The following is a 57,671-nucleotide window of genomic DNA, read 5'->3' as shown; positions in this document are numbered from 1 at the left end:
GTGGCAGGGTGAGCCAGGGAAACCCGCCGTACGGCCGGTTGAGCACGTTGACCCGAATCTCCTCCTTGACCACGTCAACCTGGTTGCGCAGGTTCTCCTCGGTCAACCGGGGGCCGCGCATCCGGTCCGCCTCAAGGAAGAGGGCCCGTTCGAGGGCGTTGCCCGGCAACGTCTCGTAGTAGTCGGTGTAGTCCAGGTGGGTGGAGCCGTTGAAGGTGCCACCCGCCCCCTGTACGTGCCGGAAGTGGGCCAACTTCTCCAGGTTCTCTGAACCCTGGAACATCAGGTGTTCGAAGAGGTGCGCGAAGCCGGTACGTCCCTCGGGCTCGGAGCGGATGCCGACGTCATAGACGACTGCCACCCCGATCACCGGGGCGCTGCGGTCCGGGGTGAGCACCACCCGCAGGCCGTTGTCGAGTGTGAGTCGCTCGACGGGATAACTCGTCGCTGGAATCGTCGCTCTGTTGGTCGACACGCGTTCGACCCTAACCCGTCCGCGTCGACACGCCGATGGCCTCCCACCGGACTCAGCCCTCGGTCGCCGTCGGTTCCGGGCTGCGTAGCTCAACCGGGGCCGCCGGCGCGGCCTTGTCCGGCCCGGGGTGCCATGGGCTGAAGACAACGATCAGGGCGAGCAGCACCCCGACCACGGCGACCGCCGTTACCAACAGCAGTTCCCGTACCGCGTTCAGGCTGCCTTGCCCTGTCATTCATTCCCCTCCCACACCGAGCGGACGGCCGGTGTCATCCCCCTCGAACCAGCCTCACCGGCCCCACCGCCGGCTACAGTCACCATTCGGACCCATCCAGCGCTAATTGTGGACTCAGCCAACGGTGGTTCCCTCAGCCCCACGTATCGGTACCGAGTCAATCAACGCGGTGAGACCCGCCGTGTCCAGCAGGTCCACCGGCCGCACTGTCACCCCACCCCGGACGTAGTGAAACGCCGCGCCCACCTGCGCAACCGAAACTCCCGCCAGCTCCGCCCAGGCCAGTCGATAGACGGCGAGCTGCACCGCTGCCGCCGCGGCAGCCGCTCCGACGGGCTGCCGACCGGTCTTCCAGTCCACCACATCGAACCGGCCCCCGGGCCGGCCGAAGACCGCGTCCATCCGGCCCCGGACGACCACTCCGGCGATCACCGTCGCGAACGGCACCTCGACCTCGGCTGGCGTCCGATCCGCCCACTCACTGGCAAGGAAACGCTCCTGGAGTTCGGCAAGCGCCTCGTCCGGTGCGGCGTCCGCGTCCGCCGCACCGGGCAACTCGTCCACGTCGAGCAGTCGGCCAGCCCCGAACCGCTGCTCCAACCAGGTATGGAAGGCGGTACCCCGACGAGCGTACGGGTTCGGCTCGGTGGGCAGGGGTCGGCGCAGTGACCGGGCCAGGGCCGCCGGGTCCCGGCGCAGCGCCACCAGTTGGGTGACCGAGAGCGCAGCGGGCAGCGCGACCTCAATCGCGCCAGCCTGCCGGGTCAGCTCGGCCCGCTCGGCCAGCAGCAGATCGGCCTCCCGGCGCCAACGCGCCACCTCCGGGTCGGCACCACCCGGGTCCCCCACAACCGGATCGCCCACACCCGGCCCCGTGGGTTCGGCCGCAGCCACGCCGCCGGGTGTCGGCCGGGTCGGCACCCCATCCGTCAAATAGCGCCGGACCAACGTGGCTGCCTCGGTGAGCACTGGTCGACGGGCACCCAACGGGTCAGCCGGCCACTCCGCCTGAAGCACCACCTCGGTCGTGGGATTCACCGCGTCTGGGGCGGGCTCGGCGGCCCACTCGTCCACCACCTGCCCAGCACCCCCGTCCCGGCAGGCCTGATGCACGTCACGCAGGAGCGCGGAGGGGCCGCGCGGGCGTTTGGTGCCCTCCCCCCACCAATGCCCGGAGCAGAGCAGCAGCCGGCGGGGGCGGGTAACCGCAACGTACGCCAACCGCCGCTCCTCCCGCTCGTCGTGCGCCCGCCACGCAGCGGTGAAGTCCGCCAGGGCCTGCGCCACCCCGCGCTGCTCCTCCGCCGCTGCCAGCGCCAACGCCGGCAACCCGTCGGCATCACCGCGCAGCGGGAACGGCAGTACCCCCAGCCCGCCCAGCCAGTGATCGGAGTTACGTACCGGGCCCGGCCATACCCCGCGGCTGAGCCCCGCCACCGCCACGATGTCCCACTCCAGGCCCTTGGCCGCGTGCGCGGTGAGAACCTGTACCGCCCCCTCGACCACCTCCACCTCACCGGGGGCGAGCCCGCGCTCCTCGTCCTCCGCCGCTGCCAGGTAGGCCAGGAAGGCCGAGAGCGTAGCGCCCGGCGTCTCCCCACTGAACCGGGCCGCGACATCACCGAGCGCATCCAGGTGTCCCCGGGCCAGTCCAGCATCGCCGGCCCCATCCCGGCCGGCGCGCACCGCCACCTCCACGTCCAGGCCGATCGTCCGCTCGACGTCCGCGATCAGGTCTGGCAGCGACTGGTCCAGCCGGTAACGCAGCAGGCCCAGCTCCTGGGCGGCGGCGCGGAGCCGGGCATAGCCCTCCGCCGAGTACGCCGGCGCCGGCCCCAGATCGGCCAGGGCCTCCACCAGCGTCGCCTCGTCCAGCACATCCGGGACGATCTCGGGCTCGTCATCCGCCGCGAGCTGCCGGCGCGCAGCGGCGATGGCCCGAGCCCGACGGTGCAGGGCCACCAGATCCCGCGGCCCGATCCGCCACCGGGCACCGGTTAGCAATCGAAGCAGCGCTGCCCCATCCGTCGGGTCGGCCAGCACCCGCAAGGTGCAGACGACGTCCCGCACCTCCGGCGTGTCCAGCAGGCCGCCCAGCCCCACCACATCAACCGGCAGGCCCCGGGCCCGCAGCGCCGACTCGATCGCCGGGATCTGGCTACGCAGCCGGACCAGCACCGCGGTGGTGGGGCGCGCCACGACCGGGAGGTGCTCGGGCAACGCGCCGGGCATCCCCGCCGCCCCCTGCCAGGCGCGCAGCAGGCTGTCGGCGATCCAGTTCGCCTCATCCGCGTAGGTATTCAATAATGCACAGTGGACAGTCCCGGCGGCGACCCCACGGGGAGTGCGGTGCGGGATCGGTTCCTTGACGCTGAGTGCGGCACGCAGCTCCGGCACCCGGGCACCGGCGGCGCGGAGCGGGACGGCGAGGGCGTTCGCCACCCCCAGGATCTCCGGTCGGTTGCGCCAGCTGGTGGTCAGGGTGCGGACCTGAGCCGGAGCGCCATCAGCCTGGGCGAACTCAGTGCGGAACCGGTCGAGAGTGCCCGCACTCGCCCCACGCCAGCCGTAGATCGACTGACAGGGGTCACCGACCGCGGTCACCGGGTGCCCGCCACCAAAGAGCGCGTTCAGCAGCACTACCTGGGCGTGGCTGGTGTCCTGATACTCGTCGAGCAGCACCACCCGGTAGCGATCCCGCTCGACCTCACCGACCACCGGATGGTCCCGGGCGACCCGGGCCGCCCGGGCCAACTGGTCGGCGAAGTCCATCGCCTCGAAATCCTCCTTGCGCCGGGCGTACGCCCGGACCAGCGGCAGCAGCTTCAACCGGACCTGTGCGAGGGTGAGCGCCCGACGCACGTCGGCGTAGACACGGCCGGGGCGGGACTGCACGTCGGCGAAGAACCGCCCGGTCCAGGCCGCCAGCTGGTCCGGTTCGACCAGGTGCTCGTCCAACTCACCGGCGAGGGCCAGCACCGCGTCGGTGATCGTGCTCGGCATCCGGTCCACCTCGGACATGTCGCCGTCGTAGGTACGCACGATCAGGTCAACAAGCTGCCAGCGGGACGCCTCGGTGAGCAGCCGGGTAGCGGGCTCGTACCCAGCGCGCAGCCCGTGCTCGGTCACCACCCGCCCGGCGTACGAGTGGTAAGTGGCGACCGTCGGCTCACCGGAGAACGGATCGTCGAGCGGGTTTCGCCCACTGCGCCCGAGCCGGCGAACAAGCTGACCGAGCCGAGTCCGAACGCGGTGCGCCAGCTCCCCGGCGGCCTTGCGGGTGAACGTCAGACCGAGCACCTGCTCCGGTCGGACGTACGAATTGGCCACCAGCCAGACCACTCGGGCGGCCATCGTCTCGGTCTTGCCGGAACCGGCGCCCGCGACGACGAGCAGCGGCTCCACCGGGGCGGCGATGATCGCCGCCTGTTCCCGGGTGGGCGCCGGCAGCCTCAGCAGCTTCGCCAACTCGACCGGGGTGTACCGGGGCCCGGCATCGGCCCGTCGGGGAGTCGGGGTCGCCGCGCTGAACAAGGTCGGCTGGGTCACGGGCCCTCCGGGGGGCGAGTACTGGGCGGTTCGACGACCTGACGCCCCTGCCCGGACACCGGGCAGCTGGTGCGCACCGGGCAGACCCGACACTTCGAGTTGGCGACCGCGGCGAAGGTGGCAGCGGCCATCGTCTCGGCGGTACGCCGGACCAAGGCGGTCGCCCAGCCGGCTGCCGGCCCCTCGCCGGCCGGCGGTTGGGCCTGTTCCCGGGCTTCCTTGGCGCCGGTGCCGAGCTGCACCAGGGATGCTCCCCCAGACTCGGTCCCGAATTCAGCGAACGCGCCCGCCTCGACCGCCGCCTGGTACGCGCCCAGCTGTGGATGCTCAGTGAGGTCCGCTGCGGTCACCGCGGTCGACTTGCCGGTCTTGAGATCAACCACCACGAGCCGTCCGTCCGGATCAACCTCCAGCCGGTCCACCCGGCCGACCAAATCGACCGGGTGGCGTGGATCGTCCAGTCGGACGGCGAACTCGTGCTCGATGGCGAGCAGCCGGCGCGGGTTGGTGGCCAGCCAGCGCAGCAGCTTATCCACCATCGCCTCGGCACGGGCCTGCTCCGGGCCGACCATCCAGCGGGCCGCCAACTCGATCGCGTCGAATCGGGCCGCCACGTAGTCGAGCAACGCCCGCCGGTCCGAGCTGGCGTTCTCGGCCAGCATCGCGGCGGCGTGCACCAGGTTTCCCACCCCCTGCGCCGCGCTGGCCGGCGCGCCACCACCATGGCGTTCGAGCAGCCAGCGCAGGCTGCACCGCAGGGCGCTCTCCATCCCGGACGGGGTGACCCGCACCGGCTCACCATCGGCGACCAGCGGCCGTTCGTCGGAGAGTGGACGCAGCCCCCACCAGTCATCCGGGTGCGCCCCGGCGACCCCCTCGGCGGCGAGCCGGGCCAGCTCGGCCGCGGCCGCCCGCCGCCGGAGCAGCGGCGCGCTCGGGTCGGTCACCGCGGTACGCAACTCCGCCACCAGCGACGCCAAGGTGAGCGCCCGGGGCGGCCGGCTCAGCGGCAACGTGGCCGCCCCGGCGTCGTCCGCTCCCGCGCCCTCGGCCGGTCCCACGCCGCTATCCGATCCCGCACCCTCGGCCGGTCCCACGCCCTCGGCCAGTCCCGCACCCTCGGCCAGTCCCGCACCTCCATCCGGTCCCGCACCTCCATCCGGTCCCGCACCCTCGCCGGGCCCCGCGCCCTCGGCCGGTCGGGGGTGGGCCACGCCGAGTTCATGCAGGAACCGGCTCGGCTGCTCGTCGTGGTCGTCGCCGCCCACGGCGGCGCTGGCGACGGCGCTGACCAGCAACCGACGCCGCGCCCGAGTCACCGCGACGTGGAAGAGCCGCCGCTCCTCGTCTAGCAGGGCCGAGGTCTGGCCAACGACGGAAGCCCGCTGCCCCGCACCGACCGAGCGGCCGGCAAGCACGTCCACGAGGCGCTCCGACCCGAGCAGACTGCCGCGCAGCCGCAGGTCGGGCCAGACGCCCTCCTGCACTCCGGCGATGGCGACCAGATCCCACTCCAGCCCCTTCGCGGCGTGTGCGGTGAGCAGCCGGACCGCGTCGCCCCGGTCCGCGGTCGGGGCGAGGGTGTCGGCGGGTAGGTCCTGCCCGAGCACATGGTCCAGGAAGACCTCAACCCGCGCCCCCGGCAGCCGGTCGGTGAACCGGGCGGCAGCGTCGAAGAGCACCAGCACCGCGTCCAGGTCCCGGTCGGCCGCCTCGGCGCGGCGACGCCGGGCAACCTCACCCTCCCCGGCCGCCGCCGGCGTGCGGCCCAACGCCGCGGACCAGAGCTCGGCGAGGCCACTGGCCCGCCACACCGCCCAGAGCACCTCCTCAGCGGTCGCACCGGGCCGGGCGGCCGTCTCCCGGGTGACCGCCAGCAGACCGGCCACCGTCTGCGCCGGCTCCGCCCACCGCCGGTCGATGCCGGCCAACTCGGCCGGGTCCCGCAGCGCCTCGACGATCAGTTCACCGGAGGGCCGCCGGTCGCCGGCGGCCAAAGCCATGACCCGCAGCCCCTGCCGCAGCCGCCGTTCCGCCAGCGGATCCGCCCCGCCCAACGGCGAGTGCAGCAGAGCGACGGCCGCCTCCTCGTCGAGCCGGTCCGGGGCGAGCGCACAGCGCAACAGCAGCAACAGCGGGGCGACCGCCGGTTGCAGGTGCAGCGGTAGGTCCTCGCCGTGCACGACGGTGGGCACCCCGGCGGCGTGCAGGGCGCGCCGCAGCGAGGGCAGTGCTTGCCCGGTGGAGCGCACCAACACGGCCATCTCTGACCAGGGCACCCCGTCGAGCAGGTGCGCCGCCCGCAGCGCATGCGCCAGCCAGGCCGCTTCGCTGGCGGCGGAGCGGAACGTATGGACCTCCGCCGTGCCCGCCGTCGCTGCGGGTAGTGCCCGGGTCCGCCGGTGCCGGGCCGGGCCGCGCAGCCGGCGGGCCAGCCGTGCCTGCGCCGCCAGCAGCCGGGGACCGGCCCGGTACGACGTGGTGAAGACGACCTGCGCGGCCGGCGCCCCGGAGGCGGTTCGGAATCGGTGCGGGAAGGTCACCACACCGCCCGGGTCGGCACCGCGGAAGGCGTACGTGGACGAGTCGGGGTCGGCGAGGACGACCAGCGCCTTGCCGCCCCCCGCCACGGTCGCCAGCAGCTCCTGCTGGGCGGGGTCGGTATCGGCGTACTCGTCCACATAGACATGCACCAGCCGGCGCCGCTCCGCGGCCAGCAGCGCCGGATCGTCGAGCAGCATTCCCGTGGCGGCGCGGACCAGCTCGGCCGGGTCGTAGGCGATCGAACCGCGGTTGCCGACATCGCGCAGCGCGAGCACGGCGACGTACTCCCGGAGGAACCGGGCGGCGGCCGGCCAGTCGGCCCGGCCGAGCCGCTCACCCAGCCGGGCCAGTTCCACCGGACCGACGCCCCGCTCGGCGGCACGCATCAGCAGGTCCCGCAGCTGGGTGGCGAAGGCGCGGGTACGCAAGGCCGGGCGCAGGTCCTCCGGCCAGCCCACCGGATCGGCCTCCGGTTCCTCGCCCACCAGGTCCAGCAGTTCCCGAATGATCAGATCCTGCTCTGGGCCGGTGAGCAGCCGAGGCGAGGGTTCGCCGCGTTCCGCGGCGGCCCGGCGCAGCAGCCCGAACGCGTACGCCGGGAAGGTGCGCACCAATGGTTCCCGCAGCACCCGGTGGCCGGCGCCGGCGATCCGGGCCTCGATGCGCTGGCGCAGGCCGGTGGCTTGTCGACGACTGAAGGTGAGCACCAGGATGCGCTCGGGATCCACCCCCTCGGCTACCCGCGCGGCGACCGCCTCGACCAGAGTGGCGGTCTTGCCGGTGCCCGGCCCACCGAGCACCAGCATCGGCCCGATGGTGTGTCCGATCACCTCCGCCTGCTGGGGGTCGTCGATCCGCCCGCCCAACCGGCCATGCTCCCCCAGCAGGGTGTGCTCGCCCGCCAGAGTGGGTTCCCCCGCCGGCCCGCCGGACCGGCGCACCAGCCGGTATGCCTGCATCCCCCCATCCCACCAGACCCGGCTGACAGATCCACACCCGCCCACGCCCACCGGGCGCCCGGACCTGCCGCGCAACCCCGGCGAAGCGTCACGCCACGCTTCCGCAGAACCGACCACGGCGCAGAGCCGTGCGGTGGCGCAGAGCCGTGCGGTGGCGCTCAGCTCAGCCGGGATTCCAGGAGATCGAGGGCCGCGGGGACGGTCGCCACGACGGGAAGCAGCTCCAGCCCCGCCGGCTTCAGGAAGGTCTGCCCGGCCAGGCCATCCAGCCAGTCGAGCAGCGGGCGGTAGAAGCCGTCGGCGTCCACCAGCGTCATCGGCTTGCGGTGCAGCGTCAACGTGGCGGTCGTCCAGACCTCGAAGAGCTCATCCAGCGTGCCGAGGCCACCGGGCAGGGTGAGGAAGGCATCTGATTTGTCGATCATGATGGTCTTACGGTCCGCCATCGACTCGGTGACCAACAGCTCGTCGGAGGCGAGGTCGGCGACCTCCAGATCGACCAGGGACTGCGGGATTATGCCCAGCGTCCGTCCACCGGCGGTCCGCGCACCGGCCGCCACCGCCCCCATCATCCCGACCCGGCCACCACCGCTGACGAGCGTGTGACCACGGCGGGCCAGCTCCGCGCCGGTCTCGGCTGCCAGGTCCAGAAAACGCTGGTCAAGCGTGCGGGAAGAGGCGCAGAAGACACAGATGGCCGCCACGGTCAGCCCCGATCCCTCTCGTCGGCGGCGGCCTGCTGCTCGGCCGCGGTGACCGCGACGGACTCCTCGCGGATCGCCTCCTGCTCGGCAGAGAGCACCGCCTCCGCCTCGACGATGTGCCGCACGGCCGCGTTCACGTCGTCGGTGAGGCAGATCAGGTCAAGATCGATCGCCCCGATCTTGCCCTCGGCCGCCATCGTGTCCCGCAGCCAGTCGAGCAATCCGCGCCAGTAGTCGGTGCCCATCAGCACCACCGGGAACCGGGTCACCTTGCCGGTCTGCACCAGGGTGAGGGCCTCGAACAGCTCATCCATCGTCCCGAAGCCACCCGGGAGCACCACGAACGCCTGGGCGTACTTGACGAACATGGTCTTACGCGCAAAGAAGTACCGAAACTCGATCGCCACGTCGACCCAGTCGTTGAGGCCCTGCTCGAAGGGGAGCTCGATGCCCAGGCCGACGGAGAGCCCGCCGGCCTCGTTGGCCCCCCGGTTGGCCGCCTGCATCACCCCCGGCCCCCCACCGGTGATGACCGCGTAGCCGGCCCGGGCCAGCGCCCCACCCAACTGCTCGGCCAGCCGGCACTCCGGGCTGTCCGGCAAGCTCCGTGCCGAACCGAAGACACTCACCGCTGGCTGTAAATCGGAGAGGGTGTCGAAGCCCTCGACGAACTCGGAGAGGATCCGCAGCGCCCGCCAGGCGTCCCGGGTCTTCCAGTCACTGCGTTGGTGGGAGTCGAGCAGCCGCTGATCGGCGGTGCTGCCGCCGATCACTGACCGACGTGGTACCCCAGCGCCCCGGCGCTGGTCCCGCTGGGCCGCACCGGCTGCCTCCCGCCCGTTGCTCTCGCTCATGCAGGCAACCGTAGTGGAGATATGCCGACGGGCGGGGGGAGCAGGGCCGTTCAGGCGACCGAGAGCCAGCGACGCAGCACGGCCGCACCGTCGCGGATCTTCCCAATCTCGACGTGTTCGTCCGGGTGGTGGGCGAGGTTGGGGTCCCCGGGGCCGAAGTTCAGCGCCGGGGTGCCCAGCGCCGCGAAGCGGGCGACATCCGTCCAGCCCAGCTTGCCGACCGGTGCGGTACCGACAGCGGCCAGGAACTCCTGCGCCGGCGCCGCCTCCAGCCCCGGCATCGCCCCAGCCGCCAAGTCGGTGATCGCCACCTCGAAGTCGGCGAACACCTCCCGCACATGCGCCTCGGCCTGCTCTGGACTACGGTCCGGCGCGAACCGGTAGTTGACCTCGACCGTGCAGCGGTCGGGCACCACGTTGCCAGCGACCCCGCCGTTGATGCGCACCGCGTTCATACCCTCGCGGTACTCGCAACCATCGACAGTCACCCGGCGGGCCTCGTACGCCTCAAGCCGGCGCAACACCTCCCCAGCGGCGTGGATCGCGTTAACGCCGTGCCAGGAGCGTGCCGAGTGCGCCCGGACACCGCTGGTGCCGACGGATGCCCGCAGGGTGCCCTGGCAGCCCGCCTCGACGATCCCGTGCGTCGGCTCCAGCAGCAGCGCGAAGTCGGCCGCGAGCCACTCCGGGTGCGCCTCGGAGACGAGGAAGAGACCGTTGTACGTCGACTCGATCTCCTCCGCCTCGTAGAAGAAGTACGTGACGTCGTACCGGGGCTCGGTCAGGGTCACCGCGAGGTGCAGCGCGTACGCGACCCCGCTCTTCATGTCCGAGGTGCCGCAGCCGTACATCAGGTCGCCGCGCAGGGTAGCCGGAAAGTTGTTGTTGATCGGGACCGTGTCGAGGTGACCGGCGAGCACCACCCGCTGGTCCCGGCCAAGGCTGGTACGGGCCATCACGGTGTTGCCGTACCGATAGGTGGTCAGGTGCGGCTCCTCGCGCAGCACATCCTCGACACAGTCGGCGATCGCCTTCTCGTTCCGGGAGACGGACTCGATGTCGACCAGAGCGCGGGTCAGGGCCACCGGATCAGCGAGGACCTCGGGGGTCAGGGGGTTCTTCATAATCCGCACGGTACCGTCACAGAGGTGACCACTACGCAGTCTGCCTGGGGCATCGGCCTGGCCACCGTAACCGCTGACGACCAGGTGCTCGAAACCTGGTACCCGACCGGCAAGCTAGGTCTCGGCGAGCTGCCGCTGGTCCCGGGCGAGGATGAGGCGGATGTCCTCGACCTGCCGCCGGGAGCGGTCGGCGACCGGGCGCTGCCGGGTCTTCGGACCGTCCAGCTGGTGACCGTACTCGGCTCGCTGGCCGACCCGATCAAGGACGCCGCGGACGCGTACCTCCGGCTGCACCTCCTCTCGCACCGGCTGGTGCGGCCCAACGAACTCAACCTCGACGGCATCTTCGGCAAGCTGGCCAACGTCGCCTGGACCTCGGCCGGGCCCTGCCCGCCGGAGCGGGTGGACGAGCTGCGGGTCATCGAGCGGTCCGCCGGCCGCCACCTGACCGTCTACGGGGTGGACAAGTTCCCCCGGATGACCGACTACGTGGTGCCCTCCGGGGTCCGGATCGCCGACGCGGACCGAGTCCGAATCGGCGCCCACCTCGCCTCCGGCACGACCGTGATGCATGAGGGCTTCGTGAACTTCAACGCCGGCACGCTCGGCGCCTCCATGGTCGAGGGGCGCATCGTGCAGGGCGTGGTGATCGGGGACGGCTCCGACATCGGTGGCGGCGCCTCGATCATGGGCACCCTCTCCGGGGGCGGCACCGAGAAGGTCCGCATCGGCGAGCGGAGCTTGATCGGCGCGAACGCGGGCGTGGGCATCTCGCTCGGCGATGACTGCGTGGTCGAGGCGGGCTGCTACATCACGGCCAGCTCCAAGCTCACGCTGCCGGACGGTCGGGTGGTGAAGGCCCGCGAGCTGTCCGGCGTCGACGGTCTGCTCTTCTGGCGCAACTCGGTCACCGGCGGGCTCGAGGCGAAGCCGCGTACCGGGCAGGGCATCGCGCTGAACGCCGCGCTGCACGCCAACGACTGACCGGCTGACCACCCCCGGCGAGCGGCCTGACCCGCACGGCGTGGGGCGGGCCCGCGGGAGATCCGCGGACCCGCCCCACGGCTCACCTCAGGCGGTACGCCTGCAGGATTCGCGTACTCACCGTGTTCCCCTCGGTGTCCCGGGCGCTGGCCCGCAGCGACACGTGGCCCGGTGCCTCGTCGGGGTGCCGGACCAGGGCGGTCCAGCCGTCGCCCGTACGCCGTACGGGTGCCGTGCGCCACGTCTTCCCGCCGTCGTACGAGGCGTCAACGGTCAGCTTCGCGACGGTCGCGGTGCCCGCACCGGTTTGGCGCCGCACCTCGACCGGGATCGGCAGCAGCCGACCGGCGCGGGCACTGTTGTCGGCGGCCAGCGGCGGGTTGAACCGGATCGACGACAGCGGTAGCCGGACCGGTTCCGGACCGGCCTCGTGTTCCGAACGGAAGGTCCAGGTGGACTCCACCTCGGTGCTGAGGTCGGTGAGGCTGCGAGTCGCCTCGACGGTCAGCCGGTAGTCCGCCTCGGCCGGCGGCACCGGGAACTCGCCCAAACGAGCCACCTCCGACTCGCCGACCAACTCCCCGTCGCGCCACAACCGCATCCGCTCGCTCTCTTCCAGAGAGTTGCCGCGGTGGCCGGCGGCGTCGCTGAAGAGCGGGACACCGGCGTGAATGGTGTCGCCAAACCGGCTCACGTGAAGGACGTCCGCCGGGTCGTCCACGGTCAGCACGGGGAAGGACGGCCCGTGCGGCGCCTGGTTCCAGGTTTCCCGGGTGACTTGGCCGGCCCGGTACGTTGTCGGCTCGGACGCCAGCCAGGCCGTCGGCTCCTGCCACGCCGCCTTCGGGTCCGGTGCGTCAAAATTGATCACGGCGCTCCAGCGCACCCCCCTGGTGTTGTAGTACTCGACCCGTTGGCCGGGCACCGTGGTGGGCAGCCTGACGAGTGCCCCGAGGATGGGGTGCTCCAGTGTGGCCACGACGTACCGCTCCGCGACCATCCCCTCGTAGCCACCGTGGAACCGGTGCTGCACGGTGGCGAGGTCGCCCTTGCGATAGTCCCGGACGAAGCCGGTGGGCGCCCGTCCCGGGATCGTCTCACTGAGCGCGTACAGGTAAGGGCTGTGTGCCGCCTCCAGATCGGCCCACTGACTACTGATGGTGGCGGCGAATATCTCGTCGGAGACGCTGCCGTTCCCGATCTGACCGACGGTGATGTCGTCGAAGTCGGCCGCCCGCAGGGAGAGGTTGACGGAGTCGCCGTCGGCGTTGTAGAAGGACGAGCTGATGCCGACCACGGCCGGCGTCGCGTCCCGCCGGGGGACGGTTACCCGGATCGGCTTCGCGGTCCGCGCGTCCACGGTGATGGCTCGGTCACGGTCGATCATCAGCTCCGGCGCGACCAGATCGGTGGCGCCGACGGGCTCCTCCCCGGCCGGCTCGAAGATCGTCGACTTCAGCCCGTACCGGCCCTTCGGAAGCCGCACCTCCACCGTCCCGTCGGCGTCGTAGGCAGGCCAATAGCTGAACGAATCCAGCCCGACCAGGCTGGTCCAGTACTCCGTCGCCGCCGCTCCGGCCCGATCCCGGTGGGTCAGGGTGAGGTCGTAGCTCTCCACCTCACGGTTCACCGCCAACGGGGTGACCGCCACGGTGTCGCCGGCGCGAGCCAGCACCCGACCCGTCCAGTAGCCGTCGACGTCGCCCAGCCGGGTGTCCACGGTGACGGTGGTCTCGGCCCGACCGCCGGCCGGGATGGTGATCCGATCCGTACCGAGCGTGAACATGCCGGCGGGTGCCGGTTGGCCGCCGGGGCCGGCCGCCTCGACCGTGAGATCGAGCGCGACCGGGCTGGATCCCGAGTTGCGCCAGGAGACGGTACGGGTAACCGGCTGGTCGTCGTCGTGTGGCCAGCGGACCCGGCCGAAGGAGACGCTGACCGGATCGCTGGTCACCGTCTGCTCGATCGCCCGGGTCAGGTCGACCCGCCCGGCTCCCTGCTGGTACGCGGTCTGCGCCGGATGCGGCCGGGCGGCCGCCATCAGCGTCGACTTGAGCTGCTCCGCCGTCCAGTCCGGATGCTGTTGGGCGAGCAGCGCCGCCGCACCGGCCACGTGCGGGGCGGCCATTGAGGTACCGGAGAGCCGGGTGTAGTGCTCCCCTACCGGTTCACCGATGAAACCCTGGGCCGAACGAGCGGCGACAATGTCGACCCCGGGGGCGGTGATGTCGGGCTTCAGCGCGTCGTCACCTGCTCGCGGCCCCCGGCTGCTGAAGTCGGCGAGTTCGTCCTCCCGGTCGACCGCGCCGACAGCCAGGGCGGCGTCCGTACTGGCTGGAGAGCCCACCGTACCGTCTCCGCCGGCGTTGCCGGCCGAGATCACGAAGAGCGCGCCGGTCTGCGCCGTCAGAGCTGCGACCGCCTCCTCCAGCGGGTCGATCTCTGGGCCGTCCGGCCCGCCCAGACTCATGTTGACCACGTCAGCTTGGTGGTCGACCGCGGCCCACTGCATGCCAGCCAGGATGGCCGACTCGGGACAGCCGACCTCCTGGCAAACCTTGGCGTCGAGCAGCGTCGCGTCGGGTGCCACGCCCTTGAACCGGCCCTCGGAAGCGACACCGCTGCCGGCGATGGTCGCGGCGACGTGGGTACCGTGCCCCACCGTGTCGCGGGCATCGGGCGTCCCGGCGAAGTTGCGCGCCGCAGCGATCTTGCCGATCAAGTCCGGATGGGTGGCATCGATGCCGGTGTCCAGCACCGCCACGGTCACCCCGGTCCCGGTGAGGCCCGCCGACCAGGCGGCGGGAGCCCCGATCTGGCCGACGCTGTGGTCGAGATTGATCGTGCGACGACCGTCGAGCCAGAGCCGCTCGACGCCCTCTTCTGCGCCGAACCGGACGTCGGCCACATCCGCGTTGAGCGCGGACCAAATCGCGGCGGCTTCGGACTTGCCGACGGTCACCGCGGCGCCGTTGATCGCCGGCAGGTCGCGGGTCACCCGCGCGCCGGCCGGCACGACCGCACGGCGACTGCCCGGGACGTCCGGGTACGACACGAGCAGCGGCAGCGTGTCTCGACGGGCATCGTCGTAGCCAGCGGCGATCAGCCCGGTGACGTCGAAGAGCCGACGGTCGACCCGATCTGTCTGAATCAGCCCGACCGCGTCCTGTGGTACCACGGAGAGCTGGCCGCTGCGCCCGTGGCCGATCAGGAAGCGCATATTCTCCCGGCCCGGGCCGGGACGTACCTCGGTGTTGCCGGTGGCGGTCACCGTGACTCGGTCCCCGGTGATCAAAGTAACGGTGTGTAGCCGGTTGGGCTCGGCCTTCGGGGCTTCCGCCGTGCCGGCGGAAGCGGCGGTCGGCGCGGCAGGAGCGGCGGTCGGCGCGGCAGGAGCGGCGGTCGGCGCGGCAGGAGCTGCGGTCGGCGCGGTCAACGCCAGCGTGAGCACGAGGCCGATGACGGCCGTAATTCTTCTCCGGTGCAACGGGGCCTCCTCGTCGAGCGTTACATCTACGGGAGTCGCATTGACAAGGCGCAGAATTGCATTCCCAAGCGCACGGCCCGGCATCCGGCAGATAACGTTCTATCCACACTTGGGAATCGTCACGAGCGCTGATGCCATCGCCGGACAGGCCCGTTTCGACGATGACTCGCAGCTCAGCTACGGGACAGCGGCGAGCGGCCGGCCCGCCACGCCACAGTCGTATGGCGACTCAGTCAGGCGGTGGCTCGGCGAGGCGCAGTACCAGGTCCGCCCGGTGCGCCGTGCTCGCCACCAGCGCAGCGTTGACCTCATCGGTGCCGTGCGCCCAGGCCCGGGCCTGGGCGGGCGAGCGCCCGTACGCCTCGTGCCGGGCCGTCAGCCGACGCAGCCGCTGCTCCGCATCGAGATCCAGAAACCATGCCTCGTGCAGCAGCGACCGGACCTCCTCCCACGGCCAATCCGGCAGCAGCAGGTAGTTGCCCTCGGTAACCACCAACCGGACCTCCGGCGGCACCTCGACCGCCCCGGCCACCGGCTCTTCCAGCTCCCGCCGGAACTCCGGCGCGTAGACCGAGGTGGGCTCCGGACGCCGCAGCCGACGCAGCAGCGAGACGTAGCCGTTGGCGTCGAACGTGTTCGCGGCGCCCTTCCGCTCCGCCCGGCCCAACCGGACAAGCTCGGCTTGCGCAAGGTGGAACCCGTCCATCGACACCAGCCGGGCCGCCGGCCCGACGGCGGCGACGATCTGCGCGGCCAGGGTGGACTTGCCCGCGCCAGGAGCACCGACGATGCCCAGCAACTGACGGGAGCCGATATCGGCGAGCGCGCGGGCGCGCGCCACCAACTCGACAACAGGTACCACTCGGGCCGGCCCCATCAGCTGAGGACCGGTTCGCTGATCGTGAACCGTGCCTGCACCACCGCCTGCACCGATTGGGGTTGCGGGTCCAGATCGAGCTCGGGCACCCGCTCGGCGGTAGCCGAGTAGGACATGGCGGCCAACGCCGATGGTCGATCGACGCCAGCGTCGGCGAGCTCGACCAACGCGGTCACCCGGGCGCCGAGGGCCTCCGCGTACTCGTGGGCCCGCCGCAACGCGTCGGCGATCGCCGCCTGTCGGGCCTCACGGTAGACCGGGCTGTCCGGACGCAGCGACCACCACGGCCCCGACACCTCGACCTGGTCCTGGTCAGCGAGGCGCAGCATCAACTCGCCCAGGGTGGTGAAGTCGGTAACCGTGACGGTGGTGCGCACGCTGCCGTGATAGGCGCGCACCCGCTCCCCGGAGCGGCGCAGCTCCGGGGAGACCCGCAGCTCGCCGGTCTCCCGCCGCTCAATCATCGGGCCATACCCGTCGAGGAGCACCCGGACCGCGGCGGCCCGCTCGGCCAGCCGGCTCAGCGTGGTCTCCCGGTCCCGGTCCCGGGCCATCACCACCACGGCGAACCGGGCCCGCTCCGGCGCGACCTCCCGAAAGGACTCCCCGCGAACCGCCACCACCGGTCCAGCCACCATGTGCACACCCTAGCGGCGGTCAACCGCGCCGGCAGGCCCGTCGGGCCGCGCGTCACGCCCGACCAGGCGACACGTCACACCTGGCCCGGTCGCACGTCACGCCCGACCGAGTCGGTCGTCACGCCCGACCGGGCCACGGCAGTCCCACGGTGTAGCGGACCTGGCCCTCGCGCACCTGGCAGCCACCCAGATAGCCACCGGCCGCGCCGACCTCCCGAAGCCAGCCGACCTCCGCGGTGTGGTCCCCGCCGACCGGGAATTCCCGGACCTGGGTGGTGTACGCCCGATCGGACAGCAGTCGTCGGATCGCCCCCGCCTCGGCGTAGCGCGCGGTAAGCCGCTCCCGGTCTCCGGAGCGCAGGGCCTCGGCCAGATCATCCAGGTACGCCCGCACTCCGGCCAGTTCCCGCAGCACCTCGTCCCGGTTGCCGAGCAGCAGGTTGACCGTCCGCGCCGCCGGAGTGGCCGCGACCCGGGTGCCGTCGCGGAAGCTGCCGGCGGCGAGGGCGAGAACGGCGTCCGGTGCGGCTGCCCGCCGGGTCGCCCCGGCGAGCGCCCCGGCGAGCAGGTGCGGCACGTGCGACGCGAGGGCGGCGGCTCGGTCGTGCTCCGCCGCGGCCAGCGGCACCACCCGAGCCCCGAACACGGCCAGGAGCAGCCCGGTAAGCCAGCGGAACGGGGCCGTCGCCGGCCCCGGACACAACACCCACGCGGCGCCGTCGAGGAGCGCCGGTCCGGCCGCCGCGAGCCCGGCGAACTCGGCGCCCGCCATCGGGTGCCCCGGCACGAACCGGTGGAGCAGGCCCTGCCGGGTCGCCGCCGCGGCCACCTCGGCCTTGGCGCTACCCACGTCGGTGAGGACGCAGTCGGGCCCACTGGCCGCGGCGACCGCCGACAGGGTGGCCGGCAGGGTCGGTAGCGGTCCGCACAAGAAGACCAGTTCTCGTCCGGCGACCGCCGCCTCGACGGTCTCCGGGACCGACATTCCCCGCTCGCGCGCCTGGTCCCGGGTCGTCCGGTCCGGATCCCAACCGGTGACGTCCAGCCCGGCGTCGCGGAGCCGAAGCAGGATGGACCCCCCGATCAGACCGGTCCCCACGACCGCGGCCCGGACCCCGCGGTACGCCGCCCCGGCCGCGGTGGTCCCAACGTCGGTCACGGTCGACACCGCCGCTCTCAGCCGGCCAACCGGTCGGCGACCGCCGCCACGTGCTGGTCGGACGCGGTCAACGCCACGCGGACATGGCGGGTGCCGGTACGCCCGTAGAGGGCGCCCGCCGCCACCAGGATGCCCCGCCGGGCCAACCAGTCGACCGTCGCCCAGCAGTCCTCGTCCCGGGTCAGCCACAGATAGAGGCCGGCTTCCGAGTGCTCGACGGTGAACCCGGCGGCGGTGAACGCGGCGCGCAGCACGGCCCGTCGCGCCCGGTAGCGTTCCCGCTGCTCGGTAGCGTCCCGCTCGTCCTGAAGGGCGGTCACCATCGCGGCCTGCACCGGCGCTGGCATGATCATCCCAGCGTGCTTGCGCACCTTGAGTAGTTCGGCGACGAGCGTCGAGTCACCAGCCACAAAGCCGGCCCGGTAGCCGGCAAGGTTGGAACGCTTGGACAGCGAGTGCACCGCCAGGACGCTGTCGTAGGAGTCGCCGCAGACCTGCGACGACAGCACCGAGACCGGCTCGGCCTCCCAGCCCAGCGGCAGGTAACACTCGTCACTGGCGACGACCGCACCGCGTTCTCGGGCCCAGTCGACCACCTTGCGCAGGTGGGGTGCGGGCAGCACCCGCCCCGTCGGGTTTCCGGGCGAGTTCACCCAGACCAGGCGGACCCGGGGAGTCGGACCGAGGGCAGTCAACGAATCAGCCCGTACGACGGTCGCCCCGGCGAGCCGTGCCCCGTCCTCGTAGGTCGGGTACGCGACCGACGGCACCACGACCACGTCTTGCGGCCCGATCCCGAGCAGCGTGGGCAACCAGGCGACCAGTTCCTTCGACCCGACCACCGGAAGCACGCCAAGCCCCTCCGGGTCGGCGCCGCAGGCACGGGCCGCCCAGGCCACCATCGCGGCCCGCAGTTCCGGCGAGCCGGCGGTCAACGGGTACCCGGGGGCATCCGACGCGTCCGCCAGCGCCTGCCGGATCGACGGCGGCACCGGGTCAACCGGCGTACCGATGGAGAGGTTGATCAGGCCCCCGGGGTGCGCTGCGGCCAGCGCGGCCGCGGCCTCCAGGGCGTCCCAGGTGAACTCCGGCAGCCGAGCCGAGACCGGCGTGGGCCGGTTCAGTGTGCCTCTCCACGTGGCGCCTGCGCCGCGACGAAGGTGGCGTCCTTCTCCACCTTGCCGATCTTCGAGGCTCCACCGGGCGAGCCCAGGTCCTCGAAGAACTCGTAGTTGGCCGCGGTGTAGTCCTTCCACTGCTCCGGCACGTCGTCCTCGTAGAAGATCGCCTCGACCGGGCATACCGGCTCACAGGCACCACAGTCGACGCACTCGTCGGGGTGGATGTAGAGCATCCGGTTGCCCTCGTAAATGCAGTCGACCGGGCACTCCTCGATGCATGCCTTGTCGAGCACATCCACGCACGGCTCGGCGATGATGTAGGTCACCGATCTTCTCCTCCGCAGACACGCCGCGATCACCCGCGACAGGTATGAGCCTAGTATCTCGTTGGGGAGGAGGTCGATCGTGCTCCGACCAGAGGATGTGGGACAGCGCGTAGTGGTACGCCGGATTGTGGGGATTCGCGCAGGCCGGCCCCGCTTCTCCGATGCCCTCGGCGTGTTGGCAGAGCTGAGCGAGAGCCATCTCACCCTCGTCACCGCACAGGGTCGGCTCGAGCTGCCGAGGGCCGAGGTCCACCGGGCGAGGCGAATCCCGCCTTCCCGACGGCCGGCAGCTGCCGCGGTGGCCGAGCTGGAACACGCGGCCGACTTGGCCTGGCCCGCACCGACCCGGGCCCGCCTCGGCGACTGGCTGCTGCGCAGCGCCGACGGCTGGACCGGACGCGCCAACTCGGCGTTACCGGTCGGCGACCCGGATCGGCCGCTCTCCACCGCGATCGACGCGGTGCAGCGCTGGTACGCCGACCTCGGTCGGCCAGCCCTGATCAACACGCCACTTCCACTCGCCGCGCCGGTCAGCGCGGAGCTCGACGCCCGGGGGTGGTGCGCTGGCCCGCCGGTGCTCGTCCAGACGGCGCCGCTGGCCGCGCTGCCGCCCGCCCTGCCCGACGTCGCCGGCGCACCACCGGTCGAGTTGACCACCACGCCGTCCGCGGACTGGCTGGCGATCGCCGCGGACCGCAAGGGCGACCTACCGGCCGCCGCCCGGCACGTGCTCACCGCCGTGCCCCAGATCCGCTTCGCCCAGATACGCGTTGCCGGCCGGCTGGTCGCCATCGGTCGGGGAACTGTCACCGGGGCAGGCCACTGGCTCGGCCTCAGCCTGATCGAGGTGGCACCCGAGGCCCGCCGGCAAGGGCTGGCCCGGCAGGTGGTCCGCGCACTGACCGAGTGGGGTACGGCGGTCGGCGCGACGACCGCCTTCCTCCAGGTCGAACGGGGCAACACGGAAGCGGTGCCGCTCTATCGAGCGCTCGGCTTCACCACCCATCACACCTACCGGACCCGAACCGCACCGGCCGACTGATCCGGGGTCAGCGGCGGACCGGCTTGTGCGGCTTCGCTGTCTTCGCCTCGGCGTACCGCTGCAGCGCCTGGGAGCGGTGGTCCAGGCCGAGCGCGACGGCCAGCAGATAGCCCAGCAGTACCCCGATGCCGGTAACCGCGACGTAGAGCCAGATCTGCGCGAAGAAGGTCCCCGCGCCGTCACCGAACGGATTCTTTCCCACCACTAACGGCCCGACCAGTACGGTCAGTGCCAGCGCGCTACCGACCGCGGCGGCGATGTCCGCCCCCCACTCGGCAGCGGGCCGGCGTCGGCTCCAGATGAAAGTGACCGCGGCCAGCCCCACCCCGATCACCACGAACATCCCGAGGGACACCCGGTCAGCTGCGGTCGTATCCGCATCGTCGAATCCCACCCGGATGATTAACCGAGCAACCAGGTTGACTGCGAACAGCGCACCTACCAGTGCTCCGGTCAATCGCCACCGCTGCCTCATCGCACCCTCCCGCCATACCGCCCGCCACCACTCGTACGGGTCGTCCTGGCAGGAATGTCTACCACCGCAGGACAGGTGCCGTCAGGCCCCGGGCCGGGTAGCCGGCGGGGCGGCCAGAATCTGGCGGAATCCGAGTACCGCGAAGGTCATTGCGCCGGCCACGACGAGCAGCAGGTCCACCCAGGTGCCGGCCAGCAGCACGTCCCCCTCCGAGGTACGGATCCCAGCGAGTGCGACCAGGAAGAACCACGGCACGGCGGGCAGCGCCACCGCCCACCGGCGCCCGACAGTAGCGTGGGCGAACCAGCTCAGAGCCACGTTCAACCCGACCGCGACCAGCACGGTCACACCGATCAGGTGGCCGCCGACCCGCAGCGGGGCGAGCAGGAGCTCCAGCACCGCGCTGAGCGCCCCGCCGGCGACCGCCAACACGCCGCCGGTGAACCGCAACGCCCGGCTGGCGAGCCGGGCGTTACCCCCGGACACGCTCTCGTCGGGCACGACCGACACCGGCACGGCGGGAAGACTCACCACTGGCCGGTCGCGCCGACCGGGGCCCGGTTGCCGCCCTCGGGCAGAGTGCGGTCCGGGTCCTCCGCGACCGCGCTCCGATCCGAGGCCTCCGTGACCGAAGCCCGGTCCGAGCCCCCGGCGACCGGCAGCCCGGCGAAGAGGTCATCCTCCCACCCGTACGGGCCGAAGCCCGGGCCCTTGTCGCCGACGGCGAGGGTGTAGTACTCCACCCCCATGAACTCGCTGCCGAAGTTGGCGGCGATCGAGTACAGCCAGGAGTTGTCCGGAATCTGGGTGGCGTGCGCGCGCATCGCCGCCTCCTTCGCGGTGTGCTGCCCGCTCGCGTCGATCCGGGCCGCGATGCGCTCATCCGGCGTACAGAACGGCAACTCCACCGCCTCCTGAACGCCCGCGAACGGGTTGTCCGACGAGTCGGCGAAGTGAGTCATCCCGGCCTCCAGGACACTGCGCGGCATCGCCGTCCAGTAGACCTTCGCTGGAGCGAACCCCTCGGCGGCGGCCAACTCGTGTGCCCGCATCGCCACCCGGTGGGCTTGAATGTGATCCGGATGGCCGTAGAACCCGTTGTCGTCATAGGTGACCATGACCTGGGGTCGGAGCTCCCGCATGAGCTCCACCAGCTGCCCGGCGGCCACATCGAGATCGGCCTGCCAGAAGGCGCGCGGGTGCTCGTTGGTGGCCAGGCCCATCATCCCGGAGTCGCGATAGCGGCCGGCGCCGCCGAGGAACCGGTGGTCGGTGACCCCGAGCGCGCGGCAAGCCGCCGCCAGTTCCCCGATCCGGTAGCCGCCGAGTTGGTCAGCTTCGGCCGCGGCGAGCTGCGCCAGCTCCGGCACGTGCACCTCACCCTCCTCGCCCAGGGTGCAGGTGACCAGCGTGACGTGGGCACCGGTGGCCGCGTAGTGGGCCATCGTCGCGCCGGTGCCGATGGCTTCGTCGTCGGGATGCGCATGGACCAGCAGGAGCCGGCGATCGGGCAGTGTCGTCACGTCCGTCACTCTATCCGGCGGTTCTCCCGGCCGACCCGGATGCGTCCGGCCAGGTCCGCCACATCCCCCACGACACCGCCCTACGATCCGACGTGTGGACTTTCCGGAGCTGGCCGCGCGGACCCGTCGGTTCCGCCACGGAGCGCCGCGCGCGATCTCGGTGGCCGACGACGGCTCCCGGGTGCTCTTCCTTCGGTCCGCCGGGCCGACGGACCACACCGAGGCGCTCTGGCTCCTCGACGTCGAGACCGGGCAGGAGCGGCTGGTCGCCGATCCGGCGGCGCTCCTGTCGGAGGACGCCGACCAGCTCAGCCCGGGAGAGCGCACGCTGCGGGAGCGGCTGCGGCTGAGCGCCGCCGGCATCGGCTCGTACGCCCTCGACTCAGCCGGCCGGGTGGCGATCTTCGCCCTCGGCGGCCGACTCTTCCGGGCCGACCTGATCCACGGGGACGTGATCGAGGTGGCCGCCGCCGGCCCGGTACTCGATCCCCGACCCGACCCGACCGGGCAGCGACTGGCGTACGTGACCGACACCGCGGACGGGGTCCGCCGGGGGGAACTTCGGGTGGTCGAGCACGACGGCACCGACACCATGCTCGCCGGCGAGGACTCGGGGGTCATTTGGGGGCTGCCCGAGCACGTCGCGGCGGAGGAGTTCAACCGGTTCCGGGGCTACTGGTGGGCGCCGGACGGTCGCTCGGTGCTCGCCGCCCGGGTGGACGAGTCCCGACTGGGCCGGTGGCACCTGCATGACCCGGCCGAGCCGGCGACCGCGCCGACCACCGTCGCCTATCCCCGGGCGGGCGGACCCAACGCCGAGGTCAGCCTGCACCTGCTCGATCTCGACGGCGGCTGGGTTGACGTGCACTGGGACCGGGAGACCTACCCGTACCTGACCGCTGTGCACTGGGCCGACGGCGGACCACTGATCACCGTGCTGCGCCGCTCCCAGCAGCACGGACTGGTGCTCGCGGTGGACCCACGCACCGGGGAGACCCAGGTGCACGCCGAACTGGCCGACCCGCGCTGGGTGGAGCCGGTCCCCGGCACTCCCGCCCATCTGCCGGATGGCCGGGTACTGGTCGGCGGGGAGCTGGCCCACGACGGCTACGACGCACGGTGCCTCTTCGCCGACGGGACGCTGTTGACGCCGCCGTCGCTCTATGTGCGCCGGGTGGTGGGACGACTCCCGGCCCGCTCCGGCACCGGACCGGCTGACCTGCTGGTGGAGGCGGCCGAGGGCGAGCCGAGCGAGCAGCACCTGTTCCGGGTCCGCACCACGGTCGGCGGCGGCATGGACGTATGCCGGATCACCTCGGACTCCGGCTGGCACGCCGGCGTCGTGGGCGGGGACGTGCTGGTGGTGGGCAGCGCCTCCCTGGACCACCCGGGTCTACGCTGGACGGTCTGGCGCGGTGACCGGGAGGTCGCGACGCTACGGTCGTTCGCAGCGGCCCCGCCGTACGCGCCGCTGCCGTTGCTGGAGCGGGTGACCGACCGACGACTGCCAGCCGCGGTGCTCTACCCGGAGAACCACGTCTCCGGCCGGCGACTGCCGGTGCTGCTGGACGTGTACGGCGGCCCCGGTCACCAGGAGGTGCTGGCCGCGCGGTCGGCGTGGTTGGAGCGGCAATGGTGGGCCGACGCCGGGTTCGCGGTGGTCGTGATCGACAACCGCGGTACGCCGGGGGTCGCGCCGTCGTTCGAGAAGGCGATCCACCGGCGGTTGGCGGACATGGTCCTCACCGATCAGGTGGACGGGCTCACCGCGCTCGCCGGCAAACATCCGGACCTGGACCTCGGCCGGGTGGCGGTGCGGGGCTGGTCGTTCGGTGGCTGGCTGGCGGCGTTGGCGGTACTGCGCCGCCCGGAGCTGTTCAAGTGCGGGATCGCCGGGGCGCCGGTAACCGACTGGAGCCTGTACGACACCGCCTACACCGAACGCTACCTGGGCCTGCCCGAGGACGGGACGGACGTGTACGCCCACCATTCCCTGGTGGAGCTGGCCGCCGCTGCGGAGCAGGCCCGGCCGCTGCTACTGGTGCACGGGCTGGCCGACGACAACGTGGTGGCGGCACACACGCTGCGGCTGTCGGCCGCGCTGGTGGCCAACGGACACCCGCATTCGGTGCTGCCGCTCACCGGCGCGACACACATGGCGGCCGGCGGCGTCGCTGAGCAGCTGCTGAAGCTGGAGCTGGCCTTCCTCCGTACCCACCTGGAGTGAGCGCCGTCGCCAGCGGGTAGGTCCAGCGGTCAGCTGATCCGGCTGCCCGGGGATGCGACAGGGGGCGGGCAGCGCCACGCCGCCGGACGAACACGGCCGGCTCCCCTAGGGTCGAGCTATGACCGAGTTCGATGCGGCGTCCGCCGCTGTCCAAGCCGCTCTCGACGCGGGCGCCCGGTACGCGGATGCCCGGGTGATGCACCGGCGCTACGAGTCCATGACGGCCCGCAACGGCGACATCGAGGAGCTGACCCAGGACGAGAGCGTCGGGCTGGGGGTCCGGGCGCTGGTTGGATCGAGCTGGGGCTTCCACGCCGTCCCCGACCTGTCCGACCCCGCTGCCCGCGACGCCGGCCGACGGGCGGCGCGGATCGCCGCGGCCAGTGCCCGCGTTCCGGGTCCGCCGATCGACCCGATCCCGACCGAGCCGGTCACGGCGAGCTGGGCCTCGGCCTGCGTGGTGGATCCGCTCGGCGTGCCGCTGTCGACCAAGGGCGACCTGCTGGTCGAGGCGACCCGGCTGATGTCCGAGCACGGTGCCGACCTCGCCGAAGGCCTCTACCAGATCTGGGATACGGCGAAGTGGTTCGTCTCCAGCGAGGGCCACCGGATCGACCAGCGCATCCGCGAGTGCGGCGGCGGCATCTCGGCCACCTCGATCGGCGCCGGACAGACTCAGCGCCGGTCGTACCCGAGCTACCGGGGCCAGTACGGCACCAGCGGGTGGGAACTGGTCACCTCGCTCGACCTGACCGCGCACGCGGCACGAATTGCCGAGGAGTCCCGGGCGCTGCTCACCGCACCGCCCTGCCCTGCCGGCGAGACCGACCTGATCCTCGGCGGGGAGCAGCTCGCCCTCCAGATCCACGAGTCGGTCGGGCACGCCATCGAACTGGACCGGATCCTCGGCTGGGAGGCGGCCTTCGCCGGTACCTCCTGGCTGGAGCTGGCCCAGCTCGGGTCGCTGCGGTACGGCTCCGAGCTGATGACCATCACCATCGACCCGACGCTCCCCGGGGCGCTGGGCAGCTTCGGCTACGACGACGAGGGTTCCCCGGCGGTCCGCCGGGACGCCGTCCGGGAGGGACGCTGGGTGGGCGTGCTCGCGGGCCGCGACTCGGCCGCCGTCGCAGGCCTGGACTACGGCGGCAGCGTCCGGGCGGACGGCTGGGCCCGGCTGCCGATGGTGCGGATGACCAACGTCGGGCTGGAGCCCGGTCCACACAGCCTGGACGAAATTATCGCCGCCACCGACGAGGGGGTGTTGATGGACATGAACCGGTCCTGGTCCATCGACGACAAACGGCTTAACTTCCAGTTCGGCTGCGAGGTCGGCTGGGAGATCAAGAAGGGAAGACGGGGACGGATGCTGCGCAACCCCACATACACCGGGATCAGCCCGCTCTTCTGGCGTTCGATGGACATGCTCTCCGGCGAGACGGTCGCCTGGGGCACGCCCAACTGCGGCAAGGGTCAGCCAGGGCAGGTGGGGCACACCGGCCACCCGGCCGCGCCCGCCCGTTTCCGTGGCATCCGGGTGGGGGTGCACGCGTGAGGGCGACGAACCGGCCGGGGTCCGAGCTGGACCTGGCGAGCCAGGTGATCGAGCTGGTCCAGCGGCTGGCCGGCCCGACCGCGTCGGCCGAGGTGACCGTGACCCGGGCCGAGCTGGCGCTGACCCGGTTCGCCAACTCGTTCATCCACCAGAACGTGGGCGAGACCCACCACACCGTACGGCTGCGGCTGCACGTCGCCGGACGGACCGTCGCCAGCAGTGGCAGCGTCGGCACCCAGGACGGGCTGCGGGCGCTCGTCGAGCGCACCCTGGCGGCGGTACGACTCGGTCCGCTCGACCCGGCGTGGCCGGGGCTCACCCCACCTACCCCGATTCCGCCTGGAGCGCCGGTGGACGAGGCGACCGCGTACGCGGAGCCGGGTGAGCGGGCCGATCGGGTTCGCGCCTTCGTGGCGGCGGCCGACGGGCTGGAGACGGCCGGCTACTGCCGCACCACCCACCGCTCGTCGGCGTTCGCCAACTCGGCCGGCCACTCGGTCCGGGGCCGGACCGCCGAGGCGGCGATGGACGGCATCGCCCGCTGCGGCGGCGCGGACGGGGTGGCCCGGCTGGCCGCCGACCGCCTGGCCGACCTGGACGGCTCCGTCCTCGGCGCCCGCGCCGCCGGCAAGGCTCGGGCGGCGACCGACCCCGTCGAGCTGCCGCCCGGCCGGTACGAGGTGGTGCTGGAGCCGGCCGCCGTCGCCGACCTGCTCCAGAACCTCTCCGCCTTCGGCTTCAACGGCAAGCGGCACCACGAGGGTCAGTCCTTCGCCGAGCCCGGCACGGCCCAGTTCGACCCGCTGGTGACTTTGGTGGACGACCCACTCGACCGGTCCGGTCCGCCGTTCGACGTGGAGGGCACTCGGCGGGCGGCGTTGACCCTGGTGGACGCGGGCGTCACCGCTGCCGTCGGGCATGATCGGCGCTCGGCGGCGCTGGCCGGTACCACCTCAACCGGGCACGCCGTCCCCGGCGGCGCCGCCTGGGGCCCGGTCCCCCGCAACCTGCGCCTCACCACCACCTCGACCGAGGCGGTGCGGCAGCCCAGTTCCGGCGCCGCCCAAACTGGACCGGTCGTTGCCCCGGAGACCGCCGCGCTGCTCGCCGGCGTCCGCCGTGGTCTGCTGGTCAGTGACTTCTGGTACACCCGGGTACTCGACCCGAAAAGCCTGGTCATCACGGGTCTGACCCGCAACGGGGTGTGGCTGGTGGAGGAGGGCGTGGTGACTCGGGCGGTACGCGACCTCCGGTTCACCGAGTCCTACCCGCGCGCGCTCGGCCCCGGGGCGGTGTTCGGCGTCGGGCACACCCTGGCCCGCCAGCCGGACCGGGTGGACGGGGTCTGGTGGGAGGCGCCGGCGCTGCGCCTCGCCGCCTGGAACTTCACCGGTGGGGCCTCCGGCTGATCGACGACCGCCACTGCCCGCGGTGGGCGGGGCGGGTGGCCTCGGTCGGCGCGTCGAACGAACGGGTGGGCATCGATGCACCGACAGGCCTTTTCAAGAACGGGGACACACGGGACACTGCCTTGCGCGGACGGCTCGCAAAGATCGGCGTAACGTGTGTCACTTAGCTGCGCCGTTTCTCCGGCGCGGTCGTTGGTGTGCGCATGACGTTGGCAAGCGGGTGCGGCCTGGTTGCCTACCGAACTTGATCCGCCGCCCATCCGGGGCCCGTCAGGGAGACGACTGGAATGACATCAACGGCAACGAGGCCGGGAGGGCCGGGCGCGCGTCCGCGTGCCGCCATCGTGGCGAGAACGTTGCGTACCGACCGCTGGTGGGTGCAGCCCGTCGGCATCGCCGCAATCCTGCTCTTCTTCATCGTCTACTCGACGATCCGCGTCTTCATGGCGAAGTGGTACTACGTGGAGGACTACCACTACCTCACGCCGCTGTACTCGCCGTGCCTGACCGACTCGTGCGTTCCCGGCTCATCGCACTTCGGCACCCCGTTCGGGGAGTTCCCCTTCTTCCTCCCCCTCGGCATCGTCGCCTTCCCGATCGTCGCCGGGTTCCGGGTGACCTGCTACTACTACCGCAAGGCGGGCTACCGCTCGTTGTGGGCGTCCCCGCAGGCCTGCGCGGTAACCGAGCCGCACCAGAAGTACACCGGGGAGACCCGGTTCCCGCTGCTCGTCATGAACTGGCACCGGTACTTCTTCTACCTGGCCTTCGTGGTCCTGCTGATCAACATCTACGACGCGTTCCTCGCGTTCCGCGGGCCGGACGGTGCCTTCGGGGTCGGCCTGGGCTCGCTGATCATCCTGGTCAACATCGTCGCGCTGGCCGGCTACACGCTCTCCTGCCACGCCTGCCGGCATGTGATGGGCGGACGGCTGAAGCACTTCTCCCGGAACCCGGTGCGGTACCGCTTCTGGACGTTGATCTCGAAGCTGAACGTCCGGCACGGCACGTTCGCCATGGTGTCGCTGTTCACGGTGCTCTTCACCGACTTCTACATCATGGCCGTCTCCGCCAACTGGTTCACCGACCTGCGGTTCATCAACTAGAGGGCCCCGACATGACCACTACCACGCGAATCGAACGACACCACTACGACGTCGTCGTGATCGGGGCCGGCGGCGCCGGGCTGCGGGCGGCGATCGAGGCCCGGCTGGCCGGCAAGAAGACCGCGATCATCTCGAAGTCGCTCTTCGGCAAGGCGCACACGGTGATGGCCGAGGGCGGCGCCGCCGCCGCGATGGGGAACGTGAACAGCCGGGACAGCTGGCAGGTGCACTTCCGCGACACCATGCGCGGCGGCAAGTTCCTGAACAACTTCCGCATGGCCGAGCTGCACGCGAAGGAGTCGCCGCAGCGAATCTGGGAGCTGGAGACCTACGGCGCTCTCTTCGACCGGACGAAGGACGGGAAGATCTCCCAGCGCAACTTCGGCGGGCACGAGTACCCACGCCTTGCGCACGTGGGCGACCGTACCGGCCTGGAGCTGATCCGCACCCTCCAGCAGAAGATCGTCTCCCTCCAGCAGGAAGATCAGCGCGAGCACGGCTCCTACGATGCCCGGATCCGGGTCTTCTCCGAGACCACCATCACCGAGCTACTGCTCGACGGTGACCGGGTCGCCGGCGCCTTCGGCTACTACCGGGAGTCGGGGGAGTTCATCCTCTTCGAGGCGCCGGCCGTGGTGCTGGCGACCGGTGGGGTCGGCCGCTCGTACAAGGTCACCTCGAACTCCTGGGAGTACACCGGGGACGGCCACGCGCTGGCGCTGCGCGCCGGAGCAACGCTGATCAACATGGAGTTTCTTCAGTTCCACCCGACCGGCATGGTCTGGCCGCCCTCGGTGAAGGGCATCCTGGTCACCGAGTCGGTCCGCGGGGACGGCGGGGTTCTGAAGAACTCCGAGGGCAAGCGGTTCATGTTCGACTACGTGCCGGATGTGTTCCGGAAGCAGTACGCGGACACTGAGGCCGAGGCGGACCGCTGGTACGAGGACCCGGACAACAACCGGCGTCCACCGGAGCTGCTTCCACGCGACGAGGTAGCCCGGGCCATCAACAGCGAGGTCAAGGCGGGGCGGGGCACTCCTGCTGGGGGCGTGTACCTGGACATCGCCTCCCGGCTGCCGGCGGAGGAGATCCGTCGTCGCCTCCCGTCGATGTATCACCAGTTCAAGGAGCTGGCCGATGTCGACATCACCCGGGAGCCGATGGAGGTCGGGCCGACCTGCCACTACGTCATGGGTGGGGTGGAGGTCGACCCCGACTCCGGTGCCGCGTTCGGCCACGTCCGCGGGCTCTTCGCCGCCGGTGAGGTCTCCGGCGGGATGCACGGCTCCAACCGGCTCGGCGGCAACTCCCTGTCGGATCTGCTGGTCTTCGGCAAGCGGGCGGGCGGACACGCCGCCTCGTACGCCGACGGGTTGGCGTCCCGACCCCGGGTCCCGGTGCCGGCGGTGGAGACCGCGGTGGAGACGGCCCTGGCCCCGCTGCAGCGGGACACCGGCGAGAGCCCGTACGTCCTGCAGCAGGACCTCCAGGCGGTGATGGGCGACCTGGTCGGCATCATTCGGCGGGAGGGCGAGCTGGTTGACGCGCTGGCCCGGCTCGGGGAGCTTCGCGAACGCGTGGCCAAGGTGAGCGCGGCGGGCGGCCGGCGCTACAACCCGGGCTGGCACCTTGCCCTGGATCTCCGCAACATGCTGGTGGTCTCCGAGTGCACCGCGAAGGCGGCGCTGGAGCGGCGGGAGTCGCGGGGCGGCCACACCCGGGAGGATCACCCGACGATGGACCCGGCCTGGCGGCGGGTCAACCAGGTCTGCTCCCTGGAGGGCGACATCGTGCACCTGGACCGCAAGCCGCTACCGCGGATGCGGCCGGAGCTCTTCACGCTCTTCGACCGCGCGGAGTTGGCCAAGTACCTGACCGACGAGGAGCTGGCGGAGTTCGACGCCCTCACTGAGGAGGAGCGCTGAGGAATGGGAACTGAGAAGAGCCAGGCGGCCGGCGCACCGGCCACGAAGCGGCAGTTCCGCATCTGGCGGGGCGACGAGACCGGTGGCGACCTGAAGGAGTATCTGGTCGAGGTGAAAGAGGGCGAGGTCGTCCTCGACATCATCCACCGCCTGCAGAGCACCGAGGCGCCGGACCTCGCCTGCCGCTGGAACTGCAAGGCCGGCAAGTGCGGCTCCTGCTCGGTAGAGATCAACGGCAAACCGAAGCTAGCCTGCATGACCCGGATGTCGACCTTCACCGAAGACGAGACGATCTCGGTCACGCCGCTACGAACGTTCCCGATCGTTCGAGACCTGGTCACCGATGTCTCGTTCAATTACGAGAAGGCCCGGGAGACACCGGCCTTCGCGCCGCCCCCTGGTGTCGCTCCGGGCGACTACCGGATGCAGCAGGTGGACGTCGAGCGCTCGCAGGAGTTCCGCAAGTGCATCGAGTGTTTCCTCTGCCAGACGGTCTGTCACGTGATCCGGGACCATGAGGAGAACAAACCAGCCTTTTCCGGACCGCGGTACTTCATCCGGGCGGCTGAGTTGGACATGCACCCGCTGGACGCGCGGGACGACCGCAAGGAGTACGCGCAGGCCGAACAGGGCCTGGGCTACTGCAACATCACCAAGTGCTGCACCGAGGTCTGCCCCGAGCACATCAAGATCACCGACAACGGGATTATCCCCATGAAGGAGCGGGTAGTCGACCGGAAGTATGATCCTCTTGTTTGGCTTGGTAACAAGATCTTCCGGAGGGGTCAGGTGCCTCAGACCAGCGTGACCAGCGAGCACTCCCCGGGCGCCGTGCGCGCCCCCGCGGCCGGCCCGCCCGGGTTCCACTCACACGCGGGAGCGTCGCACGACCCGAAGGCCGAGGCGCAGGCGCAGGCGGGTGTCAACTGGCACCGCGAGGTGCCGAAGCCGACCGCCCCGACACTGGACGAGTCCGGCAAGCTGCCGCTGACCGAGCTCACCTTCGACCGGCCGGCGGCACCGTCGCCATTCGGCGAGGACGTGAGCTTCCCGCTGCCACCGGAGCACCTGAACTACGCCCACCCGGAGCAGGACAAGCACTGAACACAACAGCGACGATGACAGGGCCGGCGGCAGACTCCGCCGGCCCTGTCCGTTTTCGGGTCGCCCCTCCGGTTCTGCTACGGGTCAGCCGGCGGCCAGCAGCGGGCGGAGCGCGGCGACAATCGGGGCATCGGCGGGTAGCCAGGTGACGCTGTCCAACTCGGCTGCGGAGAGCCAACGCAACGCCGAGTGCTCCAATGCCTGCGGCTGGTCGTCGTGCAGCAGCCGGGCCAGGTACACCTTCAGCACTGAGCGCCCGTGGGCCATCCGAACACTCCGGCCAACCCGGTCACCGATCTCCACCCGGACGGCCAGTTCCTCGGCGCACTCGCGCAGTAGCGCCGCGGTCTCGCTCTCCCCCGGCTCCACCTTGCCGCCGGGGAACTCCCACCGGCCCGCCACCTCTGGCGGGGCAGACCGCGCACAGGCCAGCACCCGACCGTTCTGGATGATCGCCGCGCCGACGACTACCTTCGGCTCGGGTCGCTCGACCCGGCCGCCATCGCTTGCCTGTTCGGTCCGCACGAGCGTCCAGCGTGCCAGATCAATCGTCGGTTTGGGTACCGTGACCAACCCATCAAGCCAGGAAGTCCCGGAAGTGTGGCCGTGGACACAGTTCCTGCAAAGGGACAGACTTAGTCCACCTAAACGACACGGAAAAGCGACGATTAGGCCACAAGCCAGCAACGATGCCGGGAGGTGTGGTGGTACGCATGCCGTTCGGACGGGGTAAGCACAACTATCTCAACGATGCGCTGACCCTGCTACCCGGTTGGACCCGGGAGGGCGAAGGGATCCGACGGACGCTCCCCATCGACGACTCCCAACATGCGGCGCTCACCGAGCGGGTGCAGGTGGTTGCTGACGCGCTACACCTTCGCCCCGAGATCAGCCGCCACGCCGACCAGACCGAGATACGGGTCGGCCACGAGAGGGTGCCGCTGACCGAGGGCGAAGTCCTACTGGCCGCCCGCATCGAGGACGCGTACCGCGCCGTCACCGAGCCCTGAGGCCACGAGACAGGCTGCCAGTAACCGAGCCGCCCACCACCAGCCACTTCGCCGGCCTTCGATGTGCTCGCGATACTTACGCTGAGGGCATGGCGAACGCGACGTACGACCGCAAGGAGCAGCTGCAGCAGATCCAGAGCGGGCTGCTTGAGGGCGAGCAGATCATCGCCGTCTATGACGCCGTCGGCACCGGTACCGGCTTCATCGGTGTGACCGACCGACGCGTGATCATTCAGGACCGCTCGTTCATCGGCAAACGCTACGCGATCACCAGCATCCCGTACGCGAAGATCACCAGCGTGAGCGTGGTCAGCAACAAGTCGTGGGGCGGCTCGTTCTTCTCCACCGGCGCCATCGCCATCCACGTCGGCACGCACACCTACGAGGTGGAGTTCCGCGGCTCCCACAAGAGCCACCACGTACACAACGTGATCCTGCACTACATCAGCTGACCCGCCCGATCCGGTACGGCGACCTCTTGGGGTCGGCTCAGGAGTCCGTCGCGGGCCGGCCGCTGGGATCGGCGCCGGTGGCACCGCGGCCGGGGCGGCCGGTCAGGACCTGGGGGCCCGTGGCGGTGATGGCGATCGTGTGTTCGGAGTGCGCGGTACGGGAGCCGTCGGCGGAACGGATCGTCCAGCCATCCTCATCAAACTTGATCTTATCGGTGGAGGCGCAAAACCAGGGTTCGATGGCGATGGTGAGGCCAGGGTGGAGCTTCAGGCCGCGACGGGCGCGGGCGTTGTTGGCCACGTGCGGGGCCTCGTGCATGGTGCGGCCGATGCCGTGCCCGCCGAACTCGCCGTTGACCAGGTAGCCGTAGGAGTGCGCGACCTGACCGATCGCTGCGGAGATGTCGCCGAGCCGGCCACCGGGCTGGGCGGCGGCGATGCCGGCGGCGAGCGCGACCTCGGTGGCCTCGATCAGCTTGAGGTCGGCCGGGGCGGGGGTGCCGACGATGAAGGAGAGCGCGGAGTCGGCGACCCAGCCGTCGATACCGACCGCCATGTCGATGCTGAGCAGGTCACCGTCGCGGAGGACATAGTCGTGTGGCAGCCCGTGCAGCACCGCGTCGTTGACCGACAGGCAGAGGACGTTGCGGAAGGGGCCCCGGCCGAACGAGGGAGCGTAGTCCCAGTAGCAGGACTTGGCACCGCGTTGCGTGATCCGACGGCGGGCGTGGTGTTCAAGATCCATCAGGTTGACGCCGACCGCGGCGACCTCGCTCAGTTCGGCGAGCAACTCACCGACGAACTGGCCGGCGACCGCCATCTGGTCGATCTCCTCGGCGGACTTCAGTTCGATCACAACGCCTCCCGGCTAGCGGTATTTTAATACCGTATTTTTATACCACCCGGTGCTGCGGGGGCATCGGGAGCTATCCTGCCGGCATGGTTCGCCAACCCCTGACCGCCGAGCAGATCGCCGCGGGCCAGCGCCTCGGGGTCGCCCTCCGGGCCGCGCGGGCCGACCGCAGCCTCGTCGAGGTGGCCCTGGCGGCCGGCATCTCCCCCGAGACCCTGCGCAAAATCGAGTCCGGTCGCCTGCCCGCGCCGGCGTTCGGCACCGTGGTCTGCCTCAGCCGGGCTCTCGACATCCCCGTCAGCAACCTGGCCGACGCCTGGCTGACCAGCCCGTCCATCCGCCAGGCGTCCTGACCGCCCGGAATGGAACCGACACCCCGGACCGCGACCCGGATCGGCACGTAGCGCGACCCGGCCCGCGATCAGCCTCCAGGCCAGCTTGCCGTACGCAGCATCCGCCGGGATGCGATATCCGCCTGACGGGTCGCCTCAGGAATCCGATAGCGCGGACACAACTTCAGCGTAATGTCGCAGGCCTGGTCAAGACCGATTCGGTGGCCGACCGAGACGAAGACCGGCTTCACCCCATCCTGCGTACGCACCGCACGGCCAAGCGTCTCCCCGCCCTCCCGCAGCGGTGAACCGGCACCACGGCGAGGGCCTGGATCGACAAAGTCGGCGACAAAGGAGGTCTTGGCGACCCCGAAGGACGGAAGCCCAGTCAACACACCGAGATGACAGGCCAGACCAAAGCGCCTCGGATGCGCGATGCCGTAGCCGTCACAGACCAACACCTCCGGCTCATTCGTCAGCCCCTGGAGCGCCTCCAGCAGAATCGGCGCTTCCCGGAACGCCAGCAGGCCAGGAACGTACGGAAAGGTGACCTCGCCAACCACCGTCGCCATATCCGTCACCGCCAGCGACTCCAGCTCAATCACCACAGCCGCCGCGCATACCCGGTTTGTCGCTTTCTCGTACGACACGTCGAGCCCCACCACCGACTCCGGAAAGGAGGCCAGTCGGGTCGAAAGATCAACCTGACGCCGAAGATGTCGCTGAACTTCCTCAGCATCGAGCTCATTCCAAGGCACAACTGAGGCTATCCAGGAACCGGGCGACGCTCGCGCGCGCCTGTCGGCTGGTCGCCCACTCCACCTGCCAGCACGGGTATAGCACCAACCGCGACCACCATGCCCGGCAGCCGGTACACATGCCGTCACGCCCTCGGAGGTGCACCGTGAGGATCGTCCGCTCCAGCCCGTCGCTCACTACTCCCCCTCCGCTGGCCAGTGGCCGCGATTAATCGGAATCCGGTGTCGGGCACGGCACGGTAGTTCTCCGCCACATCGGCAGACCCGCCGCCACCGTCGCCAGCACCAGACCGACCGATGCCGACGCGCAAGAGTCAGCGCGACCGCCAGGACGTACGCGTCATAGGGGACCCGCCGCTCCAGCGGCACCGAAGCCTCGCTGCCTGCTGCCGATTGTTGATGCGCGCCGCACGCCTGGTCCAACAGCCGCTGTCGCGCGGCCTCCTGCTCCATTGCCTGGATGCGTTGGCCGATACCGGAGCCAGCCGGTGCCGACGGGAGGTGCCGACTGACGATTCGCCGCAGAAGTCCAATTGCCACGGTCGTAGGTCCGGCCCTCCGTCCTGAGGGCGCGGAGGGACATCTGCCAATGCATCTCTCGCTCCGCGCCCCGGTGTGGTGAGGTCCAGCGTCCCGCCGGACACGGCATCGATCTAGCCGCTGCGTGTCCGCTAACCGGGCTTGCTGTCCGCCGATAGTCGGCGTCCCGGGGCGTGTTCGACGCACAGGTCACGCAATGCCGCGACCTCCGGCGCCCCCGACTGTTCCACCTTCGTCAGCAGTTCCGCAGCCCGCCACCAGTTCGACGGCACCACCCGCCCGGACGCCACAGCCTGCACCCCCAGGGCGACCGCCTCGTCGGGCTGGCCGGCGGCGACCAGGGCAAGGCCAAGATCGAGACGAGCTGACGCGGACCGACGAGGCCGCGCTCCCCCATCTCCGTGCGGGTCCAGATCGGCCAGCACCGCCCGCGCTACCTGCTCGGCACCGGGGTCCCCCGCCCACGCCAACGTCGTGGCCGTATAGGCGGCGGCCTTGGCGGGGTCGTAGCGATAGTGGTGCTCAGCCCGCTCCGGAACGGGCAGATTCGCCGTCAACCGCTCCACCCGGTCCAGCGCTCGCCGAGTCGCACCGACGTCTCCCATCCGCGCCCACGCGCGCGCCTCCTGGGCGGTCGCCTGAATCCGAGCAGAGCTGCCCTTCGGGGCGACCCGCTGCGCTTGACCGGAAAGATCGAGCGCCCTCCGGTAGTCACCTTGAGTCAGCACGTCCCAGGCCCGGGTTTCCAGACACCATGCCTGGATCTCACCATGCTCGGCATGTTCGGCAAGGTCACGCGCAGCCCGCAGGTGGGCAGCCGCAGCAGTGCGCTGTCGAAGGTCGATGTGAACGGTCGCCCGCAGCACCGCCAGCCAGGCACCGGCAACCAACAACCGCCGTTGTTGAGCAAGCGTGACCCGTCCATCCAGTAGCCGCCGCACATCGGCGAGGTGTCGCCGCACCAGCGGCAACAAGTCCGCCGGGGCCAACGTCGGATAGGAACTGGCCAGGTCATCCACGCCCTGTTCAATCCGTTCGAGCACGTCTCTGCCCACATCACTGGCGGCGACTCTCGCCCGCAGCTCGCCGGCCTCGGCCGCATGGTCGATCGGTGCGTCAACCAGGCGAGCCAGCACGCCTCCCGCGCCGAGAATCCGGTCCAGGTGGCAGGCCGTGTCGACCGTCGGAGCCTTGAGTCCTGCCTCCAGCTCCTGCAGATGGCTCTTACTCCGATGAGCGAGCTGCCCGAGGGATCGGAACGACAGACCACGCCGCTCCCGGAACTCACGCAGTGCTACCCCGAAGCGCGGATCGACGGACGAGGCCATAGCGCCACTCCAAGCTCAACAGGCCCGGCGAACTCCCCAACCGGCCATCACGTTGACCGTACCCCCGACGTCGCGCATCGGTACCCCTCGACACTTCACGGGCCGCCTCGACGCCCTCAGCCCCGACACTGGCTCCTACAACCCTTGGGGCCGCCAGCCGGCCTCCTCCTCCTCGACCTCCCGTACCGCGCTGTTGAGCCCTATCATCAAGCCTCGTGGAGGGATTGTTCTGGATGGTCGCCGCACCGGTTTGCCTTTTGCTGAGCTTGTTTCTCTGCGCCCTCCTAGTGGCGCTGACGAACTGGCCCAGGAAGGGCGACCGTGGGTAGTAGTCCCTCGCTACCGGATCACGCTCCTCGCCCCTGATTTCGAGACCTTCGTGGCGGGCCTGGTCACCGGACCGCCCGGGAGCTTCACCGAGGACCGCGGCGCAGATCAGTCACCTCGCCGGACGGAGTGAAGCCGGCCGAGACGTAGGTGGCCATGGCACCGAGGTTGGAGCTCTGCACGCACACGCCGGCGCTGGAGGAACCCAGGTCGCGAAGGGTCGCGGCGGCGGCGAGCGTGACCGCCGTGCCGTAGCCACGACCTCGGTGACCATGGTGGACGCCCATTGGTTCCAGCAGTCCCGGCCGCCCGGGGCCGGCCGACCACACGGCCGCCACCGCCACGGCGTCGTCGTTCTCGTCGAATAGGGCGAGGCTGCGTGCGTCACCGTAGAACGGTCCACCAGCCATCGTGAGCCAACGCCCGACCGTACGGCATCGGTCGGCATCGGTGCAGACTGAGCCACGGAACGCGGACCAGTGGACGGCGACCCACACCTCGGCGCGATCGGGCTCGATGGTCTCGACGCGTAGACCGCGCTCCTCCACCGGGTCCGAGAGGGTTCGATGGAACGTTGTCCACGGCTCGTCCCGGTCCCAACCTCGCTTCAGCAGCAACTGGGTCAGGAGCTCCGCACCCCGGGCTTCGACGGTCGCGCCGCCGTCGCCGTCGCCAGCCAGGACACCACCTGCCGGGTCGTCCAGATCCGCGGCGAGCCGGTGGGCCAGGGCCGCGTCCTCGCACCGGTCGGGAGCGACCGCCAGGCGCACCAGCCCAGGGCCGTCCAGCAGCCCGATCGCGAGAACTTCCCCGGCACACGATCACATCCGGATCGCGGCGGCGGTAGCCTCGGCACCGTTTTGCGAGTGCCAGCCGAGATCGCCGGAGTGCAACTGCAGCGCTCCCTCGTCGAGCTGCCACCGCTTTAGCGCCTCGGCCGCTGATGACAGCTCGTAAACCTTCGGAACGCTCAGCATGATGCTCATCGACGCACCCGACCCCACGGAACGGCCTGGCACCAGCGGATTTCGTCGGTAGCCGCTCACGTTCATCCGCGGGCGCGGCGGCGCCCACCAGGGCCTGCCGGGTGAAGCTTCTAGCGGCAGCGCCTTGGCCGTGGTGGGCGGGGCGGGCCGGCGGCCGGTGGGGCTGAACCACCGGCCGCCGGGCCGCGGTTAGTCGCGCCGCTCCCCCACCCGGTACGTAACCAGGTTCGGGTCGGCTCGGAGCTGGCGCTGCGTGAATTTGATGGTGTCCCAACCCTTGTCCGAATACAGCCGGGTCTGATCGGCGTACCAGGGCGAATTCGGGTTGGTCGACTGCGAGTAGGTGAGGATCTGCCGGCCCGACGGCCCGTCGCTACCCAGCTCGACAGCCATCAGGAACGAGGTGCCGTGCAAGATCTTGGGGTAGCCGACTCCGGGCGCAAACCCACTGGTGATCATGTTGAAGGCGCCGACGTCATGATGACCACCGTGGATCGGGATGTGTTCGGCACCACGCGGCTCGGTCTGGATGTCGCCGAGCCGGGCGTCGAGCGGGATGCCGTCCAGCTTCTGAACGGCATCCGCGAGAGCGGTCCGAATCTTCGGGTCGTCGACGGCAAGCCGGCTCGGCGTGCTCAGTGGGGCGGTCGGGTCAAACGGATCGGCGAAGCGCAGGCCGCCGGCCCCAACGAACTCGGTGAACAGATGCGCGCCCCGACTGTCCAGATCAACCCGCAGATCCCAGCCGCGCAGGGCCGCGCAGGCTGCGGTCAGGTCGACGGTGGCGCCGTCTGAGGTGGTCGCCGTCGGCTCTGCCTCGCAGCTCCGGACCAGGTCGTCCCGGACCAGTTCACCACCGTAGACCCGATTGCCGAGCGTCACATCCCACAGGTTGCTGGTGGTGAAGCCCCTCCCGGCAAATTCATCGGTGCCGTTGCGGCGCTGCTGCACCTGATGCACACCGAGCCGGGTCCGCAGGCTGCGCTGGGTCTGCTCGTCGCCGACGATACGCGGGTAGCCCTCCAGCGGATGCTCCGGATTAGCCAACCAGTAGCTGTCGTTGGAGTTGGTCACGTAGTCACTGCGGACCAGGGTGGGCAGGTTGGCCGGGCCAAGGATGCCGGGTACCGCGGCGTCCGGATCCCGGCCCAGCTCGCACGAGGAGCGGGAACCGTCGAGGACGGCCTGGCCGGTGCTCGCGTACACGGATTGGAAGGGGGCCGGAATGCAGGTGGTGGCCAGGGAGTCGGTCACCCGGGGCACGACGGAGTGGTCGGCGTAGAGGGCCTGGCCGCGGCGGTCAACGGCGATGACGTTGACCCAGGGCAGGAACTGCCGCTTGTCCAACACCGTCCGCAACTCACCCACCGACCGAGCCTGTCCCATGGCAAGCCAGCCATCGAGTGCGCGGTTGTTGGTGGCATTGGCGTCAGTGATCGCGTACGCCGTGGTGTCGGTCCAGTCGAACTGACCGGGCACCACGACGACCGGACCGAAGTGGGTGTCGTAGAGGGTGCGGCTAATCGGCCCGTCGGGAGTCTGAATGGTGACCGTACGGGCGGTCATCTTCCGGGGCTGGCCGTCGTAGCGGTAGCTGGTCGGGTCACCGGGCACCAGGTCCAGCCGGTGCCAGACAAATCGCTGGGCGGTGGAGACGGTGTGGCTCCAGGCGACCTTGCCGTTGTGGCCGATCTGGACGAGCGGGTCACCGACCAGTGCCGCGCCCTCGACGTCGTACCGGCCAGGCACCTTGAGATGCATCCGGTAGAAGCGGTCGGTGCCGTCCCACGGGAAGTGCGGGTTGGCCAGCAACATGCCGGCGCCGCTGGTGGTGGCGTCCCGCCCCAAGCCGTACGCGTTGCTGCCCAACCCGGCCGGCGCACCATCCACGGCGGCGGCGACCGCTGCCGTCTGCGGGGCATTCGCCGGCCCACTGACCCCGCTGGCGGTGGGGGGCGCAGCGGCGACGATAACGTTGGCAAGGGCGCCAGAGCTGGCCAAGACCATTCGGGCCCAGTACGCCCGCCACATGTCCAGCTCCGTGATCGGGCGTACCCAGTCCTTTCCGGCACAGGCCGGGTCGGTGATCGCCTTCCCGTCGCGAAGGTACGCGTTATAGCCGGCGACAAAGCCCCGCATTTGGTCGCGCACCTGTTCAGATGGCGCACGGACGCCGTCGCGCGGACCGTTGAGCAGCCGCTCGGCGACCTGGTCGTCGATGGCCTTCTGATGGAAGAGGTCACTGCTGACGTTGCTGGCCTCCGCGCCGAACCAGCGGGATCGTTCGGCGCGGACCGTCACCATCTGCCCGGCGATCAGACAGATGTTGTCCTCGGCTTGCACGTAGCCGGCACCGAAGCCGAGGCTGGCGAAATTGCGGGCGGTGATGTGCGGGACGCCGTACGACGCGCGCTGGATCAGGGCCGAGTAGCCATCACCGTTCGCGACGGCAGTGCTGCCGGTGACGGCGAGGCCGGCGGCGACCAGTCCGACGACGGTGGCTGCGGCGGCGAGCCGGCGCCGGCTCATTGGTCGGCTCTATTCATGGGGCATTCTCCCTAACGTGCCAGTGTCCATGCCCGACCGACGCTAGTGGTGAAAAAATACCCGCGGCATCAGTAGATGACCATGAAATCCGTCAGGGTTCACCCCGAGGGGCTGCTCAACGATGATGACCAGATGGACGACCTGAGCATCCGCGATCGGACCCCAGCTGACCTGCGAAGCTGCATCTCAGTCCTCGCGGACGTGCACCGGCTGGACCGCTACCCGCTGCACTGGCCCGCCGACCCACACCAGTGGCTGTCGCCCGACAACACCCGCCACGCCTGGGTCGCCGAGCGAGGAAGCACGGTCGTCGGCCACATTGCCGTCCACCACCCCGTCGCCGCCGCGACCGACCCCGTCTCTGCGACCAGCCCTGCCTCGTTGACCAGCCCTGCCACCACCCCCGTGGTCGAGGTCAGTCGCCTGTTCGTCGCACCAACCGCCCGCCGCCACAACACTGCGGCCCGGCTCCTGCACCACGCCCGCCAATGGGCCACCGAGCACCAACTCGACCTCACTCTGGAGATCGTCGACGACCCCAGATCAGCCGCCGCCATCGCCCTGTACGAGCGCACCGGCTGGCGGCACACCCACACCACCACCACCACCACCTGGACCAGCCCGGAAGGCCACCCGGTCCGGCTGCGCCGCTACGCCCTCCGCGACCACCGGACCCGGGACGTCGGTGCCGCCGGACGATCCGCTCCTCAACGAGAACGTGGCCCGGCCGATCGGGCCGCCGGCCGGTAGGTGAGCCTGCGTAGCAGCACCTCGGCCGGGCCACGGACGGACAGTCGGTCCATCAACAGCGCACTGAGGACGCCGACGATCCAGACACCGACAGCCACTGCAGAGTTCAACGCAATACCAAAGTTGTCACCCAGTCCGAAACAGTCCGAATCGGTTCCCACTCGAGCGAGGAAGGTCAGTGCCAATCACGCTATCGACCGCAACTTCGGATAGCACTGAAGCCAGCCGCCGTACCGCCGGTAGGGATAACCCATCCACGGTTACATAGGTGCAGCATGCATTTGACGACTTTTGATCGCTTTTCTTGTGCCCTATGCGCCCCGAACCCTCCGGGCGCCTCCTGATGGAATGAGGCTGGTTCACCTACCGTCGACCCATGGAATTCGGGATCTTCGCCGGCTTGGGCCTGATGCTCTGTACAGGATTTGCCTGCCTCTTCCTCATCGCCGTCGTAGGGCTACTCGCGGCCTGGTGGAAACCCAAGGGCTGACGGGGCCGCTCTCAGCCGAGACGATTCGCCAGCATCCATGGGCGATTGCCCGGCTTTCCGTTTGGCATGACACCGATCGTGCCAGCCACCCTGATGCATTCGAGAAGGGCTGCCCCGACGGCTGTTAACAGCCGAAGAGCGCCGGCAGGCCGACGCATGCAGTTGACTACCTCGCCCTAAAGGCCTTTGGCCGGCGATCCGCGCACGTCTAGCCTCTTCGGCATGGAGCAACTGCGTGGCCTTGCCATCCAGTTGGCGATAAACGAGCTCTTCGGCGACGACCTGCCGATGGCGGCTGCTCACGCCCTGGCCCGAGGTGTCGACTCGCCGAGCTTGCGTGAGCTCGCCGGCCTCTCGAAGGGCCAGTCACGGGATGCCGTTGACCTGTTCCGGCTGGCGATGGACGAGCTCGGCTCTCCCGTCCCGGACAAGAGCGGTGCCCGGCTACACCTCATGCGGGAGGCCGCGGCGAGCATCGTTGCTGGAAATGGCGATCCCGAGGACCTGGCCCACGAGATCTACTGGCAGGCAAGCCACTCCGGAAGGCCGGAGCTGCGAGCGGCAGGTTATCGCTTCCTGGAGCTGTACGCCGGATGGGGCGCAACGTTTGACCAGCCGGAGGCAGCGATAGCAGCCATGCAGGCGGCGGCACATTCGTTCCTTCGCGACCGCTCCACCCTGGGCGGCTATCGCTACGGCGACGCGCTTCCGGGTATCCCCAGCGGTGGCTGACTCCGTAGGAACTCCTCGTGCTGAGTTTCGGGGTGGCATACAGCACGTCAGTGCCGAGCAGCAGGTTGGCGCCATGGAAGTCCTCGTTGCGGACCCGCTCCAGATGCTCCGCCAGTACCCTTTGGGCCGCAGCAGCCTCAGCCACGTGGGCGCTGCTAGCAGTGGGCGGCCTCACTCTCGACAACTTCGCCGAGGGCCGCATGCTCCTTGATCGCGGCATCCGAATTCTGGACAGCGACCGCATCTGTCCACAGTTCCGACAGGAACCTATATCGTCTACAGCCTGCGCGCAGACGGAATCACCAGCACAGGGACGGACAGATGACCGACGACCACGACGCCGACGGTGCCATGAGCTTCATCTTCGAAGCCGGCGTCCTCAAACGCGCCGCCCGCACCGGCTGGTGGTTCGCCGGCGTCAAGCAGCCCGAGTCCATCGCCGACCACTCGTTCCGCACCGCGCTGATCGGTTTGATGCTCGCCGCCATGGAAGGCGCTGACCCGGCCCGGGTGTCGATGCTGTGCGTCCTGCACGACACCCAGGAAACCCGGATCACCGACATCCCCCACATCGCCAAGCGCTACCTCACCGCCGCACCCAACACCACCGTCACCGCCGACCAAGTCGCCGCCGGCCCACCAGCCGTCGCTGACCTCATCACCGCCGCCGTCGCCGAGTACGAAGCGGGCGAGACGCCCGAGGCCATCGTCGCCCGCGACGCCGACAAGCTGGAATGCCTCGTCCAAGCCGTCGAATACCGCCACCAGGGCATCGACAACGTCCAACGCTGGATCGACAGTTCACGCGCGGCGCTCAAGACCACCAGCGCCCACCGCCTCGCCGACGCCGCCCTCAACGGACAGCCCCTCGCCTGGCTCACCCCTGCCCCGCCACCGGAGCAGCCCTCAGCCAGCAGGCACTGACCTACCAGCCGGATTCACCCAGGTGAACGGTACTCGCACGCAACGCTTAACTCAGACGTTGAAGCGGAACTCCACCACGTCGCCGTCCTGCATGATGTAGTCCTTGCCCTCGATGCGGACCTTGCCCACCGCCTTCGCGGCGCTCATCGACCCGGCCTCGAGCAAATCGTTGTAGGAGACGACCTCCGCCTTGATGAAGCCGCGCTGGAAGTCGGTGTGGATGACCCCGGCGGCCTCCGGTGCGCTCGCCCCGACCGGCACGGTCCAGGCCCGCGCCTCCTTGGGGCCGGCGGTGAGGTACGTCTGGAGCCCCAGCGTGCGGAAGCCGACCCGGACGAGCTGGTCCAGCCCCGGCTCGGCCTGACCGATCGACTCCAGTAGCTCGCGGGCCTCCTCCTCGGGCAGGTCCACCAGCTCCGATTCGATCTTCGCGTCCATGAAGACGGCCTCGGCGGGGGCGACCAGGGCCCGCAGTTCGTCAAGGAACTCGGCGTTGGCCAGCTCGGCCTCGTCAACGTTGAAGACGTACAGGAAGGGCTTGGTGGTCAGCAGGTGTAGCTCGCGCAGGTGTTCCAGCGCGACACCGGCGGCAGCCGCGCCCGCGTACAGGGTGGTGCCGTTGTCGAGCACCTCCACGGCGGCCTTGGCGGCGGTCACCGCGGCGGCCCGGTCCTTGCGGAGCTTGGCCTCCTTCTCCAGCCGGGGAATCGCCCGCTCCAGCGTCTGCAGGTCGGCGAGGATCAGCTCCGTGTTGATCGTCTCGATGTCGTCCGCCGGGGCGATCTTGCCGTCGACGTGCACGACGTTCGGGTCGGAGAACGCGCGGACGACCTGGCAGATCGCGGCGGCGTCCCGGATGTTGGCGAGGAACGCGTTGCCCCGCCCCTGGCCCTTCGAGGCGCCGCGGACCAGCCCGGCGATGTCGACGAACGACACCGGCGCGGGGATCACCTTCTGCGACTCGAAGATCTCGGCGAGCTTGCCCAGCCGCTCGTCCGGCAGGCCGACCACACCGACGTTGGGCTCGATGGTGGCGAAGGGATAGTTCGCCGCGAGCACGTCATTCTTGGTCAGCGCGTTGAAGAGGGTGCTCTTGCCGACGTTGGGCAGGCCGACGATGCCGATGGTGAGACTCACGACGAGCCAGCTTACGCCGCCGCGGCCCGGCACCCGGCACCCGGCACCCGGCACCCGGCACCCGGCACCCGGCACCCGGCACCCGGCACCCGGCACCCGGCACCCGGCACCCGGCACCCGGCANGGCACCCGGCACCCGGCACCCGGCACCCGGCACCCGGCACCCGGCACCCGGCACCCGGCACCCGGCACCCGGCACCCGGCACCCGGCACCCGGCAGATGATTCCTGCCGCCGGCTCAGCCCAGCAGGCGGGGACCGATGGAGGTCTCCCGGATGCTGCCGTCCGGACCGCGACTGACCTCGTACGCCGACGCGCCCGGTCGGTCCGCTACCGCCTCGACCAGTCGCTCGCCCCGGTAGAGCAGGCCGACGCCGTCGTCGGTGCAGTAACTGGTGGGCAGCGTGCCGTCGCCGACCAGCCGATGCATCAACGGACGCCGCTGGTCTTCACTGTCGTAGTGCACCCCGTTGCCGTACGGCAGCCAGCCCAACCCGTCGGTGAAGCCCCGCAGGGTGGTCCCGAAACTGTCGGTGGCGCCGCCGGAGTGCCAGCAGATCGAGCCGGCCGACACCCCGCCCAAGACGATCCCGGCCTCCCAGCACTCCCGCAGGATCTCGCCGAGGCCGTGCACTCGCCACACCGCCACCAGATTGGCCACGCTGCCGCCACCAACCCAGATCACGTCCTGCGCCCGTAGGTGGGCCCGCACGTCCTCGACGTTCGGCATCGGGAACAACGCCAGGTGGGACATCCGGAACCGGCTGCCGGCGAACCCCTCGTAGACCCGGGCCAGCATGGCCGGCTGGTCCCCCTGGGCCTGGTCGAGGAAGCAGATCCGCGGCTCCGTTGCGTGGGCCAGGTCGGCAGCAAGGTCGAAGACCGGATTGATCCGCTTGGACTGACCAGCTCGTCCCGGGGCGAAGATGCCCATGCTGGTGGCGAGGATGGTGGGTTCGGTGGCGGTCACGGTAGTCCCTTCCGTCGGGTGCGTCGCCCATCCTGCCGGAGGACAGCCTCGGTCAGTCCCGGGGGCGAGCCTGGCGGGGAATCACCGGCTCGATCCGCGATGTTTCCGGGGGCAGTTCGGCTGCGGCGGCGAGCGGCAGGGTGAAGCGCGCGTCGGCCGCCGGCCCGACCGCGTGCGACTCGCGCAGCATCCAGCGAACCTCGTCGGCGGTCCACCCCAGCCCCGGCCGGGCAGCGATCTCGCTGAGCAGCCGCAGTGCCGCCCGGGTGTCATCGTCGTAGAAGCGCACGCACCAGTGGTGCACCCACATGCCGAGGGCACGGAGCCGGTCGTCGTCCAGCGAGCGGACGAGCCGGCCGCTGGCCGTCTCCTCGAACGCCCGCTCCGGGTTCCCGGCCCGGTCCCGGTCCAGCGCGCCGACCGCCGCCGGTGCGACCGCGCGCATGCGGGTGAAGAAGCCCTGCGTCACCGCCGGATCCAGCGGCGGGTGCCTGTCCCGTGTCGACGCCTGCCCGCCCGCCCCGCTCGCCATCGCCGCACCCTTCTTCCGTGACTTGGTGTGCGAGACGGTACCGACCAGGACCGACCGTTCCGGCCCCGGGCACCCCTGCGGTACGCCGGCGTCCGATTCCCGCCAGCCGACCGGCTCCGAACGGAGGCATCATCGGTGCGTGGACCTGGACTTTGAACGGTGCTATCGGGCCGTTGACAGCCGCGACCAGCGGTTCGACGGCTGGTTCTACACCGGTGTGCTCTCCACCGGAATCTACTGTCGGCCATCCTGTCCGGCGACTACCCCGAAGCGAAAGAATATCCGATTTTTCCCGTCTGCGGCCGCAGCGCAGGGGGCCGGGCTACGGGCCTGCCGCCGATGCCAGCCGGATGCGACCCCCGGTTCGCCGCAGTGGGACCTCCGGGCAGACCTGGTGAGTCGCGCCATGCGGCTGATCGCCGACGGCGTTGTTGACCGCGACGGGGTACCCGGTCTGGCGGCACGGCTCGGCTACACCGAGCGGCACCTGCACCGGCTACTCCGTACCGAGCTGGGCGCCGGCCCGCTCGCGCTGGCCCGGGCGCAACGCGCGCAGACCGCGCGGACCCTGATCGAATCCACCGACCTCGGGATGGCGGAGGTCGCGTTCGCCGCCGGGTTCGGCAGCGTCCGGCAGTTCAACGACACCCTCCGCGAGGTGTACGCGGTCCCTCCATCCGAGCTGCGGGCCACCCGGCGTCGTCCAACGGCGCCCGCGGGCCCCGGCACCATCACGGTACGGCTGGCCTACCGCCCCCCACTGCACGTCGGGGCGCTGCTGGACTTCCTCGCCCCGCGGACGCTGCCCGGGGTGGACGAGGTGCGCGCCGGCACCTACCACCGGGGGCTGCGGCTCCCCCACGGCACCGGCACGGCGGCGCTGACCCCGACGGAGCGGCATGTGGCGGCGACGCTGCGCCTGACCGACCTGCGGGACCTGGCGCCGGCGGTGGCCCGGTGCCGCCGGCTGCTCGACCTCGATGCCGACCCCACCGCGGTGGACGCCGCCCTGGCCACCGATCCCGCCCTGGCCCCGATGGTCACGGCGGAGCCCGGGGTCCGGGTGCCCCGCACCGTCGACGGTTTCGAGGTGGCTGTCCGCGCGATCGTCGGCCAGCAGGTCTCGGTGGCCTCCGCCCGCACCACCCTCACCCGACTCCTGAGCCACCTCCCCACCTCGGTGCCCGAGACGAGAGGCGGCGAGCTGTCCGGTTTCCCGGCCGCCGAGGAGGTGCTTGCCGTGCCGGATACGGCGTTCCGGATGCCGGCCGCCCGTCGGGAGACGCTGCGTCGGCTCGCGGCGGCGGTGGCCGCCGGGGAGGTCGACCTGGAGCCGGGTGGGGATCGACAGGAGACCCGGCAGCGGCTGCTGGCTCTCCCCGGGATCGGGGCGTGGACCGCGGACTACGTCGCGCTCCGCGCGCTCGGCGATCCGGACGTCCTGCTCCCCACCGATGTGGCCGTCCGCCGCGGCGCGGCCGCCCTCGGTCTCCCCAACAGCCCGGACACCTTGCACTCGTACGCCGACCGCTGGCGCCCCTGGCGCTCGTACGCGATGAGCCGACTCTGGAGAGCAGCATGAACACGATCGACGCCACCGTCGCCGACACCCCGGCCGGCCCGCTCGGCATCCTCGCCGGACCGGACGGGGCGGTCCGGGCTGCCGGTTTCACCACTGACCTGCCCGCCCTGCTTGCCCTGGTCCACCCACGCCTGCACGCCCCGTTGCGCCAACGACGCGACCTCGGCCCGATCACGGCTGCCGTCACGGCGTACCTGGATGGCGAGCTGACCGCGGTCGATGAGGTTCCGGTCGAGCAGCACACCGACGGCGCGTTCCTGGCCCACGCCTGGGATGTGCTGCGGGACCTGAAGCCGGGCGATCCGGTCACCTACACGGCGCTCGCCGGGCTGGCCGGCCGCCCGGCGGCGGTCCGGGCCGCCGCGGCGGCCTGTGCCCGGAACGCCGCCGCACTCTTCGTCCCCTGCCACCGGGTGCTGCGCACCGACGGAACGCTCGGTGGCTACCGTTGGGGGCTGGATGTGAAGAAGTGGTTGCTGAATCATGAGCGACAGTTGACAGCAAGCCGACACCGGCAACGGTCCTAAAAGACGTAACGTCGGGTAGTGCCCGCGGAGGTTGACGGCGACCCGGCCCCCACCACGGGCCGAAATCCGTTCGACAGCCTCTGGCGGCTGCGGCACTACCTACGCCCCTACGCGCCGGAGTTCGCCTGGCTCTTCCTCGCCGGCCTGGCCGCGATGGCGGCGGGGATCGCCGTACCGCTGGTAGCCCAGCGGGTGGTGGACGGCCCGGTCGCCCGGCAGGATCCGGCCGGCCTGTTCCGCCTCGCCGGCCTGGCGCTGCTCTTCGGCCTCGCCGAAGCAGTCCTGATCTTCATCCGGCGCTGGGTGCAGTCCTCCTCCTCACTGGGGATCGAGACAGCCATCCGGGCCGACATCTACGCCCACCTGCAACGGTTGCCGGCCAGCTTCCACGACCGGTGGCAGTCCGGCCAGCTCCTCTCCCGGATCACCACCGACCTTTCGGCGATCCGTCGGTTCCTCTCCTTCGGCCTGCTCTTCCTCGCCCTGAACCTGGTCACGTACACCGTGGTGGTGGCGCTGCTGATCCAGCTGCACCCGGTGCTGGGCTTGGCCGTGGCGGTCAGCGCCGTCCCGCTGTTCCTCCTCGCGCGGCGGTTCGCGCGGGCGTACCACGCCGCCTCCCGGCGGATGCAGGACCAGCAGGGCGACCTGGCGACGCTGGTTGAGGAGACCGCGCAGGGGCTACGCACGGCGAAAGCGTACGGGCGCGGGCCGGAACTGGCCGCCCGGTTCGCCGTCAGCTCCCGAGCGCTACATGACACCGCGGTCGGCAAGGGACGACTGCTCGCCGACACCTCCGCCCGCCTCGACCTGGTGCCGAACCTGACCCTCGGCGTTGTCCTCGTCGCTGGCGCGGGCGCCGCCGCGGCCGGCACGCTCACCATCGGCGAGCTGGTGGCCTTCGTCAGCCTCCAGCTCCTGCTGATCTGGCCGGTGCAGGGCCTGGGGTGGATCATCGCGGGCGGGCAGGAGGCGGCCACCGCGGCCGACCGGATCCGGGAGGTCTTGGACACCCCGCCCGCGATCCTGGACGCTCCCGGCGCCGCTACCCCACCCCGCTCCCAGATCCACGGTCGGTTGCGGTTCGCGGGTGTCTCGTTCCGGTACCCGGGCGCCCGCGAACCCGTACTGCGCGCCGTTGACCTCACCATCGAGCCGGGCGAGACGGTGGCGCTGGTCGGCGCGACCGGCTCCGGCAAGAGCACCCTGCTGTCGCTGGTGCCCCGGCTGCACGACGTGACCGGCGGCCACCTCACCATCGACGGGTACGACGTGCGGCGCCTGCAGCTGGCGACACTGCGCCGGCTGGTCGGGGTGGCCTTCGAGGACCCGACGCTCTTTTCCATGTCAGTGTGGGAGAACGTGACCCTGGGCCGGCCCGACGCCGCTGACGAGGAGGTCCGGGCGGCGCTCACGCTGGCCCAGGCCACCTTCGCCTACGACCTGCCGTGGGGGTTGGCGACTCGGGTCGGCGAGCAGGGCCTGTCGCTCTCCGGCGGGCAGCGGCAACGGCTCGCACTGGCCCGAACGGTGCTCAGCCGCCCCGCCCTGCTCCTGCTCGACGACCCGCTGTCCGCCCTCGACGTGCACACCGAGGCGCTGGTCGAGACGGCGCTCCGCCGGGCCCTACCCGACACGACAACCCTGGTCGTGGTGCACCGACCGGCCACGATCGCGCTCGCCGACCGGGTCGCCCTGCTGGAGGCCGGCCGGATCACCGCGCTGGGCCGGCACTCCGACCTGCTCGCCACGGTGCCGGCGTACCGTGCCCTGCTCTCGGCCGAACCGGGGCCACCCGCGGGCGATCCGTTCCCCAACGGCCTGGTGCGCTCGTGACCGACGGGGACGGTCCGGGCAGCGACCCGCCCTCGGCCGCCCCCGTGCCGCGACCGCGGCCGACCCAGGAGAACTGGCGCGGCATCGCAGTCGACCCGGACGCCGACCGCAGCCGCGCCGAGGACACCGATCCGGCGGCGGTGGCCCGGCTACGCGCCCGCAGCCGGGCGCTGCTGCGCAACCTGCTCCACCCGCACCGCCGACAGCTCGCCGTCGCCGTCGCGTTGCTGCTCATCCAGAACGTGGCGGGCATGGCCGGACCGTATCTGGTGATGCTCGGCATCGACCGGGCCATTCCGCCGCTGCGGGCCGGTGACGCCGGGCCGTTGACGTACATCGCCGCCGCGTTCGTCGTCGCCACGGTCGCCGAGTACATTGCCCGCCGCGGTTTCCTCGTCCTCTCCGCCCGGATCGGTCAGTCCGTACTCCTCGACCTCCGACGCCGGGTGTACGGGCACTTCCTGCGCCTGTCGGTGACCTTCCACGAGCGGTACACCTCCGGGCGGATGGTCTCGCGGCTCACCAGTGACCTGGACTCCATCGGCGAGTTGGTCGGTGGTGGCATCGACAGCCTGGTCCTCGCCGCCCTGTCGATCCTGTCGGTAGCCGCGATCCTGCTCTGGCTGGATCTTCCGCTGGCCGCCGTGACGCTGCTGGCGTTCCCGTTCCTGTTCTGGCTGTCCCGCTGGTTCGCCCGCACCTCGGCCGTGGCGTATCGGTGGACCCGGGACACCATTGCCCTGGTTATCGTGCACACCGTCGAGTCACTGCGGGGAATCCGGGCAGTGCAGGCGTTCCGCCGCGAGCCGCGCAACCAACAGATCTTCACCCGGGTCAACGACGACTACCGACGGGCCAGCCTGCACGCGTTCCAGCTGATCGCCACCTACTCGCCCGGGGTCAAGCTGATCGGCAACGTCACCATCGCGGCGGTGCTCTGCTACGGCGGGTGGCGTGTCCTCAATGGTCACGCCGAGGTCGGGGTGCTCGCCGCCTTCCTGCTCTATCTGCGTCGGTTCTTTGAGCCGATGCAGGAGCTGAGCCAGTTCTACAACTCGCTGCAGTCGGCCACCGCGGCGCTGGAGAAGCTCGCCGGGGTGCTGGACGAGCGACCTGAGGTGCCGGAGCCGGTCCGTCCGGTGCCGCTGCCGGCCGCCGAAGCCGGGCGCGGCGCGGTCGCCTTCCGCTCGGTCTCCTTCGGGTACTACCCGCAGTCCCCGATCCTGCGCGGACTGAATCTGGATATCCCGGCCGGACAGACCGTCGCGCTGATCGGGCCGACCGGTGCCGGCAAGTCGACCATCGCCAAGCTGCTCGCCCGCTTCCACGACCCGAACACGGGCACCGTCGCGCTGGGGGGTATCGACCTGCGGGACATCGCCGACGCCGACCTACGGCGGGCGCTCGTCCTGGTCACGCAGGAAACCCACCTCTTCGGGGGGACGGTCGCGGAGAACATCCGATTCGGCCGGCCGGACGCCGACGACGCCGCGGTGGCGGCGGCGGCGAAGGCGATCGGCGCGGACGAATTCATCACCGCCCTGCCCGACGGGTACGCCACCCAGGTGCATCGCCGCGGCAGCCGGCTCTCGGCCGGTCAGCGGCAGCTCGTCGCGTTCGCTCGGGTGTTCCTGGCCGACCCAGCGGTGCTGATCCTGGACGAGGCGACCTCGTCCCTCGACGTCCCAACCGAACGAGCGGTCCAGCGGGCCCTGGCCACCATTCTGCGGGACCGTACCGCGCTGGTGATCGCGCACCGGCTCTCCACCGTCGAGATCGCCGACCGGGTGGTGGTGCTGGAGTCGGGGCGGATCGTCGAGGACGGTCCGCCGGCGCGACTGGTCCACAGCGACGGACGGTACGCCGCGCTGCACCGCCAGTGGCTCGACTCGCTGAGCTGAGCAGGAGGGAAGGTCAGGCGACACCGGGCCCGACGGCCTGACCACCTTGCCGTCCCGGACCTGAACATTTGGTCCGAGCGGTCCGCCAGCCCCTCGGTGCACTGGCGGGACAGGGGCTGTTGGCGCGTAGGCGCCGAAATCCGCGGCGGACGCGGGCTGGGGTGAGCCGGTGAGGTGGAATTGTCGTCCCCACGGGTAGCGTAGGTCTGCGGCGAGGGGTCGGCCCAGTGTTGGGTGTGGGCTGCGATGATCGACTCGTTACCTAGCACGTAATCGACACTCCGTCGCATGGGTGCGAATCTCCAGGAGCCACGGCTAACGCCGCGTGGCTTCCGAGACCAGAGGACCCACAGCCATGAGTGACCTTGCTAACACCATCAAGCGCTACATCGATATGTGGAACGAGACAGACGCGACGCGCCTGGCCGAAGAAGTTCGCAGTACCTGTGCCGAGAATGTGATCTACACGGATCCCAAGGACCACCTCACTGGACACGAGGCGGTCAACGCGTTGATCAGGTCCGCCCGGGAGCAGCTCACAGGCATGACCTTCGCCCTGGCCGGGCCGGTCGACACCCACCACAACATTGCCCGCTTCACCTGGCACCTCGTCCCAGCCGGGGCGACCGAGCCCGTGGCCACCGGCTTCCAGGTGGTCACGGCCGACGACGACGGGCGACTCTCCGGGGTGTACGGCTTCCTCGACCAGAAGCTCACCGCCAGCTGACCGCAGGGTCGACGGCCCATAGCCCAACCACCGGGATCTGGGGCGGCGCCAATTCGGCGTCGCCCGCCAGGGGCACTGCAAATAGGCCTCACGGGGCGAGACATCGCCGACGCCGGCCGAAGCCGATCATTGAGCCTCGGAGCTACACCGTTGTTGTGTTTTGAGTCCGGCGGTCGGCCGCCGCGGGTACCTCGCCGGCGGCGGCTGGCCTGCTGGTCGATCCTTTGAAGACACCGCCTAGCCCGCACTGTCCGGAGTAGCGCCGCCGGGCTATCCCGCGGGTGGTGGGGCCGCTCACCTGCCTCAGCTGGTTTCGCCGGCCACACTGAACGACCGGAGCCGATCAACCGCCAGGGCGGTGAAGCCGACCGCGATCAGCGTGCTCATCACCGCCGCGACCGGCACTGAGACATCGGTGGCGAGCAGCTCCGTCGGGGCGAACCGGTCGGCCAGCGCGATCACGTACTGCTGGATGGAGAGCACCTTCGTCCCGCTGACGACGTTACCGAGCAGCCCCTCCCAGATCAGCACGTAGACCAGCCCGAGCAGCACCGGGCGCCGAGTGACCAGGCTGAGCGCTAGGAAGAACGCGCAGTAGGCCAGCGCGCCGATGGAGGCGGCGGCGGCGAGCGCCAGACCGACCCGGACCGAGCTGGCGAGCACACCGGCCACATACAACGGTACGGCGACGGTGACCGCGGTGACGCCGGCCGCCACCGCCAGCTTCGGCAGCACGATCTGCCAACGCGGCAACGGCTTGGTGAGGATGTGCACCACGGTGCCGTCATCGATCTCCGCGCCGAGCACGCCGGTCCCGACGATCAACGCGATCACCGGCAGCACCACGGCCAACCCGAGGCCGACCAGGACCGGCGGCCCCCACTCGTTGGGGTCCACCCCCAGCGCGCGGGAGAGCACCGCGAGCAGCACCAGCAGCACCGGTAGCGGAAACAGCAGCAGGAAGCGGCGCCGCCCCAACAGCCCCCGGGCCGTGATCCAGGAAACAGTCGACATGGTCAGGCCTCCACCAGGTAGGAGAACACGCTCTCCAGGGACTCGTCCTCGGGCACCAGCTGCCGCACCCGGATCCCCCGGGCCAGGGCGACCTTGGGCAGCACCCGGGTGAAAGCGCCATAGTCGCTCACCCGCACGGTCAGCTCGGCCTGACCCAGCTCCACGCCGGTCACCGATGCTTCCGCCATCAGCGCCACGGCGAGCGCCCGGTCATCGGTGGACCGGACCGCGAAAACGTGGGGCCGGTTGGTCATCAGCCGACGGATCGTCCGGAAGTCTCCGGAGGCGGCGAGCCGGCCGGCGACCATCACCTGCACCGTGCCGGAGAGCTGCTCGACCTCCTCCAAAATGTGCGAGCTGAACAGGATGGTGCGCCCGGCGCCGCCAAGGCGGTGCAGCAGGTCCATCATGTGCAGCCGCTGCCGCGGGTCCATCCCGTTGAACGGCTCGTCGAGCAGCAGCACCTGCGGGTCGTGAACCAGCGCCGCCGCCACCCGGGCACGCTGTCGCATGCCCTTGGAGTAGGTGCCGATCCGGCGGGACTGCGCCCCCTCCAGCTCGACCAGGGCGATCGCCCGGCGAGTTGCCTCCGCGGGGTCCGGCAGCCGGTGCAGCCGTGCGCTGGCCAGCACGAACTCGTACGCGGTGAGGAAGGTGTGCACCGCTTCCCGTTCGCTGACCAGGCCCAGTCGCCGGTAGACCTCGGGGTTGCGCCAGGTGGGCGTTCCGTCCAGGGTCACCGCGCCACGGGACGGCGCGAGGAAACCGGCCATCATGTGCAGCAGCGTCGTCTTGCCCGCACCGTTGGGGCCGAGCAGCCCGGTGACCCCCGGTCCCAGGATCATGCTGACATCGTTGACGGCGACCACGTTGCCGTACCAGCGGGAGACCCCCGCCAGCTCCAGTCGGCTGCCCGTGGGGGCGGGCGCCGACCTCGGCTCCACACTGGTCACGCTCATCGGGTGGCCACCTTCCGGTAGCGGGCCAACAGTAGGACGACACAGCCGGCCACGAGCAGCACGGCCGTGAAGGCGTAGAGCGGGCCGAACCCACCGATGGGGAGCCCACCCCCGCGCTCGAAGAGCAGATCACCGAGCGCCCAGGTGCCCACACCGTTGACCATGGTCATCGGGGAGGCGAGGAAGGCCAGCTCATTGATTGTCTGCGAGGGCAGGATGGCGAGGATGCCGACGATCGGTGTGGTCATCAGGAAGACCGCGACGATCCCGCCGGCGGCGAACGCCCGCTTGCCGGTGAGGGCGGCGACCAACAGGCCGATCACGCCGAAGACCGCTGCCCAGAGACCGGCGTAGAGCAGGCCCGGTAGGAGGTCAAGCAGCTCGTTCCACACCCCCCGCGGCCCCTCCTCGATAGTGAAGGCGGCGCCGAGGAACATCACCAGCTGCGGGCCGCCGAGCAACAACCAGAGCGCGGTCACCAGGGAGAGGAGTTTGGCCAGCGGATAGTCCGATCGGGCCAGCGGCCGGGAGAAGTACAGCGGCAGTACTCCGCTGCGCAGGTCGCGACTGACCAGTTCGGGGGCGGCGACGGCGACGAAAAAGATGATCAGCCAGCTCATCGTGTCGGCGAACTGCGCGTACGTCATCACCACTTGACCGAGCTGACTACGGACGGCGGCGACCACAGCGGCGACCACGATCACGATGCCCACCACCAGCCAAGGGAAGATCTTCGCCTTGGCGCTGCGGCCGAAGCCGAAGACCGTGCGCAGCCCGTGCAGGTACAGCGCGCCGAACACCGCGCCACGGCCGAGGCGGGGGCCCGAGTAGCGCTGGTAGCCGATGTCGTGAATGACTCCGGTCGACTCAGACATGGCTGGGCTCCCTCGTGGCGAACAGCTCGGCCACCCGGTGGCGACGCTGGTCCAACCGGTGCAGCGGCAGGTCCAGTTCGGCGACCGCGCCGAGGATCTGATCGTAGGTGTCATCATCGGCCAGCTCGACGAGGAGCAGGCGGCCGTCCCGGCGGACCGGCAGCCGCAGTGCGGCCAGGCGGGCGGCCAGTTCCTCGATGCCCTCGCTGACCTCCACGGCCAGTATGTCGGTGGCCGAGGTCATGGCGTCGATCCGGTCGGCTCGCAGCAGCCGGCCACCGTCGATGGCGACCAGCGTGTCGCAGATCCGCTCGACCTCGCCGAGCAGATGCGAGCAGACCAGCACCGAGATGCCGAACTCGGTGCCGATCCGGTGAATCAGGGCGAGCATCGCGTCCCGCCCAGCCGGGTCGAGCCCGTTGGTGGGCTCGTCGAGCAGCAGTAGGTCCGGGTCGTGCACCAGGGCCTGAGCGAGCTTCACCCGCTGCTTCATGCCGGTCGAGTAGCCGCCGACCGGGCGGTAACGCTCCTCGTAGAGCCCGACGTGTCGTAGCGCCTCGCTGGCCCGTTCGCGGGCGACCGTCCGCGGCAGGCCGCTGACCCGGCCGAGGTGGGTGACCAGCTCGGCGGCGGTGAGGTCGGGTGGCAGGGCCTCGTGCTCGGGCATGTAGCCGACGCGCGCCCGCACCTGGTCGGGTTGGGTGATCGGATCCAGACCGAGGACCCGGACCTGCCCCTTGGTCGGCGGGAGCAGGCCGAGCAGGATCTTGATCAGGGTGGACTTGCCGGCGCCGTTCGCGCCGACGAGACCGACGATGCCGGTCTCGACCACGACGGTCAGATCGGCCAGCGCGGTGACCCCACCCCGGTAGGTTTTGGTCAGCGACTCGGTCGCGATGAGTGCCACGCCCCCAGATTAGGCAGGTACCGCACGCTACCGACACCCGACGCGCCCCTGATCATTCCCGTAGGGGGCGGCAGCCGTAAGGCTCCGGTAATTCCCCTACCGGTTCCCGCCGGCAGACTGGAGGCATGGCCTCAAGACTGCTGCGCGCCCCGCTCACCTGGGTCGCGGTCACCGTTCTCGCCGCCGGCACCGCCTTTGGTCTCTACTGGTTCCAGCCGTGGAAACTGGTCACCGATACCGAGGTGAACGAAGAGCTGGCGGTCGTGGCCAGCGAAGCACCGTCCTCGCCCGCTAACTCCGCCCCAGCTGCCGGCTCCACACCGGACGAAGCCTCGGCCCCGGCTGCCGGCCCGACGATCGTGCGCAGCGGCGAGTTCATCACCCACGAACACGACACCAGCGGCACCGCCCGGATCATCCGCACCGCCGACGGCAAGCTGCGGCTGGAACTGGTCGGCTTGGCCACCTCTAACGGCCCTGACCTGCGGGTGTGGCTGACCGACCAACCGGTCCGGAGCGGCGAAGCCGGATGGCATGTGTTCGACGACGGCCACTGGGTCGAGTTGGGCCGGCTCAAGGGCAACCGCGGTGACCAGGCGTACGACATCCCGGCCGAGGTGGACCTGGATGGACTGACCAGCGTGTCAATCTGGTGCAAACGGTTCGCGGTGTCGTTCGGTGCGGCCCCCTTGGCCACTGCCTGAAGTCGGGCCGCACCCCCCATCTCCTGGAGTGGCACTCGACCGATCCCCCGGTCGACTGAGAAACTAGTGCCGAACAGTGATTTGGGGGGTTCATGAGTAACGGTTGGGTGCCGCCCGACGAGGTGCTGCGGGACGCGCCGGCGTACTCGCCCCGCCCGGGTGAACTGGCCGACCTGGAGCTGCTCCTCACCGGGGCGTACACCCCGCTGACCGGCTTCATGACCCGCGCCGACCTGGTCTCGGTGAGCCGGCGGGGTCGGCTCAGCGACGACGCTCCCTGGTCGGTGCCGGTGACGCTCCAGGTGCCCGCGGCCCTCGCCGAGCGGCTCGACGTCCGGGATCCGGCCCGCCGCACGTTGGTGCTGACCGACGGCGAGGGGGCCCCGATGGCCGCGCTGGAGGTCGCCGACGTCTGGCCGGTCCGCGACGGGGTGATAGGGGTCGGCGGTCCGGTGCGCCGGCTCGGCGACGGCGGGCACGGCCCGTTCCAGCGGCTGCGGCGTACCCCGGAGGAGATCCGCTCGCTACTGCCACCCGGCCGGGTGCTCGGGGTGGTCGCCGACCGGCCG

The 57,671-nt window shown here is 70.7% G+C and carries 50 protein-coding genes and 4 pseudogenes (2 of these 54 cut by a window edge); 22 read left to right on the top strand and 32 right to left on the bottom strand.

The features are described from left to right. The 7 genes from B116_RS0105015 to dapE form a co-directional block, all read right to left on the bottom strand. Positions 1–475 carry the 5' end (the start) of a M16 family metallopeptidase gene (locus tag B116_RS0105015; RefSeq protein WP_027659378.1) on the bottom strand. The gene continues 836 nt to the left of window position 1, outside the view, so 475 of the gene's 1,311 nt are visible here — the first part of the coding sequence; it begins with the start codon at positions 473–475; the stop codon falls past the left edge of the window. Positions 476–527: 52 nt separating this feature from the next. Continuing rightward, positions 528–710: a hypothetical protein gene (locus B116_RS0105010; RefSeq protein WP_018720514.1), complete on the bottom strand. Its 183-nt coding sequence runs from the start codon at positions 708–710 to the stop codon at positions 528–530. Between the two features lie 114 nt (positions 711–824). Next, complete coding sequence (locus tag B116_RS0105005) at positions 825–4,259, bottom strand: ATP-dependent helicase (RefSeq protein ID WP_027659377.1); 3,435 nt, start codon at positions 4,257–4,259, stop codon at positions 825–827. After that, on the bottom strand, positions 4,256–7,762 hold the full coding sequence (locus tag B116_RS0105000; protein WP_027659376.1) for an ATP-dependent helicase: 3,507 nt from the start codon (positions 7,760–7,762) through the stop codon (positions 4,256–4,258). Before B116_RS0105000 ends, B116_RS0105005 begins: the two co-directional genes overlap by 4 nt. 158 nt (positions 7,763–7,920) lie before the next feature. Then, positions 7,921–8,466, bottom strand: a complete 546-nt coding sequence (locus B116_RS0104995) for an LOG family protein (protein WP_018720517.1) — start codon at positions 8,464–8,466, stop codon at positions 7,921–7,923. 2 nt (positions 8,467–8,468) lie between these two features. Beyond that, a complete protein-coding gene (locus B116_RS0104990) occupies positions 8,469–9,320 on the bottom strand; it encodes an LOG family protein (RefSeq protein ID WP_027659375.1) in 852 nt (283 codons plus the stop codon). A gap of 50 nt (positions 9,321–9,370) precedes the next feature. Further along, positions 9,371–10,444, bottom strand: coding sequence for a succinyl-diaminopimelate desuccinylase (dapE, locus tag B116_RS0104985; protein WP_027659374.1), 1,074 nt, complete (start codon positions 10,442–10,444; stop codon positions 9,371–9,373). Between the two features lie 24 nt (positions 10,445–10,468). Here dapE and dapD point away from each other — a divergent pair, with 24 nt between their 5' ends. Continuing rightward, complete coding sequence (dapD, locus tag B116_RS0104980; protein WP_027659373.1) at positions 10,469–11,428, top strand: 2,3,4,5-tetrahydropyridine-2,6-dicarboxylate N-succinyltransferase; 960 nt, start codon at positions 10,469–10,471, stop codon at positions 11,426–11,428. Between the two features lie 82 nt (positions 11,429–11,510). Here the strand turns inward: dapD and B116_RS0104975 are convergent, their stop codons facing one another. From B116_RS0104975 to fdxA, 6 genes are all read right to left on the bottom strand, one after another. Continuing rightward, positions 11,511–14,879: a S8 family serine peptidase gene (locus B116_RS0104975; protein ID WP_027659372.1), complete on the bottom strand. Its 3,369-nt coding sequence runs from the start codon at positions 14,877–14,879 to the stop codon at positions 11,511–11,513. A 265-nt stretch (positions 14,880–15,144) separates the two neighbouring features. Next, positions 15,145–15,792: a nucleoside/nucleotide kinase family protein gene (locus B116_RS0104970; RefSeq protein WP_027659371.1), complete on the bottom strand. Its 648-nt coding sequence runs from the start codon at positions 15,790–15,792 to the stop codon at positions 15,145–15,147. Next, the gene (locus tag B116_RS0104965) at positions 15,792–16,430 is read right to left on the bottom strand and encodes an SIMPL domain-containing protein (RefSeq protein WP_018720523.1); all 639 of its coding nucleotides are present in this window, start codon (positions 16,428–16,430) and stop codon (positions 15,792–15,794) included. Before B116_RS0104965 ends, B116_RS0104970 begins: the two co-directional genes overlap by 1 nt. Positions 16,431–16,548: 118 nt before the next feature. Next, entirely contained in the window at positions 16,549–17,589 is a 1,041-nt protein-coding gene (locus B116_RS0104960; protein WP_027659370.1) for a prephenate dehydrogenase, read from the bottom strand. A gap of 17 nt (positions 17,590–17,606) precedes the next feature. Further along, a complete protein-coding gene (dapC, locus tag B116_RS0104955; RefSeq protein WP_223874507.1) occupies positions 17,607–18,713 on the bottom strand; it encodes a succinyldiaminopimelate transaminase in 1,107 nt (368 codons plus the stop codon). Continuing rightward, positions 18,710–19,036 carry a ferredoxin gene (gene fdxA / locus B116_RS0104950; RefSeq protein ID WP_012014965.1) on the bottom strand — a complete coding sequence of 109 codons (327 nt, stop codon included), beginning with the start codon at positions 19,034–19,036 and terminating at the stop codon, positions 18,710–18,712. Before fdxA ends, dapC begins: the two co-directional genes overlap by 4 nt. A 79-nt stretch (positions 19,037–19,115) precedes the next feature. Here fdxA and B116_RS0104945 point away from each other — a divergent pair, with 79 nt between their 5' ends. Then, positions 19,116–20,078, top strand: coding sequence for a GNAT family N-acetyltransferase (locus tag B116_RS0104945; protein WP_027659369.1), 963 nt, complete (start codon positions 19,116–19,118; stop codon positions 20,076–20,078). 7 nt (positions 20,079–20,085) lie between these two features. On the opposite strand, the gene B116_RS0104940 is transcribed toward B116_RS0104945, so the two are convergent. From B116_RS0104940 to mshB, 3 genes are all read right to left on the bottom strand, one after another. Continuing rightward, positions 20,086–20,553 carry a hypothetical protein gene (locus B116_RS0104940; protein ID WP_026321403.1) on the bottom strand — a complete coding sequence of 156 codons (468 nt, stop codon included), beginning with the start codon at positions 20,551–20,553 and terminating at the stop codon, positions 20,086–20,088. 81 nt (positions 20,554–20,634) lie between these two features. Beyond that, positions 20,635–21,069 carry a hypothetical protein gene (locus tag B116_RS0104935; protein ID WP_033667299.1) on the bottom strand — a complete coding sequence of 145 codons (435 nt, stop codon included), beginning with the start codon at positions 21,067–21,069 and terminating at the stop codon, positions 20,635–20,637. Between the two features lie 11 nt (positions 21,070–21,080). Then, positions 21,081–22,085 carry an N-acetyl-1-D-myo-inositol-2-amino-2-deoxy-alpha-D-glucopyranoside deacetylase gene (gene mshB / locus B116_RS0104930; RefSeq protein ID WP_027659367.1) on the bottom strand — a complete coding sequence of 335 codons (1,005 nt, stop codon included), beginning with the start codon at positions 22,083–22,085 and terminating at the stop codon, positions 21,081–21,083. 85 nt (positions 22,086–22,170) lie between these two features. Between mshB and B116_RS0104925 the strand changes: the two genes are divergently transcribed. The 6 genes from B116_RS0104925 (at position 22,171) to B116_RS0104900 (ending at position 31,402) form a co-directional block, all read left to right on the top strand. After that, a complete protein-coding gene (locus tag B116_RS0104925) occupies positions 22,171–24,303 on the top strand; it encodes a S9 family peptidase (protein WP_027659366.1) in 2,133 nt (710 codons plus the stop codon). Between the two features lie 118 nt (positions 24,304–24,421). Beyond that, a complete protein-coding gene (locus B116_RS0104920; protein WP_027659365.1) occupies positions 24,422–25,858 on the top strand; it encodes a TldD/PmbA family protein in 1,437 nt (478 codons plus the stop codon). Continuing rightward, the gene (locus B116_RS0104915; protein WP_027659364.1) at positions 25,855–27,267 is read left to right on the top strand and encodes a TldD/PmbA family protein; all 1,413 of its coding nucleotides are present in this window, start codon (positions 25,855–25,857) and stop codon (positions 27,265–27,267) included. Before B116_RS0104920 ends, B116_RS0104915 begins: the two co-directional genes overlap by 4 nt. Positions 27,268–27,554: 287 nt before the next feature. Further along, entirely contained in the window at positions 27,555–28,373 is an 819-nt protein-coding gene (locus tag B116_RS0104910) for a hypothetical protein (protein WP_033667297.1), read from the top strand. Positions 28,374–28,384: 11 nt separating this feature from the next. Next, positions 28,385–30,298 (top strand): fumarate reductase/succinate dehydrogenase flavoprotein subunit, encoded by a 1,914-nt coding sequence (locus B116_RS0104905; protein WP_018720534.1) that lies wholly within the window; start codon positions 28,385–28,387, stop codon positions 30,296–30,298. A 3-nt stretch (positions 30,299–30,301) separates the two neighbouring features. After that, positions 30,302–31,402 (top strand): succinate dehydrogenase/fumarate reductase iron-sulfur subunit, encoded by a 1,101-nt coding sequence (locus tag B116_RS0104900; RefSeq protein ID WP_027659362.1) that lies wholly within the window; start codon positions 30,302–30,304, stop codon positions 31,400–31,402. Positions 31,403–31,486: 84 nt separating this feature from the next. Here the strand turns inward: B116_RS0104900 and B116_RS0104895 are convergent, their stop codons facing one another. Next, positions 31,487–31,927, bottom strand: a complete 441-nt coding sequence (locus B116_RS0104895; protein WP_018720536.1) for a (deoxy)nucleoside triphosphate pyrophosphohydrolase — start codon at positions 31,925–31,927, stop codon at positions 31,487–31,489. Between the two features lie 188 nt (positions 31,928–32,115). Between B116_RS0104895 and B116_RS0104890 the strand changes: the two genes are divergently transcribed. Beyond that, positions 32,116–32,412: a 4a-hydroxytetrahydrobiopterin dehydratase gene (locus B116_RS0104890; RefSeq protein ID WP_018720537.1), complete on the top strand. Its 297-nt coding sequence runs from the start codon at positions 32,116–32,118 to the stop codon at positions 32,410–32,412. Between the two features lie 89 nt (positions 32,413–32,501). After that, positions 32,502–32,864: a PH domain-containing protein gene (locus tag B116_RS0104885; RefSeq protein WP_018720538.1), complete on the top strand. Its 363-nt coding sequence runs from the start codon at positions 32,502–32,504 to the stop codon at positions 32,862–32,864. A gap of 37 nt (positions 32,865–32,901) precedes the next feature. Here B116_RS0104885 and map read toward each other — a convergent pair whose 3' ends face one another. After that, positions 32,902–33,720 (bottom strand): type I methionyl aminopeptidase, encoded by an 819-nt coding sequence (gene map / locus B116_RS0104880; RefSeq protein ID WP_027659361.1) that lies wholly within the window; start codon positions 33,718–33,720, stop codon positions 32,902–32,904. Between the two features lie 83 nt (positions 33,721–33,803). Between map and B116_RS0104875 the strand changes: the two genes are divergently transcribed. Then, positions 33,804–34,070 carry a helix-turn-helix domain-containing protein gene (locus B116_RS0104875; protein WP_018720540.1) on the top strand — a complete coding sequence of 89 codons (267 nt, stop codon included), beginning with the start codon at positions 33,804–33,806 and terminating at the stop codon, positions 34,068–34,070. A gap of 68 nt (positions 34,071–34,138) precedes the next feature. Here B116_RS0104875 and B116_RS0104870 read toward each other — a convergent pair whose 3' ends face one another. The 5 genes and pseudogenes from B116_RS0104870 to B116_RS0104850 form a co-directional block, all read right to left on the bottom strand. Continuing rightward, positions 34,139–34,807 (bottom strand): endonuclease V, encoded by a 669-nt coding sequence (locus B116_RS0104870; RefSeq protein WP_082312716.1) that lies wholly within the window; start codon positions 34,805–34,807, stop codon positions 34,139–34,141. After that, positions 34,794–35,147 (bottom strand): annotated as a pseudogene (locus tag B116_RS28735) (hypothetical protein); the annotation flags it as partial. The gene B116_RS0104870 and the pseudogene B116_RS28735, both read right to left, overlap by 14 nt. A gap of 331 nt (positions 35,148–35,478) precedes the next feature. Further along, positions 35,479–36,675, bottom strand: coding sequence for a helix-turn-helix domain-containing protein (locus tag B116_RS0104860; protein WP_027659359.1), 1,197 nt, complete (start codon positions 36,673–36,675; stop codon positions 35,479–35,481). Between the two features lie 413 nt (positions 36,676–37,088). Then, positions 37,089–37,988 (bottom strand): annotated as a pseudogene (locus tag B116_RS24695) (GNAT family N-acetyltransferase). Between the two features lie 189 nt (positions 37,989–38,177). Then, positions 38,178–40,517, bottom strand: coding sequence for an acylase (locus B116_RS0104850; protein ID WP_027659358.1), 2,340 nt, complete (start codon positions 40,515–40,517; stop codon positions 38,178–38,180). Between the two features lie 99 nt (positions 40,518–40,616). Between B116_RS0104850 and B116_RS0104845 the strand changes: the two genes are divergently transcribed. Next, positions 40,617–41,285: a GNAT family N-acetyltransferase gene (locus tag B116_RS0104845; RefSeq protein ID WP_033667308.1), complete on the top strand. Its 669-nt coding sequence runs from the start codon at positions 40,617–40,619 to the stop codon at positions 41,283–41,285. Here B116_RS0104845 and B116_RS0104840 read toward each other — a convergent pair. After that, on the bottom strand, positions 41,243–41,383 hold the full coding sequence (locus tag B116_RS0104840) for a hypothetical protein (RefSeq protein WP_263404858.1): 141 nt from the start codon (positions 41,381–41,383) through the stop codon (positions 41,243–41,245). The genes B116_RS0104845 and B116_RS0104840 overlap by 43 nt on opposite strands. Before the next feature lie 614 nt (positions 41,384–41,997). On the opposite strand from B116_RS0104840, the gene B116_RS27760 reads away from it, so the two are divergent. The 3 genes and pseudogenes from B116_RS27760 to B116_RS0104825 all read left to right on the top strand — a co-directional run bounded on the left by B116_RS27760 (position 41,998) and on the right by B116_RS0104825 (position 43,431). Continuing rightward, positions 41,998–42,507: a hypothetical protein gene (locus tag B116_RS27760; RefSeq protein WP_223874502.1), complete on the top strand. Its 510-nt coding sequence runs from the start codon at positions 41,998–42,000 to the stop codon at positions 42,505–42,507. Between the two features lie 146 nt (positions 42,508–42,653). Beyond that, positions 42,654–42,832 (top strand): annotated as a pseudogene (locus tag B116_RS28730) (transcriptional regulator); the annotation flags it as partial. Next, entirely contained in the window at positions 42,829–43,431 is a 603-nt protein-coding gene (locus B116_RS0104825; protein ID WP_018720550.1) for an HD domain-containing protein, read from the top strand. The pseudogene B116_RS28730 and the gene B116_RS0104825, both read left to right, overlap by 4 nt. A gap of 51 nt (positions 43,432–43,482) precedes the next feature. Here B116_RS0104825 and ychF read toward each other — a convergent pair whose 3' ends face one another. The 3 genes from ychF to B116_RS0104810 form a co-directional block, all read right to left on the bottom strand. After that, positions 43,483–44,568, bottom strand: a complete 1,086-nt coding sequence (ychF, locus tag B116_RS0104820) for a redox-regulated ATPase YchF (protein WP_026321410.1) — start codon at positions 44,566–44,568, stop codon at positions 43,483–43,485. Between the two features lie 238 nt (positions 44,569–44,806). After that, a complete protein-coding gene (locus B116_RS0104815; protein ID WP_027659355.1) occupies positions 44,807–45,538 on the bottom strand; it encodes a Type 1 glutamine amidotransferase-like domain-containing protein in 732 nt (243 codons plus the stop codon). A 52-nt stretch (positions 45,539–45,590) separates the two neighbouring features. Further along, positions 45,591–46,070: a hypothetical protein gene (locus B116_RS0104810; RefSeq protein ID WP_018720553.1), complete on the bottom strand. Its 480-nt coding sequence runs from the start codon at positions 46,068–46,070 to the stop codon at positions 45,591–45,593. Positions 46,071–46,209: 139 nt separating this feature from the next. On the opposite strand from B116_RS0104810, the gene B116_RS0104805 reads away from it, so the two are divergent. The 4 genes from B116_RS0104805 to B116_RS0104790 are packed head-to-tail and all read left to right on the top strand — an operon-like array spanning position 46,210 to position 51,916. Then, positions 46,210–47,652, top strand: a complete 1,443-nt coding sequence (locus B116_RS0104805; RefSeq protein ID WP_018720554.1) for an AlkA N-terminal domain-containing protein — start codon at positions 46,210–46,212, stop codon at positions 47,650–47,652. Beyond that, positions 47,649–48,179, top strand: a complete 531-nt coding sequence (locus B116_RS0104800; protein ID WP_018720555.1) for a methylated-DNA--[protein]-cysteine S-methyltransferase — start codon at positions 47,649–47,651, stop codon at positions 48,177–48,179. Before B116_RS0104805 ends, B116_RS0104800 begins: the two co-directional genes overlap by 4 nt. 18 nt (positions 48,180–48,197) lie before the next feature. Continuing rightward, positions 48,198–50,015 (top strand): ABC transporter ATP-binding protein, encoded by a 1,818-nt coding sequence (locus B116_RS0104795; RefSeq protein ID WP_027659354.1) that lies wholly within the window; start codon positions 48,198–48,200, stop codon positions 50,013–50,015. Continuing rightward, complete coding sequence (locus B116_RS0104790; RefSeq protein ID WP_027659353.1) at positions 50,012–51,916, top strand: ABC transporter ATP-binding protein; 1,905 nt, start codon at positions 50,012–50,014, stop codon at positions 51,914–51,916. The genes B116_RS0104795 and B116_RS0104790 overlap by 4 nt, the downstream gene beginning before the upstream one ends. Before the next feature lie 37 nt (positions 51,917–51,953). Here the strand turns inward: B116_RS0104790 and B116_RS28725 are convergent. Continuing rightward, positions 51,954–52,144, bottom strand: a pseudogene (locus B116_RS28725) (NF041680 family putative transposase); the annotation flags it as partial. 127 nt (positions 52,145–52,271) lie between these two features. Here B116_RS28725 and B116_RS0104785 point away from each other — a divergent pair. Then, positions 52,272–52,643 (top strand): nuclear transport factor 2 family protein, encoded by a 372-nt coding sequence (locus tag B116_RS0104785; protein ID WP_018720559.1) that lies wholly within the window; start codon positions 52,272–52,274, stop codon positions 52,641–52,643. A 303-nt stretch (positions 52,644–52,946) separates the two neighbouring features. On the opposite strand, the gene B116_RS0104780 is transcribed toward B116_RS0104785, so the two are convergent. From B116_RS0104780 to B116_RS0104765, 4 genes are read right to left on the bottom strand one after another with little or no spacing between them, the layout of a single operon-like run. Beyond that, positions 52,947–53,657 (bottom strand): ABC transporter permease, encoded by a 711-nt coding sequence (locus B116_RS0104780; RefSeq protein WP_018720560.1) that lies wholly within the window; start codon positions 53,655–53,657, stop codon positions 52,947–52,949. 2 nt (positions 53,658–53,659) lie between these two features. Then, entirely contained in the window at positions 53,660–54,616 is a 957-nt protein-coding gene (locus B116_RS0104775; RefSeq protein ID WP_027659352.1) for an ABC transporter ATP-binding protein, read from the bottom strand. Beyond that, positions 54,613–55,491: an ABC transporter permease gene (locus B116_RS0104770; RefSeq protein ID WP_018720562.1), complete on the bottom strand. Its 879-nt coding sequence runs from the start codon at positions 55,489–55,491 to the stop codon at positions 54,613–54,615. Before B116_RS0104770 ends, B116_RS0104775 begins: the two co-directional genes overlap by 4 nt. Further along, positions 55,484–56,398: an ABC transporter ATP-binding protein gene (locus B116_RS0104765; RefSeq protein ID WP_027659351.1), complete on the bottom strand. Its 915-nt coding sequence runs from the start codon at positions 56,396–56,398 to the stop codon at positions 55,484–55,486. The genes B116_RS0104770 and B116_RS0104765 overlap by 8 nt, the downstream gene beginning before the upstream one ends. Positions 56,399–56,523: 125 nt before the next feature. Here B116_RS0104765 and B116_RS0104760 point away from each other — a divergent pair, with 125 nt between their 5' ends. Together B116_RS0104760 and cysC are read left to right on the top strand one after the other, a co-directional pair. Then, positions 56,524–57,102: a DM13 domain-containing protein gene (locus tag B116_RS0104760; protein ID WP_018720564.1), complete on the top strand. Its 579-nt coding sequence runs from the start codon at positions 56,524–56,526 to the stop codon at positions 57,100–57,102. A 92-nt stretch (positions 57,103–57,194) separates the two neighbouring features. After that, a protein-coding gene (gene cysC, locus B116_RS0104755; protein WP_027659350.1) for an adenylyl-sulfate kinase crosses the window boundary here: on the top strand, positions 57,195–57,671 show its 5' end (the start). It continues 1,050 nt past the right edge of the window; the window shows 477 of its 1,527 coding nt (coding positions 1–477); the start codon lies at positions 57,195–57,197; the stop codon falls past the right edge of the window.

Source organism: Salinispora fenicalii, from assembly GCF_000514815.1.
Lineage (GTDB): Bacteria > Actinomycetota > Actinomycetes > Mycobacteriales > Micromonosporaceae > Micromonospora > Micromonospora fenicalii.
This window is presented reverse-complemented; position numbering and strand designations above follow the sequence as displayed.

What these genes read in the sequence shown, in the direction of transcription:
- B116_RS0104850 (WP_027659358.1), bottom strand. Translation starts at nt 40,517, where the DNA reads ATGAGCCGGCGCCGGCTCGCCGCCGCAGCCACCGTCGTCGGACTGGTC.
- B116_RS0104760 (WP_018720564.1), top strand. Translation starts at nt 56,524, where the DNA reads ATGGCCTCAAGACTGCTGCGCGCCCCGCTCACCTGGGTCGCGGTCACC.
- B116_RS0104845 (WP_033667308.1), top strand. Translation starts at nt 40,617, where the DNA reads ATGAAATCCGTCAGGGTTCACCCCGAGGGGCTGCTCAACGATGATGAC.
- B116_RS0104900 (WP_027659362.1), top strand. Translation starts at nt 30,302, where the DNA reads ATGGGAACTGAGAAGAGCCAGGCGGCCGGCGCACCGGCCACGAAGCGG.
- B116_RS0104785 (WP_018720559.1), top strand. Translation starts at nt 52,272, where the DNA reads ATGAGTGACCTTGCTAACACCATCAAGCGCTACATCGATATGTGGAAC.
- B116_RS0104810 (WP_018720553.1), bottom strand. Translation starts at nt 46,070, where the DNA reads ATGGCGAGCGGGGCGGGCGGGCAGGCGTCGACACGGGACAGGCACCCG.
- B116_RS0104825 (WP_018720550.1), top strand. Translation starts at nt 42,829, where the DNA reads ATGACCGACGACCACGACGCCGACGGTGCCATGAGCTTCATCTTCGAA.
- B116_RS0104905 (WP_018720534.1), top strand. Translation starts at nt 28,385, where the DNA reads ATGACCACTACCACGCGAATCGAACGACACCACTACGACGTCGTCGTG.
- B116_RS0104910 (WP_033667297.1), top strand. Translation starts at nt 27,555, where the DNA reads ATGACATCAACGGCAACGAGGCCGGGAGGGCCGGGCGCGCGTCCGCGT.
- B116_RS0104875 (WP_018720540.1), top strand. Translation starts at nt 33,804, where the DNA reads ATGGTTCGCCAACCCCTGACCGCCGAGCAGATCGCCGCGGGCCAGCGC.
- B116_RS0104890 (WP_018720537.1), top strand. Translation starts at nt 32,116, where the DNA reads ATGCCGTTCGGACGGGGTAAGCACAACTATCTCAACGATGCGCTGACC.
- B116_RS0104965 (WP_018720523.1), bottom strand. Translation starts at nt 16,430, where the DNA reads ATGGTGGCTGGACCGGTGGTGGCGGTTCGCGGGGAGTCCTTTCGGGAG.
- B116_RS0104780 (WP_018720560.1), bottom strand. Translation starts at nt 53,657, where the DNA reads ATGTCGACTGTTTCCTGGATCACGGCCCGGGGGCTGTTGGGGCGGCGC.
- B116_RS0104920 (WP_027659365.1), top strand. Translation starts at nt 24,422, where the DNA reads ATGACCGAGTTCGATGCGGCGTCCGCCGCTGTCCAAGCCGCTCTCGAC.
- B116_RS0104970 (WP_027659371.1), bottom strand. Translation starts at nt 15,792, where the DNA reads ATGGGGCCGGCCCGAGTGGTACCTGTTGTCGAGTTGGTGGCGCGCGCC.
- B116_RS27760 (WP_223874502.1), top strand. Translation starts at nt 41,998, where the DNA reads ATGGAGCAACTGCGTGGCCTTGCCATCCAGTTGGCGATAAACGAGCTC.
- B116_RS0104990 (WP_027659375.1), bottom strand. Translation starts at nt 9,320, where the DNA reads ATGAGCGAGAGCAACGGGCGGGAGGCAGCCGGTGCGGCCCAGCGGGAC.
- B116_RS0105010 (WP_018720514.1), bottom strand. Translation starts at nt 710, where the DNA reads ATGACAGGGCAAGGCAGCCTGAACGCGGTACGGGAACTGCTGTTGGTA.
- B116_RS0104800 (WP_018720555.1), top strand. Translation starts at nt 47,649, where the DNA reads ATGAACACGATCGACGCCACCGTCGCCGACACCCCGGCCGGCCCGCTC.
- B116_RS0104885 (WP_018720538.1), top strand. Translation starts at nt 32,502, where the DNA reads ATGGCGAACGCGACGTACGACCGCAAGGAGCAGCTGCAGCAGATCCAG.
- B116_RS0104770 (WP_018720562.1), bottom strand. Translation starts at nt 55,491, where the DNA reads ATGTCTGAGTCGACCGGAGTCATTCACGACATCGGCTACCAGCGCTAC.
- B116_RS0105000 (WP_027659376.1), bottom strand. Translation starts at nt 7,762, where the DNA reads ATGCAGGCATACCGGCTGGTGCGCCGGTCCGGCGGGCCGGCGGGGGAA.
- dapE (WP_027659374.1), bottom strand. Translation starts at nt 10,444, where the DNA reads ATGAAGAACCCCCTGACCCCCGAGGTCCTCGCTGATCCGGTGGCCCTG.
- B116_RS0104940 (WP_026321403.1), bottom strand. Translation starts at nt 20,553, where the DNA reads ATGAGGCAGCGGTGGCGATTGACCGGAGCACTGGTAGGTGCGCTGTTC.
- B116_RS0104775 (WP_027659352.1), bottom strand. Translation starts at nt 54,616, where the DNA reads ATGAGCGTGACCAGTGTGGAGCCGAGGTCGGCGCCCGCCCCCACGGGC.
- B116_RS0104860 (WP_027659359.1), bottom strand. Translation starts at nt 36,675, where the DNA reads ATGGCCTCGTCCGTCGATCCGCGCTTCGGGGTAGCACTGCGTGAGTTC.